The sequence below is a fragment of the Nesterenkonia sandarakina genome (assembly GCF_013410215.1).
Taxonomy (GTDB): domain Bacteria; phylum Actinomycetota; class Actinomycetes; order Actinomycetales; family Micrococcaceae; genus Nesterenkonia; species Nesterenkonia sandarakina.
Window position 1 is genome coordinate 904,242 of sequence record NZ_JACCFQ010000001.1, and the last position, 57,671, is coordinate 961,912.

48 protein-coding genes (2 of these 48 cut by a window edge) are annotated in these 57,671 nt (G+C 67.6%); 13 read left to right on the forward strand and 35 right to left on the reverse strand.

What is annotated here, in order from left to right; all coding sequences use genetic code 11:
* Nucleotides 1–508, forward strand: partial view of an aldehyde dehydrogenase (NADP(+)) gene (locus tag HNR11_RS04325; RefSeq protein WP_179441285.1) — the final stretch only. It extends 1,121 nt beyond the left edge of the window; 508 of the gene's 1,629 nt are visible here — the last part of the coding sequence; the start codon falls outside the window, past its left edge; it ends in the stop codon at nt 506–508.
* Nucleotides 509–659: 151 nt separating this feature from the next.
* On the opposite strand, the gene HNR11_RS04330 is transcribed toward HNR11_RS04325, so the two are convergent.
* The 25 genes from HNR11_RS04330 to HNR11_RS04450 form a co-directional block, all read right to left on the reverse strand.
* Nucleotides 660–2,849 carry a beta-galactosidase gene (locus HNR11_RS04330; protein ID WP_179441286.1) on the reverse strand — a complete coding sequence of 730 codons (2,190 nt, stop codon included), beginning with the start codon at nt 2,847–2,849 and terminating at the stop codon, nt 660–662.
* Between the two features lie 75 nt (nt 2,850–2,924).
* Nucleotides 2,925–4,043: a serine hydrolase domain-containing protein gene (locus tag HNR11_RS04335; RefSeq protein WP_179441287.1), complete on the reverse strand. Its 1,119-nt coding sequence runs from the start codon at nt 4,041–4,043 to the stop codon at nt 2,925–2,927.
* A gap of 133 nt (nt 4,044–4,176) precedes the next feature.
* Complete coding sequence (gene arfA, locus HNR11_RS04340; RefSeq protein WP_179441288.1) at nt 4,177–5,733, reverse strand: arabinosylfuranosidase ArfA; 1,557 nt, start codon at nt 5,731–5,733, stop codon at nt 4,177–4,179.
* Nucleotides 5,734–5,891: 158 nt separating this feature from the next.
* Entirely contained in the window at nt 5,892–6,821 is a 930-nt protein-coding gene (locus HNR11_RS04345) for a carbohydrate ABC transporter permease (RefSeq protein WP_179441289.1), read from the reverse strand.
* Nucleotides 6,818–7,792, reverse strand: coding sequence for a carbohydrate ABC transporter permease (locus HNR11_RS04350; RefSeq protein WP_246310314.1), 975 nt, complete (start codon nt 7,790–7,792; stop codon nt 6,818–6,820). Before HNR11_RS04350 ends, HNR11_RS04345 begins: the two co-directional genes overlap by 4 nt.
* Complete coding sequence (locus tag HNR11_RS04355) at nt 7,789–9,114, reverse strand: extracellular solute-binding protein (RefSeq protein ID WP_058887857.1); 1,326 nt, start codon at nt 9,112–9,114, stop codon at nt 7,789–7,791. The genes HNR11_RS04350 and HNR11_RS04355 overlap by 4 nt, the downstream gene beginning before the upstream one ends.
* Before the next feature lie 111 nt (nt 9,115–9,225).
* The gene (locus HNR11_RS04360; RefSeq protein WP_179441290.1) at nt 9,226–10,287 is read right to left on the reverse strand and encodes a LacI family DNA-binding transcriptional regulator; all 1,062 of its coding nucleotides are present in this window, start codon (nt 10,285–10,287) and stop codon (nt 9,226–9,228) included.
* A gap of 59 nt (nt 10,288–10,346) precedes the next feature.
* Complete coding sequence (locus tag HNR11_RS04365; RefSeq protein ID WP_179441291.1) at nt 10,347–11,480, reverse strand: Gfo/Idh/MocA family protein; 1,134 nt, start codon at nt 11,478–11,480, stop codon at nt 10,347–10,349.
* Nucleotides 11,477–12,169, reverse strand: coding sequence for a ThuA domain-containing protein (locus HNR11_RS04370; protein ID WP_058887860.1), 693 nt, complete (start codon nt 12,167–12,169; stop codon nt 11,477–11,479). The genes HNR11_RS04365 and HNR11_RS04370 overlap by 4 nt, the downstream gene beginning before the upstream one ends.
* A gap of 8 nt (nt 12,170–12,177) precedes the next feature.
* Complete coding sequence (locus tag HNR11_RS04375) at nt 12,178–13,410, reverse strand: Gfo/Idh/MocA family protein (protein ID WP_281366229.1); 1,233 nt, start codon at nt 13,408–13,410, stop codon at nt 12,178–12,180.
* Between the two features lie 124 nt (nt 13,411–13,534).
* Nucleotides 13,535–14,044 carry a DUF421 domain-containing protein gene (locus HNR11_RS04380; protein WP_246310315.1) on the reverse strand — a complete coding sequence of 170 codons (510 nt, stop codon included), beginning with the start codon at nt 14,042–14,044 and terminating at the stop codon, nt 13,535–13,537.
* A gap of 38 nt (nt 14,045–14,082) precedes the next feature.
* On the reverse strand, nt 14,083–16,308 hold the full coding sequence (locus HNR11_RS14235; protein WP_179441292.1) for an SMP-30/gluconolactonase/LRE family protein: 2,226 nt from the start codon (nt 16,306–16,308) through the stop codon (nt 14,083–14,085).
* A 134-nt stretch (nt 16,309–16,442) separates the two neighbouring features.
* Nucleotides 16,443–17,738: an ABC transporter substrate-binding protein gene (locus HNR11_RS04390; protein WP_179441293.1), complete on the reverse strand. Its 1,296-nt coding sequence runs from the start codon at nt 17,736–17,738 to the stop codon at nt 16,443–16,445.
* Between the two features lie 190 nt (nt 17,739–17,928).
* Nucleotides 17,929–20,586, reverse strand: a complete 2,658-nt coding sequence (locus HNR11_RS04395) for a glycosyl hydrolase (protein WP_179441294.1) — start codon at nt 20,584–20,586, stop codon at nt 17,929–17,931.
* A 7-nt stretch (nt 20,587–20,593) separates the two neighbouring features.
* Nucleotides 20,594–21,892, reverse strand: a complete 1,299-nt coding sequence (locus tag HNR11_RS04400; protein ID WP_179441295.1) for an extracellular solute-binding protein — start codon at nt 21,890–21,892, stop codon at nt 20,594–20,596.
* Nucleotides 21,893–21,896: 4 nt separating this feature from the next.
* Complete coding sequence (locus HNR11_RS04405; protein ID WP_179441296.1) at nt 21,897–23,180, reverse strand: ABC transporter substrate-binding protein; 1,284 nt, start codon at nt 23,178–23,180, stop codon at nt 21,897–21,899.
* A gap of 278 nt (nt 23,181–23,458) precedes the next feature.
* Nucleotides 23,459–24,640 carry a multiple monosaccharide ABC transporter permease gene (gene mmsB / locus HNR11_RS04410; protein ID WP_179441297.1) on the reverse strand — a complete coding sequence of 394 codons (1,182 nt, stop codon included), beginning with the start codon at nt 24,638–24,640 and terminating at the stop codon, nt 23,459–23,461.
* Nucleotides 24,641–24,643: 3 nt separating this feature from the next.
* Nucleotides 24,644–26,185, reverse strand: coding sequence for a multiple monosaccharide ABC transporter ATP-binding protein (gene mmsA, locus HNR11_RS04415; protein ID WP_058887862.1), 1,542 nt, complete (start codon nt 26,183–26,185; stop codon nt 24,644–24,646).
* A 100-nt stretch (nt 26,186–26,285) separates the two neighbouring features.
* Nucleotides 26,286–27,446, reverse strand: coding sequence for a multiple monosaccharide ABC transporter substrate-binding protein (gene chvE / locus HNR11_RS04420; protein ID WP_058887863.1), 1,161 nt, complete (start codon nt 27,444–27,446; stop codon nt 26,286–26,288).
* Nucleotides 27,447–27,525: 79 nt separating this feature from the next.
* Nucleotides 27,526–29,091: an L-arabinose isomerase gene (araA, locus tag HNR11_RS04425; protein WP_179442853.1), complete on the reverse strand. Its 1,566-nt coding sequence runs from the start codon at nt 29,089–29,091 to the stop codon at nt 27,526–27,528.
* Nucleotides 29,092–29,102: 11 nt separating this feature from the next.
* Entirely contained in the window at nt 29,103–29,852 is a 750-nt protein-coding gene (locus HNR11_RS04430; protein WP_179441298.1) for an L-ribulose-5-phosphate 4-epimerase, read from the reverse strand.
* Entirely contained in the window at nt 29,849–31,528 is a 1,680-nt protein-coding gene (gene araB / locus HNR11_RS04435) for a ribulokinase (RefSeq protein ID WP_179441299.1), read from the reverse strand. The genes HNR11_RS04430 and araB overlap by 4 nt, the downstream gene beginning before the upstream one ends.
* A 162-nt stretch (nt 31,529–31,690) precedes the next feature.
* Nucleotides 31,691–32,719 carry a substrate-binding domain-containing protein gene (locus HNR11_RS04440; protein WP_179441300.1) on the reverse strand — a complete coding sequence of 343 codons (1,029 nt, stop codon included), beginning with the start codon at nt 32,717–32,719 and terminating at the stop codon, nt 31,691–31,693.
* Nucleotides 32,720–32,951: 232 nt separating this feature from the next.
* Entirely contained in the window at nt 32,952–34,214 is a 1,263-nt protein-coding gene (locus HNR11_RS04445; protein WP_246310316.1) for an ABC transporter substrate-binding protein, read from the reverse strand.
* A 176-nt stretch (nt 34,215–34,390) separates the two neighbouring features.
* A complete protein-coding gene (locus tag HNR11_RS04450) occupies nt 34,391–35,407 on the reverse strand; it encodes a LacI family DNA-binding transcriptional regulator (RefSeq protein WP_179441302.1) in 1,017 nt (338 codons plus the stop codon).
* Between the two features lie 154 nt (nt 35,408–35,561).
* On the opposite strand from HNR11_RS04450, the gene HNR11_RS04455 reads away from it, so the two are divergent.
* From HNR11_RS04455 to HNR11_RS04480, 6 genes are all read left to right on the forward strand, one after another.
* On the forward strand, nt 35,562–36,728 hold the full coding sequence (locus HNR11_RS04455) for a Gfo/Idh/MocA family protein (RefSeq protein WP_179441303.1): 1,167 nt from the start codon (nt 35,562–35,564) through the stop codon (nt 36,726–36,728).
* A 113-nt stretch (nt 36,729–36,841) separates the two neighbouring features.
* Nucleotides 36,842–38,056, forward strand: a complete 1,215-nt coding sequence (locus tag HNR11_RS04460) for a dihydrodipicolinate synthase family protein (protein ID WP_425488274.1) — start codon at nt 36,842–36,844, stop codon at nt 38,054–38,056.
* Nucleotides 38,053–38,964 carry a sugar phosphate isomerase/epimerase family protein gene (locus HNR11_RS04465; protein WP_179441305.1) on the forward strand — a complete coding sequence of 304 codons (912 nt, stop codon included), beginning with the start codon at nt 38,053–38,055 and terminating at the stop codon, nt 38,962–38,964. The genes HNR11_RS04460 and HNR11_RS04465 overlap by 4 nt, the downstream gene beginning before the upstream one ends.
* A complete protein-coding gene (locus tag HNR11_RS04470) occupies nt 38,961–41,159 on the forward strand; it encodes a DUF6807 family protein (RefSeq protein ID WP_246310317.1) in 2,199 nt (732 codons plus the stop codon). The genes HNR11_RS04465 and HNR11_RS04470 overlap by 4 nt, the downstream gene beginning before the upstream one ends.
* Nucleotides 41,149–42,315 carry a M24 family metallopeptidase gene (locus HNR11_RS04475; protein WP_179441306.1) on the forward strand — a complete coding sequence of 389 codons (1,167 nt, stop codon included), beginning with the start codon at nt 41,149–41,151 and terminating at the stop codon, nt 42,313–42,315. The genes HNR11_RS04470 and HNR11_RS04475 overlap by 11 nt, the downstream gene beginning before the upstream one ends.
* Nucleotides 42,316–42,371: 56 nt before the next feature.
* Nucleotides 42,372–42,800: a universal stress protein gene (locus HNR11_RS04480; RefSeq protein WP_179442855.1), complete on the forward strand. Its 429-nt coding sequence runs from the start codon at nt 42,372–42,374 to the stop codon at nt 42,798–42,800.
* Nucleotides 42,801–42,847: 47 nt separating this feature from the next.
* Here HNR11_RS04480 and HNR11_RS04485 read toward each other — a convergent pair whose 3' ends face one another.
* From HNR11_RS04485 to HNR11_RS04500, 4 genes are all read right to left on the reverse strand, one after another.
* Nucleotides 42,848–43,753 carry an NAD-dependent epimerase/dehydratase family protein gene (locus HNR11_RS04485; protein WP_179441307.1) on the reverse strand — a complete coding sequence of 302 codons (906 nt, stop codon included), beginning with the start codon at nt 43,751–43,753 and terminating at the stop codon, nt 42,848–42,850.
* Nucleotides 43,746–45,149, reverse strand: coding sequence for a Gfo/Idh/MocA family protein (locus tag HNR11_RS04490; protein ID WP_179441308.1), 1,404 nt, complete (start codon nt 45,147–45,149; stop codon nt 43,746–43,748). The genes HNR11_RS04485 and HNR11_RS04490 overlap by 8 nt, the downstream gene beginning before the upstream one ends.
* Before the next feature lie 138 nt (nt 45,150–45,287).
* Nucleotides 45,288–46,136 (reverse strand): carbohydrate ABC transporter permease, encoded by an 849-nt coding sequence (locus tag HNR11_RS04495; RefSeq protein WP_246310508.1) that lies wholly within the window; start codon nt 46,134–46,136, stop codon nt 45,288–45,290.
* Between the two features lie 124 nt (nt 46,137–46,260).
* Nucleotides 46,261–47,190 (reverse strand): carbohydrate ABC transporter permease, encoded by a 930-nt coding sequence (locus HNR11_RS04500; protein ID WP_179441309.1) that lies wholly within the window; start codon nt 47,188–47,190, stop codon nt 46,261–46,263.
* A 415-nt stretch (nt 47,191–47,605) separates the two neighbouring features.
* Between HNR11_RS04500 and HNR11_RS04505 the strand changes: the two genes are divergently transcribed.
* Together HNR11_RS04505 and HNR11_RS04510 are read left to right on the forward strand one after the other, a co-directional pair.
* Nucleotides 47,606–48,745: a mandelate racemase/muconate lactonizing enzyme family protein gene (locus tag HNR11_RS04505; RefSeq protein WP_179441310.1), complete on the forward strand. Its 1,140-nt coding sequence runs from the start codon at nt 47,606–47,608 to the stop codon at nt 48,743–48,745.
* Between the two features lie 30 nt (nt 48,746–48,775).
* A complete protein-coding gene (locus HNR11_RS04510; protein WP_179441311.1) occupies nt 48,776–49,945 on the forward strand; it encodes a glycerate kinase in 1,170 nt (389 codons plus the stop codon).
* An 87-nt stretch (nt 49,946–50,032) separates the two neighbouring features.
* Here the strand turns inward: HNR11_RS04510 and HNR11_RS04515 are convergent, their stop codons facing one another.
* The 5 genes from HNR11_RS04515 to HNR11_RS04535 all read right to left on the reverse strand — a co-directional run bounded on the left by HNR11_RS04515 (nt 50,033) and on the right by HNR11_RS04535 (nt 53,980).
* Nucleotides 50,033–50,830 (reverse strand): SurA N-terminal domain-containing protein, encoded by a 798-nt coding sequence (locus HNR11_RS04515; protein ID WP_179441312.1) that lies wholly within the window; start codon nt 50,828–50,830, stop codon nt 50,033–50,035.
* A 116-nt stretch (nt 50,831–50,946) separates the two neighbouring features.
* On the reverse strand, nt 50,947–51,273 hold the full coding sequence (locus HNR11_RS04520) for a DUF202 domain-containing protein (RefSeq protein ID WP_179441313.1): 327 nt from the start codon (nt 51,271–51,273) through the stop codon (nt 50,947–50,949).
* Entirely contained in the window at nt 51,273–51,650 is a 378-nt protein-coding gene (locus HNR11_RS04525; protein ID WP_179441314.1) for a DUF202 domain-containing protein, read from the reverse strand. The genes HNR11_RS04520 and HNR11_RS04525 overlap by 1 nt, the downstream gene beginning before the upstream one ends.
* 116 nt (nt 51,651–51,766) lie before the next feature.
* A complete protein-coding gene (locus HNR11_RS04530) occupies nt 51,767–52,582 on the reverse strand; it encodes an SDR family NAD(P)-dependent oxidoreductase (RefSeq protein ID WP_179441315.1) in 816 nt (271 codons plus the stop codon).
* Nucleotides 52,583–52,741: 159 nt separating this feature from the next.
* Complete coding sequence (locus HNR11_RS04535) at nt 52,742–53,980, reverse strand: pirin family protein (protein WP_179441316.1); 1,239 nt, start codon at nt 53,978–53,980, stop codon at nt 52,742–52,744.
* A gap of 145 nt (nt 53,981–54,125) precedes the next feature.
* Between HNR11_RS04535 and HNR11_RS04540 the strand changes: the two genes are divergently transcribed.
* The 4 genes from HNR11_RS04540 to HNR11_RS04555 all read left to right on the forward strand — a co-directional run bounded on the left by HNR11_RS04540 (nt 54,126) and on the right by HNR11_RS04555 (nt 57,278).
* Entirely contained in the window at nt 54,126–55,463 is a 1,338-nt protein-coding gene (locus HNR11_RS04540; protein ID WP_179441317.1) for a galactokinase family protein, read from the forward strand.
* Nucleotides 55,460–56,161, forward strand: coding sequence for a pyroglutamyl-peptidase I (locus HNR11_RS04545; RefSeq protein WP_343050583.1), 702 nt, complete (start codon nt 55,460–55,462; stop codon nt 56,159–56,161). The genes HNR11_RS04540 and HNR11_RS04545 overlap by 4 nt, the downstream gene beginning before the upstream one ends.
* Nucleotides 56,162–56,368: 207 nt before the next feature.
* On the forward strand, nt 56,369–56,551 hold the full coding sequence (locus HNR11_RS04550) for a hypothetical protein (RefSeq protein ID WP_058887877.1): 183 nt from the start codon (nt 56,369–56,371) through the stop codon (nt 56,549–56,551).
* Between the two features lie 457 nt (nt 56,552–57,008).
* The gene (locus HNR11_RS04555; protein WP_179441318.1) at nt 57,009–57,278 is read left to right on the forward strand and encodes a hypothetical protein; all 270 of its coding nucleotides are present in this window, start codon (nt 57,009–57,011) and stop codon (nt 57,276–57,278) included.
* Here the strand turns inward: HNR11_RS04555 and HNR11_RS04560 are convergent.
* Nucleotides 57,259–57,671, reverse strand: the final stretch of a protein-coding gene (locus HNR11_RS04560) for a helix-turn-helix transcriptional regulator (protein WP_179441319.1). The gene runs 643 nt beyond the window's last position; the window shows 413 of its 1,056 coding nt (coding positions 644–1,056); the start codon falls outside the window, past its right edge; the stop codon is at nt 57,259–57,261. The genes HNR11_RS04555 and HNR11_RS04560 overlap by 20 nt on opposite strands.

Consider the following 57,671-nt stretch of genomic DNA (forward strand, 5'->3'; position numbering starts at 1 on the left):
GGTGGGCCGCGGCACCCCAGGTGAGGGCGAGAACGCCCCGGCGCCGGTGATCTACCAGGCATCGTCCGCTGCGTTCCGGAACAACCCCGTGCTCCATGAGGAGATCTTCGGCGCCGCCTCCCTGGTTGTCCGCTATGACTCGTCGGAAGACCTGATCTCGGCGGCGAAGAGGCTCGAAGGTCAGCTCACAGCCACGCTGCACCTGAGCGAGGCCGACCACGAACAGGCTGCGCCACTGATCCCGGTCCTTGAGGGCAAGGTCGGCCGAATCCTGGCCAACGGCTGGCCCACAGGCGTGGAGGTCAACCATTCCATGGTTCATGGCGGACCGTTCCCGGCAACCTCGGATTCCCGCACCACCTCCGTGGGCACCCGTGCGATCGAGCGGTTCCTGCGACCGGTGGCCTACCAGAACCTGCCGGAGTCCCTGCTGCCCCAGCCGGTCCAGGCCGAGAACCCGTGGAAGTTGAACCGGCGCGTGAACGGCAGCATCTCCCTGGCCGAGTAAGCCTCGCTCCGTTCGCCACGGAGCAACACGCCCCGCACGACGTCGGCCCCGATCCTCATTCAGGACCGGGGCCGACGTCGTGCTGCGCGCGCTACCTGGCCGCGCCGGTGAGACTCACGTCGCGCCCGGGACTCATGCCCTGCGCGCCGGGTCAGCCTTCCTGGACCACCGCCACGCCACCGGCTGCCACGGTGAGCCGGCCGCGGGTCTTGGTCCCGGTGAGCAGCTCGGCGCCCTTCACTTTGAGGGTTGTGTCCTGACCGGTGTGGTTCAGCACGAAGAGGAAGCTCCGGGCAGCCTCGCCCTCACCGCTCCAGCGGCGCACCGCGTCCACCCCGACCGGCGCGTCGACCTGTTCCGGGGCGACGCCGGCTTCGATGAGCACCTCCTGGACCAGTCCGTGGACCGCCTGGGCGTCGGGTCGGGTGCCCACGTACCAGGCCACTCCCTGACCGACCTGGCGACGAGTCACCGCGGGCCAGCCGGCGAGCGTGAACTCGCCGGTCGGCGCGATGCTCGCGGGCACCGGCTCTGCTGATGGTCCGGCCTCAGCCGTTGATCCCGGCGTGACCGTTGATCCCGCCTCGGCCGCGTGGCCCAGCGTCGCGAACCGGCTGACCACCGCGGCAGGCGCGCCATCCTCTGCGGCGAGGTGGATCTTCTCGCTCCACATCTCAGCTCGGCTCCCGTCGTCCAGGCGCAGCGCCTCCTCGGATTGCAGCGGCCAGAACTCCTCGACCCGGATGCCCAGCAGTTCGCGGAAGGCACCCGGATAGCCACCGAGCCGGACGGCGTCGTGCTCATCGACGATCCCGCTGAAACAGGTCACCAGCACCGAAGCACCGGCCCGTGCCGCAGCCTCGATGTTCGCCGCATCGGCATCGGTGACCAGGTAAAGCGTCGGGACCACGATGACCCGGTAGCGGCTGAGGTCGGCGGAGGGATGGACGACGTCGACGTTCACCCCGGACTCCCACAGTCCGCGATACCAGTGCAGCACCTCCTCCGGATAGGAGAGGTCGTTGATCGGATGTGAGTCCAGCTCGGCGCCCCACCAGGCCTGATAGTCGAAGAGCAGCGCCACCTCGGCATGGACCCGGGAGCCTTGCACCGGGGCGAGCCGGCGCAGCGCCTCCCCCAGGGACACCGTGGAGCGGAAGACGTCACTGTCCACCCCGGCGTGGGGCACCATGGCGGAGTGAAACTTCTCCGCTCCGGCCCTCGACTGGCGCCATTGAAAGAACATCACCGCATCCGCGCCGCGGGCCACATGGCCCAGCGAGTCCCTCAGCATCTCGTCAGGTGTCTTGGTGTGATTGCGCGGCTGCCAGTTCACCGCGGAGGTGGAGTGCTCCATGAGCATCCAGGGCCTCCCGCCAGCGACGCCACGGGTCAGGTCCGCGCTGAAGGCCAGTTCGATGTGCCGGTCCGGCGAATCTGCCACGGTGTAGTGATCGGTGGCGATCACGTCCATCTCGCTCGCCCAGGCGAAATAGTCCATGTACTTGGTACGCGTGCTGCACATGAAGTTCGTGGTCACCGGCACGCCGGGGGTGATTTCACGCAGGATCGCCTTGATCTCGCGGAAATAGTCCAGCAGCTCGTCGGAGGAGTACCGGTGGAAGTCCAGCTGCTGGGTGGGGTTCACGAACATCGGTGCCGCGCGCGGGGGCAGGATCTCCTCGAAGCTGGAATAGCGCTGAGACCAGAACGCGGTTCCCCAGGCGCGGTTGAGCTCCTCCACATTGCCGTAGCGGGTGGTGAGCCAGGAGCGGAAGGCGGCTGCGGCGTCCTCGGAAAAGTCGTGGGCGTTGTGGCAGCCGAGTTCGTTGTCCACATGCCACAGCGCCAGCGCCGGATGGGTGGCGTAGCGCTGGGCCACGGCCCAGGTCATCCGCAGCGCGTATTCGCGGAAGACTGGGTTGGACACAGAATAGGCCTGCCGGGCGCCGGGCCAGAGCGTGGTGCCCTCGGCGGTCTCGGGCAGGATCTGGGGGTGCTGGTGGGTCAGCCAGGGCGGCGGGGAGGCTGTGGCCGTGGCCAGAGCGACGCGGACTCCGGCGGCGTGGAGCCGATCCATGGTCTCGTCCAGCCAGCCCCAGTCGTACTCCCCTTCGCGGGGTTCCAGCATCGCCCAGGAGAAGATCCCCACGCTGACCAGGTTCACTCCGGCCTGGGTCATCAGTTCGACGTCCTCGACCCGCGTGACCTCGGGCCACTGTTCGGGGTTGTAGTCGCCGCCGTAGGCAAGTCCGGGCACCGAGCTGGGCCAGCCCTTGGGTGCGCTGTGCCGGGTGGTTTCCTGATGGGTGGATGGCCGGGCGTTCTGGTCATGGATCATGCGGGGTCCTTCGTGGTCCGTGCGGGTCTGGGGCTCATCAGGGACTCTCCGGCGCGGCGGTCCGCGCCAGATACCTCACCGCGTCTCCCCGGGGATGCGCAGCGAGGTCTGCGCTGTGCTCACCGGGGTCATCGCCGGGAGCAGCTCCTCGAAGACCGCGTCGAAGACCTTCTGCTGGCCGTCACTGCGCGCGAAGCTGCTGCCGGTGGTGATCAGCGCGAAGTCGTGCTCGGGCAGACACAGCACGATCTGGCCGCCGATGCCCCAGGCGAGGAACCCCTGGTGGCGGGTGCGCCAGAACTGGTAGCCGTAGCCCTGCTGGTTCTCGAGGCAGGGAAAGTTCTCATCCTCGGTGGGCGTCTGCCATCCGGTGGCCGCCGCCATGAACTCCTCCGAGAGGATCTGCTTCTCCCCCGAGCGGCCCGCTGCCAGGCACAGCTGAGCGAAGCGGGCGAGGTCCCGGGCGGTGCAGAACAGCGCCGAGCCACCATGGGTGACCCCCTGCGGGTTCTCGGGGACCGGTTCCCAGCTCGGACGCCCGCCGCGCTGCGCGGGGGAGAGTCCCAGCGGGCTGCGCCAGGCCTGGAGGGTCGGCTGACCGGCCACGGTGCGCGCTTCGGCGCCGAAGCCGAGCGGCAACAGGATCCGCTGCAGCAGGAAGTCCTCCAGCCGGTCGCCGCTGAGCTTCTCCGTCAGCGCCGCGAGCACCACCGAGGCGGCCGTGTCGTAGACGAATCGAGTCCCCGACCGCTGAGCCGGTTCCTTTGTGAAGAAGCTGCGTACCCAGTCGGTGTCCTCGGTCTGGATGAAGCTGGTGATCCGATGCGCGGTGCGCATGGTCAGCAGGTCCTCCACCGTCATCGCCGCGATCCAAGGATGCACTGTGGCGGGAAGCTTCTCCGGGAAGTGCTCGGCCACCCGGTCGGTGAGCCGGAGTCGACCCTCGTCGATCAGGGCGCCGATCGCGAGTGCAGTGAAGGACTTCGCCACCGAGTAGAGCCGGTGGGGTTCGGTGACGCTGTGGCCCGGCCGGTACCGTTCGACCACGAGCTCCCCGCGGTGCACCAGCAGCAGCGCGTGCAGCTCCGGCTGCTCAGCCTCGATCCGTTCGGTCAGTCGCTCCAGCGCAGACTTGAGCCGAGCGTCCAGACCGGTTCCGGGCTGAGGGACCGAGTCGAGGGTGGGGTCAGACATCGCCGCCCTTTCAGCCGGTCATCTGTGCGGGTGCGCCGTGATCAAGTTCTTAAATCGATTTACAGATTAGTGTGACGGCGCTCACCGGTCAATAAGCGTGAGCCAGATCGACCGGTGAGCGTACCGTTGTGGCTCATCCGACCCGCAGCTGCACCACCGCCCAGGACAGCGCCGGCAGGCTCATCTGCACCGCTGCACTGTCCCCGGAGTCCTCCAGCCGAACACCATCCAGCGGCACCAGACCGACAGCCTCCTGGCTCTGAAGATCATTGGCGGTATGCCGGTCCCCGCCCTCCGGGATGGTCAGCACCTCGGCGCGCAGCACCTCGCTGGCGGTGAGCCCGCGCAGATCCAGGGCGACGTCGGCAGCCTCGTCAAGCCCGCGGTTGGCGATGAACAGGCTCAGCACCCCGGTCTCGGCGTCGTAGGTGGCGGCCGCGTCGACGACGTCCACATCGCCGTGGCGCGCGGTGGGCTGCTGGTCGGCGTCGACCACCAGACGCAGGATCTCACCGGTGGCAAGCTCCGCGATCCGCGCGAAGGGCCAGAAGATGGTCTGCCGCCAGGCGGGTCCGTTCTCCTCCGAGCGGATCGGGGCGATCACATTGACCAGCTGCGCCTGGTTCGCGATCCGCACCCGGTCCCCGTGGCGCAGCAGCGAGTGCATCAGCGTGCCGACGACGACGGCGTCCGTGACCGAGTACCGGTCTTCGATCAGCCGCGGATGAGCCTTCCACTCCTTGGCCACCTGCTCCGGCTGATCCTCGGTGTCGAGGCCCTGCTGGTACCAGACGTTCCACTCGTCGAAGGAGATGTCGATCTGCTTGCTGTGCTTGCCCGCCGCCTTGACCGCGTCGATGGTCGCGACCACTCCGTCGATGAAGCCGTCCATGTTCACCGCCTCGGCCAGGAACGAGGCGGCGTCGCCGTCGTGCTCCTGGTAGTAGGCGTGCATCGAGATGTAGTCGACCTCGTCGTAGGTGTGACTGAGCACGGTCTGTTCCCAGGTGCCGAAGGTCGGCATCTGCTTGCCCGAGGAGCCCACCGCGACCAGCTCGATGTCCGGGTCCACCAGCTTCATCGCCTTCGCGGCCTCCTGGGCGAGGCGGCCGTACTCCTCCGCGGTCTTGTGCCCGATCTGCCACGGGCCGTCGAGCTCGTTGCCCAGGCACCAGAGCTTGATCCCGAAGGGCTCCTCGCTCGTGCCCGCGGCGGCGGCATGCTCGCGGCGCAGGTCGGACCAGTAGGTGCCGGAGGGGTGGTTGGCGTACTCCACCAGCGCCCGCGCCTCGTCCACGCCCCGGGTGCCGAGGTTGATCGCCTCCATCACCTCCATGTCCGCACGCCTGGCCCATTCCACGAACTCATGCAGCCCGAAGGCGTTGGTCTCGATGGTGTGCCAGGCGCCGTCGATGCGCACCGGGCGGTCCTCACGCGGACCGACCCCGTCCTCCCAGTTATAGCCCGAGACGAAGTTTCCCCCGGGGTAGCGCACCACGGTGGCGCCGAGCTCCTTGGCCAGGGCCATCACGTCCTTGCGGAACCCCTGGTCATCGGCCTCCGGGTGGCCGGGCTCATAGATCCCCGTATAGACGCAGCGGCCCATATGCTCCACGAAGGAGCCGAAGAGTCGCGGGGAGACATCGGCGATGGTGAAGTCACGGTCGACGATGATGCGGGCGTGAGACATGGTGCTCCTTGGTTTCTTGGATGCGCGCTGTGGTTCGCGTGCTGGACTGAACTGCTGGGCACTGCTGTGAGTGCGGGATCCTGCGGTGAGTTGGGAACTGCCGTGCGTGGCGACTAAGCCGCCCGCCGGCTCGGGCGGGGGGGGGCGGGTCGACGGACTCACTGGCCGCCGAACCCTGTGGTGGCCACCCCCTTCACGATCTGCCGCTGATAGAAGAGGAAGACGATCACCAGGGGCAGCGCGGCGAGCACCGCCTGCGCCATGACCTGCGAGTACTGCACCCCGTAGGCGCTGAGCACGGTCTGCAGACCCACCGGCAGGGTCATCAGGGTGGTGTCGTTGATGATCAGGAAGGGCCAGAGGAAGTTGTTCCACGCCTGGATGAACACGAAGATCGACACCGCGCCCAGGATCGGGCGCGAGAGCGGGAGCACCACGGAGAAGAACACCCGCAGCCGGCCCGCGCCGTCCACCCGTGCCGCGTCCTCCAGCTCCACCGGCACCGCGTCGAAGAACTTCTTCAGGATGAAGATGATCGGCGCCATCACGATCTGCGGCAGGATCAGGCCCCAATAGGTGTCGACCATGTTGAAGGTCAGCATCTGGTAGTAGAGCGGGATGATCAGCGCCTGCGGGGGCACGATGATCGAGGCGATGACCGCCAGGAAGATCCAGCGGCTGCCCTTGAAGTCGAGCCGGGAGAAGGCGTAGGCCGCCAGCGCCGAGATCGAGACCGTGATGAGCGTGATCACCGCGGATGTCCAGAGGCTGTTGAGCGCCCAGACGTAGACGTTGCCCTCGGCGAGGATCGCTTCGTAGGCCTGGGTGGTGATCCCGTTGGGGCCGATGAGCTCGAGACCCCCGGATGCGGCGTCGGTCTCTGTCTTGAAGGAGGTCACGATGGCCCAGAGCATCGGCAGCAGCCAGAGCAGCGCCATCAATGCCAGGGCGAGGAAGGCCAAGATCCGCGCCGGGCCCAGCGGCTTCTCCCCCGGCATCCGATTGGTGCGTCTGACCTTGGTGACATCAACCGGCGCGACGTCGACCTGCGGGTCGTCGGTCCTCGTGGCGGTGGCTGTGGAACTCATGAGCTTCCCTTTCGATTCCGAAGCACGACCATCTGGAAGATGCCGACGATGAGGATCAGCACGAAGAAGATGTACGAGATGGCGGAGGCGTAGCCGAATCGGTATCCGACGAAGCCCGCCTCAAAGATGTACTGGACGATGGGACGGGAGGTCTCCGAGGAGCCACCCTCCATCATCTGATAGGCCTGGTCGAAGAGCTTGAGCGAGGCCAGCATCTGCAGCACCAGGATGACTCCGGTGACCGGTCCCAGCTGAGGGATGGTGATCGAGAACAGCTGACGCCAGGGTCCGGCTCCGTCGACGGCCGCAGCCTCATACTGCAGGGTCGGGATGTTCTGCAGCGCCGCGAGGTAGAGCAAGAAATTGAAGCCCACGGTCCACCAGATGGTGGCGATGGCGATCGAGATCAGGTCGACGTTGGCGGTCTGCAGCCAGGCGATCGGCTCGAGGCCGACTGCAGAGAGGATCTCGTTGGCCGCGCCGATCTGTGGATTGAAGATCCAGACCCAGATCTGCGAGATCACCGTGGAGGCGAGCAGGAATGGCATGAAGAAGGACAGCCGCCAGAGCCACTGTCCGGGGAGCCCGGTGTTGACCAGCAGCGCCATGATCAGTGCGAGCAGCACCAGGGGCACCGTGGTGATGAGCGTGAACCAGACGGTGTTCCCTATGGACGTCCACATGACCGGGTCGGAGAGCGCCTCGGAATAGTTCCCGAGTCCGATGAAGCTGCCACCCGCTCCGGTGAGCGACTGGTCGGTCAGAGAAAGGTAGATTCCGTGGATCAGCGGCCAGATCACGAAGAGCAGGAAGGCCACCATGAACGGGCCCAGGAAGGCCCAGGCGACCAGCTGCCCACGTCGGCTCGCCTGCCCTCGAGTGGGTGAGGTGCGGCGCCCCTTGGAATCCTCTCCTGGAGCCGCCCCGGGCTCGGGACCCGCAGCGCTGCGACCTGCCATCACGTCGGTCATGACCGTCCTCCCTGTGGATTGGCGGGATTGGGCTGGGCGAGAAGATTGTCGACGTATCGACGGAACTCCTCCAGCGCCTGGTCGTACCCGCTGCCGGATGTGATCGCACTGCCGACGATCTGACCGAACTGCTGAACGAAGTTGGACCCGGAACCGGTGAACCAGGCCACCGGGTCATAGACCAGATAGTCCGCCGCCTCGGCGTACTCCGCCTGCGGAGTGAGCTCGGCGTAGTCCTCGTTCTCGGTGACGGGAAGGTAGGCGGGTATATGCCCGGCACCAGCCCAGGTGATCGAGTTCTTCAACAGCTCTGCGACCACGGTGTACGTGTCGCGGCGCATCTGTTGATCAGGGTTGGCCTGGTGCGGCAGGACGAACGAGTGCGAGTCCGCATAGACCGCCTCGTCGCCGAAGATCGGAGGAATCATGGTCGCACCCAGCGGGACCCCAGCCTCCTGCATCGGGGGAAGTTCCCAGACACCGGTGAAATGCATCCCCGTCCGCTGCGCGGCGAATTCAGCGACGGCGGCGTCGATGGTCCCACGTTGAGAGGCGACCTCACCATCGACAAGTCGGTGCATGAACTCCAGCACGGCGACGAACGCGTCGCCGTCCACCTCGACAGATCCTCCCTGGGGGAAAGTCATCTGCTGCCCGTGCTGACAGTAGAGCGTGTAGAAGAGCCGCCACATCTGGTTCCCGTCCCCGATGAACCCGTAGGAGAGTCCGTAGGTGCCGGTGACGCCGGCGATCTCCCGACCCATCTCGAGGAAGTCCTCCGGATTGTCGGGCCGCATGAGCTGCCCGTCGGAGTTCAACACTCCGGCTTCCTCACAGATCTCGGTGTTGTACAGCGTGATGAAGGGGTGCGCGTCCAGTGCGACGCTGTAGACCTCCCCGTCCACCACGCTGGAGTTCCAGACAGGATCCGTGAAAGTGGACTCCGAGACCCCGAGTTCAGTCAGCTGATTCAGGTCCCAGGGGTCGAGAAGTCCGCCGGGGACATACCCGGAGACCCGGGAGGAGTGCATGACTGCGAGATCCGGTGCCCGCCCACCCGCACCGGCCATCGCCAGCTTGGTGTAATACGGGGCACCCCAGGCCAGCACGGTGGGCCGCACGTGAAAGCCACCGTGTGCCGCATTGATGCGGTCGATCATGCCCTGCATCGTGATGCCGTCACCGCCGCTGAGCAGGTGCCAGAACTGCAGGGTCGTGGTCTGTGAACCCTGAGCCGGGGTGCAGCCCGCGAGGGCCGCCAGTCCTGCCGTCGCCAGGCCACCGGCAAGGACGCTTCGGCGATTGATGCGTGTGTCGATCATGAGTCACCACTTACGGACGTACGCGGAGTCAAGCTCCGCCATCCGGAGCCTGCGTCTTTTACATCGATGTAAAGACTGCACCCATCCTACACAGATGTGGTGCGGGTCACACTAGTTTTCGAAGTTTCTTCCGGAGAACCCTGCTGGAGGGCCGGTGGTGCTGGCACGCTCAAGGAGCTCATAGCCGATCTCCTCCGCCCGCGGCGGCAGCGCGCGATCCCGCATCCGGGAGGTGAGCAGGTCCAGCGCCGCGTTGGCGTAGCTCTGGTGATCGAAGCCGATCGTGGTCAGCGGGGTCCCGGCGAAGCGGGCATGTTCCACGTCGTCGAAGCCGCAGACCAGCACGTCTTCGGGCAGCCGCGCACCCCAGCTGCGCAGCTCATGCATGGCCCCCAGGGCGATGGAGTCCGTGAAGGCCAGGACCGCGTCGAACGGGGCGCCGCGCTGCAGGATCTCCCGCATGCCGGCGGCTCCCCCGGCGATGGTCCATTCCGGCACCTCCACCTGCAGCTGCGCGAGAGCAGGAAGCCCGGCCTCGGTGAGTCCGGAGAGGTAGCCGCGCAGTCGCTGCCCCTGGGTGGCCTTGTCCAGACCCGTCCCGGACTCCGCGCCGCCCAGGGAGACGATCCGGCGCGCGCCGCGGGCCAGCAGGTGGCGGACCGCGTCGCGGGCCGCGGCGCGGGAGTTGATGAACACCCGATCCGTGCGGTGCTGCTCCACCTCGCCGATCAGCACGATCGGCGGCAGATGGTCCAGGTGCTCCACCACGCTGTCCTGCAGCCGCACCGGGTTCAGCACCATGCCGTCGATCAGGTGCGTCCGGGCGCGGGTGACCAGGTCATGCTCCCGGCCCGGCTCTGCCGCCGTCTCCTCCACCTGCACCACCAGGCCGCGCGTATGGGCGGCCTCCACCACGGCATGGGTCATGCTGGCGGAGAACGCGGCACGCAGGTCTGGCAGCGCCAGTCCGATCACCCCGGAGCGGCCGTTGCGCAGTCCGCGGGCGCTGAGGTTGGGCACGAAGTCCAGCTCACGCATCGCTTGTTCCACGCGCTGCCGGGTGGGTTCGCGCACCTGCGCGGTGCCGGTGAGCACGTTGGAGACCGTCTTGGGAGAGACTCCGGCGCGTTCGGCGACATCGCGCATCGTCGGGCGGGAACTGGACGGGGACATGCCCTCAGCCTAGGCCGCCCGCGCCGGGATCGGAGCGCGCGGGGATCGGACCGCGGGGCTCATCGCGGATCCAGCGGCACCGCGCTGGGTCGATCTGCCCGCGAGCTGATGGCCACCGAGGCTCCGGTCTCCGCGGCGGTGAGCACCCCGGCCATCACCTCGAGCACATGCAGCCCCAGAGCTCCCTGCGCCCGGCCGAGAGTGGGGTCGCCGTCGAAGGCGCCGGACCAGAGCAGATCGGCCAGGCCGTAGCCCCGTCCCGCCTGGACGTAGCCGCCCGCGGTCTCCACCGGCTGCCATCCGGTCCGATCGCGGGCGAGAAGGACCTCACCGGCGAAGTGGTTCGGGTCCGGGACCGCCATGGAGCCTTCCGTGCCGTGGACCTCGATCGGCGGTGCCTGGCTCGCGGTGCCGTCGAAGCTCATCACCAGGGTGGAGATGGCACCGGATTCATGGATCAGCGCCCCGGTGATGTGGCTCGGGGTGCTCACGGGCAGCTTCTCTCCGGCTCGGGGACCGGATCCGATCTCCCGCTCGGTGCGCAGCGCGCTGGAAGCACCGATGACCGAGGCCACCGGTCCAAGCAGCGTGATCAAGCTGGTCACGTAGTAGGGCCCCATGTCCAGCAGCGGCCCGCCGCCGGGCTGGTAGTAGAAGTCCGGGTTGGGGTGCCAGCTCTCGTGGCCGGCGGTGACCATGGTGGCCACCGCGCTGATCGGGGCGCCGATCTGCCCGGCGTCCACGGCTGCGCGGGCGGTCTGCACTCCAGTGCCGAGCACCGTGTCCGGTGCGCTGCCCATGACCACCCCGGCGGTCTCGGCGGCGGCGAGCATCTGCTGCCCCTGGGCCACGGTCGCGGCGAAGGGCTTCTCCACATAGACCCCCTTGCCCGCGGCGATGGCGGCCAGGGAAGTCTCGGCGTGGGCCCGCGGGATGGTCAGGTTGATCACGGCCTCGACCTCCGGGGAGGCCAGGAGCTCCTCCACGCTCATGCCCTGGGCCCCGCCGGCTTCGGCCACCTGGCGTGCCCGGTCCAGGTCCAGGTCGGCGACGCCGACCAGGTTCAGGTCTTCGAGCCGGTTCAGCGTCTGCAGATACTGGCCGCTGATGTTTCCGGCCCCGATGAGCCCGACGTTGAGCCTGCGCTGGGATCCGTCCTGTGACCGATCCTGGGATTCTGTGGCGGCGCTCATCGGCTGGCCCAGAGCATGCCGCGCTCGATCATGGTGCGCACGTTCGGGTTCTGCAGCACCTCGACCCGATGCCCCGGTGTGGACACGAAGACCCGGCCCTGGCCCCAGCGCCGGGTCCAGATCGCTGGGTTCACATGCGGGCGCTCCCAGTCGTCGAAGTCGCGCTTGGGCAGCGTGGTGGTGGCGAGGATGTCGATGAGCTGGTCGTGGAGCACCCAGTACTGCTCGGTGACCAGGTCGAAGCTCTCGATGCCGGCGGTGATCGGGTGATCCGCGGCCTCAGGGGCGATGTCGATCCGATGCGGGGTGTAGTAGTCGGACTGCTCGCCGGTGCGCTCATCCGGGTGCACCGCCGGGTGGTGGGCGAACTGGCCGCCGATCAGCTGCAGGTATCCGTCGCTGGCCCGGTAGGAGTCGGCGATCCCGCCGTGCCATCCGGCCAGTCCGGTGCCGGCGGCGACGGCGGCGCGCAGGCCCTCGAGCTGGTCCTTCTCGATGGTGGACATGGTCATGCACTGCACGATCAGGTCGGCCGAGCCCATGGTGGCGGCGTCGGCGTAGATCTCTGGGGATTCGTGGATCGCCACCTGGTAGCCGTTGGCCTGAAGGAAGGGCAGGAAGAACTCGGTGGCCTCCACGGGCTGATGCCCGTCCCAGCCGCCGCGGACGATGAGTGCGCTCTTGGTCATGGTCTCTCTCAGTCTTGTGAGTCGGGTCGGTCTACCGAGGTGTATCGGCTGGCGTTGCGCGCGCTGGCTTCCACGGCGTGGAGCACGCGCTGGACCGTCAGCGCCTCGGCGAAATCGGGGTGCGCAGCGGTGTCCGCCTGAAGCGCGGCGACGACGTCGGCCACCTGGTGCACGAAGAGGTCCCCGTAGCCCAGGCCGTGGCCCACCGGCCACCAGTGATCGGTATAGGGATGCACCGCGTCGGTGACCTGGATGGTGCGGAAGCCCTGCGCTGCCTGGTCGTCGCGGGCGTCGAAGTACTCAAGGGTGTTCATCGACTCGAAGTCGAAGGCGATCGATCCTGAGCTGCCGTTGATCTCCAGCCGGTTGGCGTTGCGTCGACCCTGGGCGAACCGGGTGGCCTCGAAGACGCCGATCGCGCCGCCGTCGAACCTTGCGGTGAAGGCCGCGGCGTCGTCGACCGTCACCGGACCGCGCGGGGCGCCGGCTTCGGCACTGCCACCGAGGCCCTGCGCGGTGCCGGCCAGCGGTCGGGTCTCCACGAAGGTGTGCAGCATCGCCGAGACGCCCTCGATGCGCTGGCCGGAGACCCACTGGGCGGCGTCCACCGAGTGCGCGCCGATGTCTCCGAGCGCCCCGCTTCCGGCCTTGTCCTTCTCCAGCCGCCAGTTCAACGGGGTGTCGGCGTCGCTGAGCCAGTCCTGCAGGTACTGGGCGCGCACGTGCCGGATCTCACCGAGCCGGCCCTCCTCCACGAAGCGCTTCGCCAGCGCCAGCGCGGGGGTGCGGCGGTAGCTGAAGCCGCAGAAGGCCCGGACTCCGCGGGCCGCGGCCCGTTCTGCGGCCGCAGTCATCGCCTCGGCCTCGGCCACCGAGTTCGCCAGCGGCTTCTCGCACAGCACGTGCTTGCCTGCGGCCAGCGCCGCCAGGGCGATCTCGGCGTGGGTGTTGCCCGGAGTGCAGATGTCGACGACGTCGATGTCCTCGCGCTCCACGGCGCGGCGCCAGTCGGTCTCGATCTCTGCGATCTCCAGGCGCTCCGCGGCGGCCCGGGTGCGGGCCTCGTCGCGACCCACGAGCAGGGCAAGCTCAGGTGGAGCCGCCATCGGGAAGAACCGCGGCGCGGTCCGCCACGCATGAGTATGGGCGACACCCATGAACGCGTGGCCGATGATGGCCACCCGCAGCGGGCGTTCGGCAGAGCTCGGGGCGGGCTGGTGAACTTCGGTGGACTCGGTCAATCGGACTCCTCGGCAGCAGCAGGAATGTGATCCGCGTCAACCTTACGCCCTGTGGCGCGAAACACATCACCGCGCAACTAATTCGATGATGCCTCTTCAGACACGCGACCAGCCTGCTGAAGGATCAGGCCAGATCGTCCAGGGCTGAGCTGTCACCGATGTTCTGCGTGGAGATCACGCTGAGCGTGCCGTTGGTCTCGAGCACCACGGCAGCGATGCTGCTCAGATCTCCGGCTCCGCTGCTGCGGATGGCCTGGTGCACCTCCGAGGCGGAGAGCCTGTTCCGACGCAGCTGCTCCTGCTGCATCTCCCCGTGCCAGAACACCACTGCGGGCCGCGCCGTGACGAGCGTGCGGAACTTCGGTGCTCGCGCAGAGATCCACGCCAGGACGAACTGGAGCCCCGCAAGCAGCACCAGCGCCAACGCACCCTCGGACCAGGAGACGTCGCTGCTGAGCAGGATGGTGGCCAGCACCGAACCGAGAGCCACTGTGACGATGAAGTCGAACGCGTTGAGCTGACTCAGCGTCCGCTTCCCGGAGAGCCGAATCACCAGGATCAGCACCGCGTAGGCCGCCATGCCCACCCACAGCACTCGGCCGAGGTCGGACCAGGTGTCGAACCACATGTGCATCTCGCTCTCCAGCGCCGAGGCGCTCCGGCCGGGGGTGACTAGTCGCGCGGCTCCGAGCCGAAGAGCATCTCATCCAAGAAAGTGTTGCGGAACGTGCCCTTCGGATCCAGCTCCTTCGCCAAACGGGTGAAGTCACCCAGCCGGGGGTAGAGGCTGGCGATCTCGGTGGTGGCGAATCGCTTGCCCCAGTGCGGCCGGGCCCCGAGCGGGAGCAGCTGCTCCTCGAGCCGGGGCAGCAGCGCGGCGACCTCCGCCTCACGCTGGAGCCAGGTGAAGTGGAACCCGACGGTCTCCCGCCCGGAGGCCCCGCTGAGCCACTGTTCGTCGGCCGCCATGGTGCGGATCTCGCTGATCAGCAGCAGCGGCTCGATCTCCGCGGCGAGCGCACGCATCCGGCGCAGACCCTCCACCGCGTTCTCGCGGGGAAGCAGATACTCGCTCTGCAGCTCGTCGCCGTTGCTGGGGGTGAAGTCCAGCCGGAAGTGCGGCAGGCGCTGGTCCCAGCTGCCCCACCGTCCGCCTTGTTCGGTGGCGAACTCGGGCGGGCCTCCGGCGAGGCCGATGTCCTCCCGGCGAGCGCTCACACCGAGCACCTCGGCTGGGGGCTCCTGGGTGGACTTCATCCAGACCAGCCCGAAGTCTTCATCAGCCCAGCGGGTGAAGAGGCTGACGCTGTAGGCCGCACCGGTGAGCTCCTCGAAGTTCTCCAGCACGCCTTCCCAGCTGACGCCTTCGTAGATGTCCTGGCGGACCTGGAAGCTGGGGATCACGTCGAGGGTCAGCGTGGTGACGATCCCGAGGGCCCCCAGGCTGACCACCGCGCCGTCGAAGTCTGCCTCGCCGCGACGGAAGGTGCGCAGGCTGCCGTCGGCGAGGGCCATCTCCAGGCTGCGCACCGAGGAGGCCAGCGGCGGGTTCGCGTTCCCGGAGCCGTGGGTGCCGGTGGCCACCGACCCTGCCACGGTGATGTGTGGCAGCGAGGCCATGTTCGGCAGCGCCCAGCCCTCGGCCTGCAGCGCCGCCGCAAGGTCCCCGTAGCGGGTGGCCGCGTCGAAGGTGACGGTGCGCGCCTCGGCGTCGAGGGTGAAGACCCGCGGCATCTCGGTCAGCGTGATCAGGGTGCCGGTGGTGTCCGCCACGGAGCTGAAGCTGTGCCGACTGCCCAACGCCTTGACCTGATCCGACTCGGCGACCAGCTGGGTGAGCTCATCGATCGAGCGCGGGCGCTTCAGCCGGGTGCTGGAGTAGGTGAGGTTCCCGGCCCAGTTGGACTGGGGCTCCTGCTCGGGCCCGGGACGGTAGCTCACCGCGGGGCGCCCCGCGACGCTGACCTCGGCGGTGATCACCCGACCGTCATGGTCGGTGGGCTCATCGAGGTGCTGGGTGGCGGAGGTGACCATCACCCGGTAGGGCGGTGCGGCGCTGAGCGCGATGGAGGTGGGCTGGCGCACCGGCACCTCGATCCGTTCGAGGAGCTCCCCGGCGGGTGAGTAGCGGTGCAGGCAGGAGGCTCCCCAGACCGCGGACCACAGGCAGTCCTCGGCGTCGACGGTCATCCCGTCGGGGCCGCCCTCGCTGATGTGGATGAAGTCCTCCCCGGCGTCGAGTGCGCCGGTGGCGATGTCCACCCGGTGGCGCCGGATCCATCCGGTGGGGGTGTCGGAGAGGTACATGGTGGCGCCGTCGGCGCTGAACGCCGGTCCGTTGGGGATGGCCAGGTCCTCGAGCACGATGTGGATCGACCCGTCGGGGTCCAGGCGGAGCAGGAAGCCCTGCCCGGCATCGCCGTCATAGGCCATGGCTCCGGCCCAGAACCTGCCGTGCGGGTCGGCCACGGCGTCGTTCATCCGCAGCGGCACCGCGGAGCGCCCGGCCGCCGGCTCGCCCAGGGACTCCAGCACCTGCAGCTCGCCGCTGGAGGAGCGCTCCAGCAGCGCCAGGCCCGCACCCCGCGCGGCCACCCACTGACCCTCCGGGGCGGAGCTGTGCTGACGCACCGGTGCCACCGCGCCGAGCGGTTCGGTCAGGCTGCCCTGCAGGGTCAGTCCGGAACCGGGCTCGGCCGAGGTGGAGTACAGGCAGCCCTCGAGGATGTCGACCAGCACGAAGGGATGCTGCGCGGCGCCCGGCTGCTCCGTGTCCGGGACCGGGCGGATGCCGGTCTCCAGGAAGCGTGCGCCCTCGCCCAGGACGAGCCGCCGCTCCTCCACGGGCGCCCAGGCGCTGAGAATCACCGATGACTGACCTGTTGGAGTTGTTTTCACGTGATCATCCTTGCAGACGAGCCCAATCTCCCGGCACAGGACGCGAGATTCATGTCACAGAGCTGCGGGGATGACCGGTCCGGTCATCCCCGCAGCTCATCGTCGAGTGGGCGGGAACCCTGGTTCCTTGCGGATCAGCCCAGTGCGCTCTCCATCTCTGGGATCATGGACTCAGCGGCCTCTTCAGGGGTCATGTTCTCGAAGAAGACCTCAGACTCGTAGCGGTAGAGGATCTCCTGCAGGGCGGAGAAGCCCAGAGCCGGAACCGGTTCGACGGACTGCGCCTCAACCTCGGATTCGATGTCCAGGATGAAGTCCGCAGTCTTCTGATCGGCCTCACCGGCATCCTCGAGGACGTAGTCACGGATGGAGGCGTTTGCCGGCAGCCCGCGGTCGAAGCCGTTGAAGTCTGCGGCTTCCTCGGAGTTCACAAACCAGTCGATGAAGGTCTTGACCTCTTCGGGGTGATCGGTGCCTGCCGAGGCGGACATCAGCATCGAAGACTTGTACCACATGCCCGATTCCATCGGATCGCCGCTCTCGGTGGGGAAGCGCAGCAGTTCGAGATCAGCTCCGGAGGCATCGGAGAGCCCGCCGAGCTGGTTGGTCCACCAGGAGGCCATGGCGGCGGTCCCAGTGCCCATCATGGACTGGTCCGGGCCGGCGCCCTGATTCTCGGAGAGCTCTGAGGGCGAAGCCATTCCGTTGTTCACCAGATCCAGGTGGTACTGGAAGTACTCGGTGGCCTGAGCCTCATCGAATCCCAGGCCGCCCTCTTCAGTGGTGAAGTTCGTGCCCTGCTGCCGCAGCCAGACCTGGAAGGAGCCCGGCTCGTTGGGGTTGTTCGTGCCGTAGACCCCGTCACCGCTCTCGCTGATCGCAGCGGTCATCTCGGCGAAGTCCTCCCAGGTCCAGCTGGTGTCATCGGGCATCTCCAGGCCGGCTTCCGCAATGACATCCGGGTTGGTCACCAGGGCCAGGGAGTTGATGCCGGTGGTGATGCCGAAGAGCCCGTCCTCGGTGCGCCCGTTGTCCACGGCGCCCTCGTCGAACTCGGAGGTGTCCACGTCGGAGAGCTCGAGCAGGCTGCCGCGGTCGGCGTATTCACGCAGGTACTTGTCGTCCATCTGGATGATGTCGGGCGCGTTGTTGCCTGCGGTCTGGGTGGCCAGCTGATCCCAGTATCCGCCCCATTCCCCATACTCGCCCTCGACGGTGATGCCCTCGTGAGTCTCGTTGAAGACGTCGATGGCCGCCTCGGTGGCCTGGTGGCGGGCGTCGGAGCCCCACCAGCTGAAGCGGAGGTTGACCTCACCACCGTCGCCGCCGCCACCCTCCTCGCCACCGGCGTCGCCACCGCATGAGGTCAGTGCCAGGGCACCGATGACGGAGGCTGCTGCGAGTTTGGTGAATCGGTAGGAGTGCGTCATGGTGTCCTCTTCATTGAGTGAAACGGTGCGAATGTGGCGCCAGCCCTCGTTGACGGTCCGTGCTGGATCAGCTCATTGGGATAGCGGTTGCCCTGACTGTATGGCTGTGACGCAAGACACGTCAACGCAGGTCAGCGCTTCTCCGTGACCGCTTCGACATGCAGTGATACTGCGGATGTATCACTTCACGTCAAGTGATGCGCAAGCTGGGTTTCCCGAGAAGACCAGAGGCGACATCGGCGAGCGCAAGGTCCAGAGTCTGGATGCCGAAACGGGTGCCGTAGGCCTGCTGAGACTCTGCGACCAGACGTGGGATGCCGGAGTCGGCGGCGAGCCGGTGGCTGGTCACGGTGGAGACGACCAGCTGAAGCTGGTGGGTCTGCCCAGGGCTGACCCAATCAGTGAGATCCAGACGGTAGGGCGTCTTCCACAGGAAACCCCGGTGGACGCCGTCAAGGACCACCCTGGCGATCGTCCCGACCGGCGGCAGCACCTTCGCGCTGAAGGACGCCTCCATGAGCCCCGCACCCTCGGGATCCTCTAACTCATGGGCGAGCGCCGGACCCAGGTCCAGGGTCACGCGCTGCGCGAGAGCCGGAATCGTCAGCTCCGCGGAGTAGGTGGCGGTTCCCGAGAACAGGCGCCGCTCCGGGTCCTGTTCCCACTGGTGAGGAAGCTCGACGGGACAGGACTGGGCCTGATCCTCGAAGCGCACCAGCCAGCCCTCGATGCTCTGCGTCCGCTCCACCGCGCGGTGGTCGGGTTCGGGGATCTCGGACGCGCCCGCTGACGGCAATCTGCTCAGGTCTCCGTGGGTGATCAGCACGGTGGATTCGTAGGCCTCCAGCGAGAGTCGGGCGCTTCTGTAAATGCGGCGAATCTCGGAGACCTCTGCGGAAGCGGGATCCCATCGTTCCAGGACCTGATTCCCAGGCTCGGCTCCGAGCTGCGCACCTTGCAGGTCCGAACCTTGCAGGTCCAAGCTGAATTCCGCGGTCTCCGAACCGGTGTTGGCCACGAAGTGGACCCGGATGCCTCCCACGTCGCGGGTGGTCACGGCCACTGCTTCATTGCCGAGCTGCACGCCGTCCTTGCCGCTCGGGACCGAATGGATCCAAACCGGGACCTGCACAGAACCAGGCATCTGCTCCGGGACGACGGCGGGGTCTCTCACCACGGTGCCGAGGTCGGCGGTGCCACCGAGGTCAAGCACCACTCCCCCGGACTGTTCCACCCGGTGCAGCCAGTCGCGGGTGGGCCCGGGGAGGTCGCGGGCGTGAGGCAGCACCACCAGGGGGAAGGTCGCGGGATCGAGGACGGCGAGGGCGTCGTCGTCGAAGAGGTCGAAGTCCAGGCCGGCGGTGCGAATGGCATGGGGCAGCTCATCACCGATGTGCAGCCGGGACTCCTTATAGAGGTCAACCCGGTCTGCGGCGGTGAATCCCGTGGAGATGTCCCGTGCGGGAAGGTAGATGCCGACCTGGGAGAGCCGGCGCCCCTGGCGCATCAGCCAACAGAGCCGGTGCAGCGTCTTCCACAGCTCTGGCGCCACGTCCCACCAGGCGTTGCGTGAATCCAGCGCGGCGGAGGCGTAGAAGACCCGACCGAGCTCTGCGGCCTCCCCAGCGGTGTCCGGCTGTGGGCGCGGTGATGTGGGCCAGCCATGGCCGACGAACTGGTTGATGCCCATCAACAGGTGATCCTGGGCCTCTCCGAGCAGATCCAGCGGGGTGGAGCGGAAGGACGGGGAGTGGTTCCAGGTCCAGGTCTCGGAGGAGACGACGGTTTTGCCGTAGAGCTGTCCGGCGGAGCTGGCCCAGCGGCAGGCGGTGATCGCGTCCCAGCCCCAGCCTTCGCCCTCGAAGGCGTCGGCGTGGCGATAGGAGCTGATCGTGACCGGGGGCTGCCCGTAGCACTGGATGCGGAACTCCAACCCCCTCGAGCGCGCCCACCCGCCGAAGACCTGGATGAAGTTGGCCTCCACGAGTTCGGTGAGGGTGCGGTGATAATCCGCCTGGAACGCTGCACCGGTCCCGTCGGTCAGTGTGAGCTGCCAGAGCAGGGGCAACGGGTCATAGCCGCGGCGGGCTGCGAACTCTGCCGGGACTGAGGCGCTGTAGTCGGCGTTGAAGACCTCGAGGCTGTCGCAGAAGACCGTGCCGATCCGCTCGACGCCTGCGGCGGCGACCAGCGGCTCGGCCACGGCGGCGATGTGCGACCGTGCGGCGGCAGGGTTCATGTGATCGAGCACCCAGCCCTCGGCGCCCTTGGAGGCGCGTTTCAGCGTCTGGCCGCTGAGCCGGCTGATGGCCAGCAGGATCACCCGCGGACCGCGGCCCGCGGGGATGATCAGCTCCCCGTCCTCCACCTCGAGCTGGATATAGGAGTCCGGGGTCTCCCATCGGGTGCCCTCTCCGATATAGCCGGCGATGAACTCGTCGCTGGGCCAGGTCTGCGGGATTCGGAGGCGCTGTGCAGTCATGAGCACCTCTTCGCGCTCCCAGTGCAGCCGGCGGGAGGCGGTGGTCTCATCGATGTGCGGCCCGCCGTAGGGCCAGCCGGACCCCAGTGTGAGGTCGAAGCGCAGCCCCCGATCCACGGCTGCCGCGGCGGCGAAGCCCAGATTCTCCAGAAAGCTGGGCGAGCCGAAGGAGTCGCTCTCAGCCCCCATCGGATACACGAAGGAACATTCCACCCCTCCAATCCCGGCGGCGGCCATGTCGTCGAGGTCGCGCAGCAGGTCCTCTCGCACGACGTCGGGGCCGAACCACCACCACCGCATCATTGGACGGGCGGCCGGATCTGGCGCGAGAAATCCAGCGTGCAGGCGTTGAACCTCGGTCATCATGCTGGGGTCAGTCTCCAATCGTGCGTTCCAGTTCGGCATAGGCCCCCGCTGCCGCCTCGTCCGCAGTCATGCGGTCGAAGAACATCTCGTGCTCGAAGCGAGTCAAGATTTCACCGATCTGCCCGAATCCAGTCGCGGGCACCGGCTCGGGCGGCCCGAGCTGCGTCTCCATCTCGGTGATGAACTCGGCCGCCTCCTGGTTGGCCTCATCCATCTCCTCTAGCAGCCCATCCCGGATCTCGGTGTTGGCCGAGAGCCCACGGTCGGTCATGTTGATCACCGCGGACCGCTCATCGTTGACGAAGAAGTCCAGGAAGGTCACCACCTCCTCCGGATGCTCAGTCTGCCCGGACGCGGAGACCATACCGGTGTTGTACCACTGGGCAGCCTCGTCGACGGAGCCTGTCTGGCTGGGCAGGCGAAGCAGCGTGAGCTCCTCGCCGCCTGCATCGGTCAGCGCACCGAGCAGATTCGTCCAGGTCAAGGCCATGGCGGCCTGACCTGTCGCTTCCAGGGACTGATCCTGCGTGGTCGACTCTTCTTCGACCATCACCTGCGCCTCGGGGAACACCCCGGAATCAGCCAGCTCTTTCAACCAGCCGAAGTATTCGCCCAGGTCTGCTTCCTCGAAGCCGAGCTCGCCGTCCTCGTTCGTGACGAAGAGATCGTGCTGGCGCATGAACGCCTGCACCAGCTGCGGCTCCGCCGGCCCCGCTGCGCCATAGACCCCGTCGAGGCTCCCGCTGATCTCCTGCGCAATTTCGGCGTAGTCGTCCCAGGTCCACGTCGAGTCATCCGGCATGCGGACCCCGGCCTCTTCGAAGACTGCCGGGTTCGCCACGATCGCCACGGCGTTGACCCCCGAGGCGAGCCCGTAATACTCGCCGTCGATGGTCCCGGACTCCACGATCTCGTCGGGGATCGCGCTCAAGTCGACCTCGGAGAGGTCCATCAGGGCGCCCCGCTCTCCGTATTCGCGCAGGTATGGGGCATCCATCTGGAAGATGTCCGGTGGGTCACCTCCAGCGATCTGAGTGTTCAGCTGGTCCCAGAAGTTGTCCCAGTCGCTGTAGGCAACCTCGACGTTGATCTCGGGATGGTCTTCATTGAAGGCTGCGATGATCTCCTCGGTATTGCGGACCCGGGTATCGGAGCCCCAGAACGCGAAGCGCAGCGTGACGTCCTCACCGTCCCCGGCTTCTCCGCCGCCGTCGCCCCCACCGGAACAACCGGAGAGGAGGGCGGCGGCCGCGGCTGCCGCCGCCACGGTGGATCTCAGACGATGGCTGCTTCGGAAGGCGCCCACGGGATCACTCGTTGCCTTCGAGGATGCCCTCGACCTCGGTGACGAAGGACTCTGCGGCCTCGGCCGGGGTCATCCGCTCGAAGTAGACGTCCTGCTGGCGATTGGTCAGCGCGGCGGAGATGCCGGTGAAGCCCACCGGCGGCAGGACCTCGGAATCGGTGATCTCGCCCTCGAGGTCGGCCACGAACTCAGCGGCGACGAGGTCCTGTCCTTCGACCTGCTCGATCACGCTCTCACGCACCTCCTGGTTCGAGGGCAGTCCACGGTCCATCAGGTTGGCCTGCCCGGCCTCTTCGGAGTTGACCATGAAATCGATGAACTGCTGTGCCTCCTCCGGGTAGTCCGTGGAGGCGGTGGCGGCGACCAGCATGGTGTTCTTGAACCACAGGCCGTTGTCCTCCGCGCTGCCGGTCTCGCTTGGGAAGCGCAGCGGGATCAGCTCGTTGCCGGAGGCCTCGGACATCACCGGGAGCTGGTTGGTCCAGGACATGCCCATGGCGGCCCGGTTCGTACCGATCATGGCCGCCTCCAGGGTCGCGGCCTCTTCTTCGACCAGCTCTGAGGCGCTGGCCAGAGCGTTGGAATCCATCATGTCCACCAGCAGGGTGAAGTACTCCTCGGCGTCCTCCTCGGTGAAGCCGATGCCGCCGTCCTCGGTGAACATGGACTTATCCTGCTGGCGCAGCCACACCATCATGGTCTGTGGAATCGGCTTGTTGGTGCCATAGGCGCCGGTCTCTTCATGGATGGTCTCGCTGATCTCCATGTAGTCATCCCAGGTCCAGGTGGTGTCGTCCGGGATCTCCACGCCGGCCTCGTCAAAGAGCTGCGGATTGGCCAGCATCACCAGAGCGTTGACTCCGGTGGGAATGGCGTACTGGGTGCCGTCGGCCTGGCCGCCTTCGACCACGGCGGGATCCATGGCGGAGGTGTCGACCTCGGTGAGCTCGAGCAGTGAGCCGCGGTCCGCGTATTCGCTGATGAACTCGTCGTCGAGCTGGACGATGTCCGGGCCGTCGCCGGAGGCCACCTGGGTGGCCAGCTGGTCCTGGTATCCGGTCCAGTCGTTGAAGCTGCCCTCCACGGTGATGCCGGGGTTCTCCGCCTCGAAGGCGTCGATGATCTCCTGGGTGCTGGCGTTGCGGTCCTCGGAGCCCCACCAGGCGAAGCGCAGCTCGACGGGGTCTTCTTCGGTGCCCTCCGCCTGACCGCCTCCGCCGCATGCGGTCAGCGCCAGGACGCCGATGCTGGTGGCGGCGGTGAGTTTGCTGAAAGTCTTGAAGTTCATGTGATCCCTCATCGTTGATGGGCAAGTCTTTTAAATCGATTTAATTAGAGAACATGGAGAACAACTGAATCTCTGCCCAACACGCTACTTGTGATCTGAGACACAAGCAATAAATCGATTCAACGGATGCTTCATAGCCATGGAGTGATGCCATTAGCGCATCAAAGCACCTGGATGGCACGGAAAGGGGCCGCCCCCGAGCTGATGATCGAGGACGGCCCCTGCGCTGAGCCGGTGCTGCGCGAGCACTGCCTGCCGCGACTACAGCGGCAGCAGGATCAGGCGCTCACGGAGGACCGTTTCTTGCTCCAGACGTCGAAGGCCACGGCGAGCACCAGGACCACGCCGCGCACCACGTTCTGGGTGGACTGGTCGATGCCCAGGATCTGCATGCCGTTGGACATCACCGCCATGATCAGGCCGCCGATGATCGCGCCCTGGACCTTGCCCACACCGCCGGTGACCGCCGCGCCGCCGATGAAGGCGGCCGCGATGGCGTCGAGCTCGAACATGTTGCCCGCCGCCGGCTGGGCGGAGTTCGACCGTGCCGAATAGACGATCCCGGCGATGGCCGCCAGCACACCCATGTTGACGAAGAGCAGGAAGTTCACCCGCTTGGTCTTCACCCCGGAGAGCTTCGCGGCATCGAGGTTGCCGCCCATGGCGTAGATGTGCCGCCCGAAGACGGTGCGTTGGGTGACGAATCCGTAGATCAGCACCAGCGCGGCGAGCAGGATCAGCACGATGGGCATGCCGCGGGCGTTGGCCAGCTGCCACCCGAAGGCCATGATCACGGCCGCCACTGCGAGCACCCGGATCGCGAAGAGCCACAGCGCCTCCACCGGCTGCTTGTACTCGAGCTTGCGCATCCGCACCCGCCACTGCTGGACACCGAAGCCGGCCGCGGCCAGGGCGAAGATCAGCAGGGTGAAGACGTCATAGCCGGGGCCGCCGAGCAGTCCGTTGAGGAAGCCGCCGGCGATCTGCCGGTACTCGTTGGGGAACGGGGAGAGTGAGACGTTGTCCAGCACCTGCATGGCCAGTCCGCGGAAGATCAGCATCCCGGCCAGGGTGACGATGAACGCTGGGATCCCCACGATCGCCACCCAGAAGCCCTGCCAGATGCCCACCAGGACACCGGTGATGAGCGCGGCGATGATCCCGACCCACCAGGGCATCCCTTCCCGGATCACCACGACGGCGGCCACCGCGCCGGTCAGTGCCACCACGGAGCCCACCGAGAGGTCGATGTGACCGGCGACGATGATCATCACCATGCCGATGGCGAGGATCAGGATGTAGGAGTACTGCAGCACCAGGTTGGTGATGTTTCCGGGGCTGAGCAGCGTGCCGCCGGTGAGCACCGTGAAGAGCAGCACGATGAACACGAAGGCGATGTAGATGCCGCTCTGACGCAGATTCCGCGTCATGAGCTCCAAGAGATTTGATGTACCGGTCATGCCTCAGTCCCTCTCCATAGTCATAAGCTCCATGAGGCGCTCCTGGGTGGCCTCTTCCACGGGGAGCTGCCCGGTGATCCGCCCGGCGGAGAGCGCGTAGACGCGGTCGCACATGCCGAGCACCTCGGGCAGCTCGGAGGAGATGACGATGATCGCCTTCCCCGAGGCAGCCAGCTTGTTGATGATTGAATAGATCTCGTACTTCGCGCCGACGTCGATGCCGCGGGTGGGCTCATCCAGGATGAGCAGCTCGGGCTCGGTGTAGAGCCACTTGCTCAGCACCACCTTCTGCTGGTTGCCTCCGGAGAGCTTGCCCATGACGGAGAGGACCGTCGGTGCCTTGATGTTCATCGAGCTGCGGTAGCGCTCAGCCACCGCGATCTCCTCGTTGCCGTTGATCCAGCCGCGCGGTGCGACCCGCTTGAGGGCGGCGGCGGTGACGTTGCGCCGGATGTCGTCGATCAGGTTCAGCCCGTAGCGCTTGCGATCCTCGCTGACATAGGCGATGCCCGCCTTGATGGCATCGGCCACGGTTTCGATCTTCACGGGCTTCTTGTGCATGTACACCGTGCCGCTGATGTCGCGTCCGTAGGACTTCCCGAACACGCTCATCGCCAGCTCGGTCCTGCCGGCGCCCATGAGTCCCGCGATGCCGACCACCTCCCCGGCGCGCACGTTCAGCGAAGCCCCTTCGACGACCTTGCGATCCCGCTGGGTGGGGTGGGTGACGTGCCAGTCCTCAACCCGGAACACCTCCTCGCCCAAGGTCACATCGCGCTCCGGGTACATGTTCTCCATGTCCCGGCCGACCATGCCCCGGATGATCCGACGGGTGAGGTCCTCCCCGTTGCGGGTGGCCTCGGCCATGTCGATGGTCTCCACCGTGCCGCCGTCTCGGATCACCGTGGTGGAGTCGGCCACGGCCGCGATCTCGCCGAGCTTGTGCGAGATGATGATGCAGGTGACGCCCTCATCGCGCAGATCCCGGATCAGCCCGAGCAGGTGAGCGGAGTCGTCGTCGTTCAGCGCGGCCGTGGGCTCGTCGAGGATCAGCAGCCTCACGTTCTTGCTCAGCGCCTTGGCGATCTCCACGAGCTGCTGCTTGCCCACTCCGAGGTGACCCACCGGGGTGACCGGGTTCTCGGCCAGGCCGACCTTCTCCATCAGCCGCACCGCCTCGGAGTTGACCTCGTGCCAGTTGATGATCCCTGCCGTGGCCTTCTCGTTGCCCAGAAAGATGTTCTCCGCCACCGAGAGGTGCGGCACCAGGGCCAGCTCCTGGTGGATGATCACGATGCCCAGGGCCTCGGAGTCGTTGATCGAGGAGAAGCTCACCTGCTCGCCCTCGAAGTGGATCTCGCCCTCGTAGGTGCCCGCCGGGTAGAGCCCGGAGAGCACCTTCATCAGCGTGGACTTCCCGGCCCCGTTCTCGCCGCAGACCGCGTGGATCTCCCCCCGACGCACCTGAAGGTTCACGTCGTCCAGCGCCACCACCCCAGGAAACTTCTTGGTGATGGAGCGCATCTCGAGGATGTTCTCGTTCATGGGCCCTCCTTAGGACCTCTGCCTCAGGGCGGGCCCGGGTGCAGACCCGGGCCCGCCCTGGAGCCGGTGAGCGATGCTCAGCTCAGATAATCGGATGAGATCAGAGCTGGCCGGACTCGACCTGTTCCTCGGTGTAGTACTCGGAGTCCACCAGGATCTCCTCGTAGTTGTCCTGCAGGATCATCTCCACCGGCAGCAGGTAGGAGGGGATGACCGCGGAGCCGTTGTCGTAGCTCTCGGTGTCGTTGGCCTCGGGCTCCTCCCCGCTGAGGAAGGTGTCTGCGGCGTTGACGGCCTGCTCGGCGAGCAGTCGGGTGTCCTTGAAGATGGTGGAGTGCTGCACCCCGTCGGCGATCAGCGAGACCGAGGCGATCTCGGCGTCCTGACCGGTCACGATCGGCAGTCCGTCTTCGATGGTGTCGCCCAAACCGTCGCTGCGCAGCGCCTGGATGATGCCGCGGGAGAGCGGATCCGCCGGCGCCAGGACGCCGTGGAGCTCTTCGCCGCCGCTGTAGGTGCTGGTGAGCAGGTTCTCCATGCGTTCCTGAGCCGTCTCCTGCTCCCAGCGCTGGGTGGCGGCCTGCTCGATGGTGGTCTGACCCGAGGGCACCGCGATGGTCTCGTCCTCGATATAGGGCTCAAGCACGTCCATGGCGCCGTCCCAGAAGAACCGGGCGTTGTTGTCATCGAGTGACCCGGCGAAGAGCTCCACGTTCAGCGTCTCCTCCGGGGCGTCCTCGGCGGGCTCGAAGTCCTCATCGAGCACACCCAGACCGTAGAGCAGCGCGTTGGCCTGGTTCTGGCCCACCGCGAAGTTGTCGAAGGTGACGTAGAAGTCGACGTTCTCGCTGTTGGTCAGCAGCCGGTCGTAGGAGATCACCGGGATGTCGGCCGCGTCGGCGGCGTCGAGCTGACTGGTCAGCGAGGAGCCGTCGATCGAGGCGATGATCAGCGCGTCGACCTCCTGGGTGATCATCTGGTCGATCTGCTGCTGCTGGGTGGGGATGTCGTCATTGGCGAACTGCAGGTCAGCGGTGTAGCCGAGCTCCTCCAGGCCTTCCTCCACGGAGGCGCCGTCGTTGACCCAGCGCTCGTAGGTCTGAGTCGGCATCGCTACGCCGACGGTCATGTCCTCCGGTGCGGCGTCGCCGCCGCCGGCGTCATCGCCGCCGTCGCTGCCAGCGCCTCCGCCGGAGCATGCGGTGAGGCCCAGAACCAGGACCGCCGAGACGCCCAACATCTTCATTGATCGGTTGTGCATGATGCTTTCCTCCTGAGAAGTGATGTCTGCCGGTGCGGCAGGCACGTGGTGCGAATGAGTGGGTCTTGTACGCGCCGGGTCAGAGGCCCTGCGCAAGTCGGTGATAGGCGGCGTTGAAGCGCAGCTCCTTCGCGAAGCCGCGGGCCGTGGTGCCCGCATCGATGACCGCCAGCTCCATGCCGGCGATCTCGGCGAGGTCCTCGAAAGCCTGGAGGCCCGCGGCGGTGGAGAGCACGGTGTGGTGCGCGGCCCCGGCGGTGAGCCAGCACGCAGCCGAGGTCGCGAAGTCAGGGCGCGGCTCCCAGACCGCGCGGGCCACCGGAAGCTTCGGCAGCGGCTCGTCGGGGGCCACCAGGTCCACCAGGTTCGCGGTGAGCCGGAAGCGTTCGCGCAGATCAGACATGGCGACGACGACGCCCTCGCCGGGATCGGTGTCGAAGACCATCCGGACCGGGTCCTCCCGGTCCCCGATGCCCAGCGGGTGGATCTCGATCCGCGGAGTGGAGGTGGTCAGCGAGGGGCAGATCTCCAACATGTGCGCACCGAGGATCTTCTCCTTCCCCGGAGTCATCTCGTAGGTGTAGTCCTCCATCAGCGAGGCACCACCGGGCAGGCCGTGGCCCATGACCTTCGCGGCGCGGACCAACAGGGCGGTCTTCCAATCGCCCTCCGCGCCGAAGCCGTAGCCGGATTCCATCAGCCGCTGCACCGCCAGGCCGGGGAGCTGGCGCAGTCCACCCAGGTCCTCGAAGTTGGTGGTGAAGGCGGAGAACCCGCCCTCTTCAAGGAAGGAGCGCATCCCGGCCTCCTGCCGGGCCGCGTAGGCCAGGGACTCCCTGCGGGCGCCACCTTCCCTCAGTTCGGCGGCGACCTCGTAGTGCGCGTCGTATTCGGCCAGCAGCGCCTGGACCTGCTCCTCGGTGACCGCCTCGACCCGTTCCACCAGGTCGTTGACCGCCCAGGTGTTGATCGAGGTGCCCAGCCGGATCTCGGCCTCGGTCTTGTCCCCCTCGGTGACGGCGACGTTGCGCATATTGTCCCCGAACCGGCACACCCGCATGTTCGCCAACGCGTTCCACCCGGCGGCGGCGCGCGCCCAGGCGCCCACCTCCGCCTGCACCCGAGGGTCGCTGCTGTGTCCGACCACGGTCTTCCGTCGCATTCCGGTGCGGGTGGCGATGTAGCCGAACTCCCGGTCCCCATGGGCGGCCTGGTTCAGGTTCATGAAGTCCATGTCGATCTCGGCCCAGGGCAGCGCCATGTTCGCCTGGGTGTGGAAGTGCAGCAGCGGCTTCGCCAGCGCCTCGAGCCCGGCGATCCACATCTTCGCCGGGGAGAAGGTATGCATCCACACGATCACCCCGAGGCAGTTCTCATCGGCGTTCGCGGCCAGCGCGGCCTGCTTGATCGCGTCACGTTCGGTGAGCACCGGCTTCCACAGGATCTGCACCGAGATCTCACCGGCGGCGTCGAGTGCGTCGCTGACCTGACGGGACTGCTCGGCGACCTGGTCCAGGGTCTCTGGACCGTAGAGCCCCTGGGATCCGGTGAGGAACCAGAGGGTCTTGCCCGCGAAGGGAGCAGCGAACGAGGAGGTCAGCGGCGCCGAGTCGGAGGTGCCGGGAGTCTCAACTGCGGGGCTCATGCCGCTGGCGCTCATGTGTTGTCCTTCTGTCCATAGACGTTCTGATACCGCGCGTAGAGCGCGTCGATCTGGTGCTGCGCGATCCGCTCGGGATTCCCGTAGGCGCGGGCGAAATGCACCGTGCGCGCGACCTCCTCGCAGAGCACCGCGGCCTTCACCGCCTCTTTGGCGTCGGCTCCGATGGTGAAGGGCCCGTGCCGGTCCATCAGCACCGCCTTGGAACGGGAGGCCTGCAGGGTCTGCACGATCCCGCGGCCGATGGAGTCATCCCCGATCAGCGCGAAGGGTCCGATGGGGATGTCTCCGCCGAACTCGTCGGCCATCATGGTCAGCACGCACGGGATCGATTCGCCCCGGGCCGCCCAGGAGGTCGCGTAGGAGGAATGGGTGTGGACCACGCCACCGACGTGGGACATGTGCCGGTAGACGTAGGCATGCGCGGCGGTGTCGGAGGAGGGGGAGAGCCCGATGGAGGTGTCGTCGTCGATCTTGACCCCGTCCAGGGTGCAGACCACCATGTTCGACGCGTTCAGCTCGTCGTAGCTGACCCCGGAGGGCTTGATCACGAACACCGCGGAGAGCCCGTCGGGGCCGACCTGATCGTGATCAGCAAGCTCGACCCGCGCCGAGACGTTGCCCGCGGTCCAGGCCACCAGGTCATTGCGCGGGAGCTCCGCGTGCAGTGCGGCCACGGTCTCCCGCGACGCGGCGATGGCCTCCTGGGCGGAGGCCGAGAGATCTTTCAGATGCAGGGCATTCATGCGCTGACCTCCTGCTGATGGGCGCGACGCCGGATGGCCTTGAGCCGGCGCATGACGTCGTCTCCGCCGCGCCCGAAGTGATCGTGCAATCCCCGGTATTCCGCGTAGAGCTCGTCGTAGGCCGCCGCCGCCTCAGGCTGCGGGGTGTAGGCGTTCTTCCGGCGTCCGCCCATGACCGACCCGGCGGTGGAGGCGTCCGGGTAGGCCCCGGCGGCGACCGCGGCGTGGATGGCCGAGCCCAGCGCGGGTCCCTGCGTGGAGATGATGGTGGAGATCGGCAGCCCGGTGATATCGGCGTAGAGCTGCATCAGGAACGGATTGCGCAGCAGCCCGCCGGCGACGACCAGCTCGGTCACCGGGACCCCGGAGCTGTTGAAGGCCTCGATGATGGTGCGCGTGCCGAAGGCCGTGGACTCCAGCAGGGCGCGGTACACGTCCTCGGGCCTGGTGGCCAGGGTCACCCCGAGCAGCAGGCCGGAGAGCTCGTGGTCCACCAGCACCGATCGGTTCCCGGAGTGCCAGTCCAGGGCCACCAGCCCGTGCGCCCCGACCGGTTGGGCGGCGGCCTTCTCGGTGAGCAGCTCATGGACGCTGAGCCCGCGGCGCTCGGCCTCGGTGCTGACCCGTCCCGGAACCTGGTGCTCCACATACCAGGCGAAGATGTCCCCGACTCCGGACTGTCCGGCCTCATAGCCCCACAGCCCGGCAGTGATCCCACCGTGGACGGCGCCGCACATGCCCGGCACCTCCGCCAGCCGGTCCCCGTTCATCACATGACAGGTGGAGGTGCCCATGATCGCGACCATCTGTCCCGGTGCCACCGCGTCAGCGGCGGGTGCGGTGACGTGGGCGTCCACGTTGCCCACGGCCACGGCGATGCCCTCGGGCAGCCCGGTCCATACGGCCGCCGCGGCGCTGAGGCCCCCGGCGCGCTCCCCCAGCTGACCGATCCGATGATCGAGCTTCTCGGCGACGAACCCGGCGAACCCGGGGTTCAGCGCACGCAGGAAGTCCGGGTCCGGGTAGCTGCCGTCCTGGTAGATCCCCTTATAGCCCGCAGTGCAGGCGTTGCGCACGTATTCTCCGGTCAGCTGCCAGACGATCCAGTCGGCGGCCTCCACCCAGTGATCCATCACGGCGTAGATCTCCGGGTCCTCCTCGAGGACCTGGAGTCCCTTGGCGAACTCCCATTCCGAGGAGATGAACCCGCCGTAGCGTCCGATCCAGGATTCCGCGCGGGAATGGGCGAGTTCGTTGATCCGGTCGGCCTGAGCTTGGGCCGCGTGGTGCTTCCAGAGCTTGACGTAGGCATGGGGCCGATCGGCGTACTCCTTCAGCTCGCTGAGCGGAGTGCCCTCGGTCGTGGTCGGCACCATGGTGCATGCGGTGAAGTCGGTGGCGATGCCGATGACCTGGCCGGGGTCGACGCCGGCCTCACGCAGGGCCGCCGGCACGGCGATCTTGAGCACATCGACGTAGTCGCCAGGAACCTGCAGCGCCCACTCTGGGGGCAGCGGCTCTCCGCGGTGGGCGGTGAGCGCCTCGTCCATGACCCCGTGGGCGTATTCGTGGACGGCAGAGCCCAGCTCCGCTCCGTCACTGACCCGGACCACCAGGGCCCGACCGGAGAGCGTGCCGTAGTCAACACCGATGACGACTGCATCCGCAGCAGACATTGAACACCGTTCTTCCTCGAACTGAAACTGACTCCGGGCCGGCGGTGACCGAAAACTGCCCGTGAACGTGATCGAGATCGTGACTTGAGTCACGTGATCTGCGTCTCAGCAATGTTAACGTTAACATCGTCAGCCGCGTCAAGACCTGTAGAGAATTTCTTTTCAGTCGTGGAAGTCGGTGGAGCCGCGCTCGACCAGCTCCGGGGAGATGAAGTTCGGCACGTGGGTCAGCCCGTCGCTGACGTCGAGCAGCAGCTCCAGGGCGGCGCGGCCGGCTTCTTCGAAGGGCTGACGCACCGTGGTCAGCGGAGGGGAGAAGTACCCGGCGGCATCCACATCGTCGAACCCGACCACCGAGATGTCTCCGGGCACCGAGAGCCCGCGCTCGGAGAGCGCCCGAATCAGGCCCAGGGCGATGAAGTCGTTCGAGGCGAAGATGGCGTCCGGCAGCGGCTGCCCGGTGAAGAGCTGCTGGGCGGCGTCGTAGCCGGCTTCGGCGGTCCAGCCGGAGGCGCGGATCATCCGCGGCGCACTGAGATCGGCGACGGCGAGCGCCTGGCGCCACCCGACCACCCGGCCGCGGGCATCGAACCAGTCCATCGGTCCCGCGATGTGAGCGATGGCTCGGTGGCCGCGGTCGATCAGGTGCTGGGTGGCCCGGCGCGCCCCGAGCTCCTGATCGATCCCGGCCACGTTCATGTTTCCGGCCGGCCAGAGCCCGGAGGTGACCAGCACCAGCGGCACCCGGGCGGAGAGCTGCTTGGCCGCCTCGGCCAGGGCCGGGACCGGGGTGATCACCACGATCCCCTCGATGCCGTGACTGAGGAAGAAGTCCAGTGTGGACTCCACGGTCTCGGCACGCTGATCCCGGACCACGCTGAGCGCGGTGGCGTAGCCGCGCTGCCGGGCGGCATTCTCGATCGCCCAGGTCATCCGGGTGGGACCGAAGTCGGTGTCACCCTGGCTGACCACGCCGATCAGGCCGGTGCTCTGGGTCTTCAGCGCCCGGGCCTGGCTGTTGCGCCGGTAGCCCAGGGTGGCCATGGAGCGCTCGATCCGCCCCCGGGTGTCCGGGTGGACGGTCTCCGGGGCGTTGAGCACCCGGGAGACGCTCTGGTGGGAGACACCGGCGTGCTTGGCGACGTCGATCATCGAAGGCCGCCTGGCACCCCTGCGCTTCGCCCCGCTCACCCCGCGGCTCCTCTCCCCACTGCTCGAGATGATCCTGCCATATCCGCACGCGGGCACCGACTCGCTCCATGTCCGCGTCCCGCCGCCTCGGCAGACTCCTGCCTGCCGACACGTCCAATGTGCAATCTGTGCAGGCTTCTCCGTCCTGATGGCCGAATTTCCTGCACAGATTGCACACTCGATGGGCAAGACCGAAGAAAGGGCCCGCAGGCCTGCAGCGGAGCCGCCTGGGCTACTGCACCTGGGACTCCATCTCGGAATACATGGCCTCTGCCGCATCGGCCGGGCTCATGCGCTGGAAGAGCACCTCATCGTGGTAGCGGTAGAGGATATCGGGGAAGGTGGAACCACCCATCGCTGGCACCGGTTCGGACTCTCCGAGTTCGCCCTCGATGGAGTCGATGTACTCCGCCACCGCCAGCTGCGGGCCCTCGAGCTCGGCCGAGATCAATTCGCGCATCTCGGCGTTCGGCGGGATGCCCCGCTCGGCGCGGTCAATCTGAACGGCCTCCTCCGAGTTCACGAAGAAGTCGATGAACTCCTGGGCCTGCTCCGGATGTTCTGTGCCCGCGCTGGCGGAGAGGAACATCGAGGACTTGTACCAAGGCTCTGCGGCCCCGGGCTCACCGGAGGGGCTGGGGAAGCGCAGCAGCTCGAGGTCCACCCCGGCAGACTCCGAGATCGCCACTGACTGGTTCGACCACCAGGGGCGCATGGCCACCTCACCGGTGGTGGTCATGGACTGGTCCGGGCTCACCGCCTGATCCTCCGACATGGCAGAGGCCGGCGGGATGGCGCCGGAGTTCATCAGCTCCAGGAAGAACTCGAAGTAGCTCTGCGCATCCTCCACACCGAAGCCCAGCTGCCCCTCCTCGCTGCTGAGATGCCCGCCGTGCTGACGCACCCAGGTCTGGAAGCCGCCGGTCTCGTCGAAGTTGCCCGAGCCCCACGCATCGTCGAGGTTCTCGCCGAGCTCCTGCGAGATTTCGCTGTAGTCCTCCCACGTCCAGGTGGTGTCATCGGGCAGCTCCACCCCGGCCTCCTCGAAGAGGTTCGGGTTCGCGAGCATGGTGAACGCGTTGATCCCGATGGTGACCCCATAGAGGCCCCCCTCGGTGCGCCCGCTGTCCACCACGGTCTCCTCGAACTGGGAGACATCAACCTCGCTCAGGTCCAGCAGGGCCCCGCGGTCTGCGTATTCGCGAAGGTAGAGCTCGTCCATCTGGATGATGTCGGGGGCATCGTTGCCGGCCGTCTGGGTGGCCAGGGAGTCCCAGTAGCCGTCCCATTCCCGGTAGGTGGGCTCGATGGTGATGTCCGGGTGCTCATCCTCGAATGCGTCGATGATCTCCTGAGTGTTCTGGTGCCGGGCCTCGGAGCCCCACCAGATGAAGCTCAGCGTGGCCTCTCCGTCCTCGGAGCCCCCCTCCCCGGATCCACATCCGGCGAGCAGGAGAGCGACGGCGCTCAATCCCGCCACGGCGCGTGGCAGCAAGCCGCGCGATCCCCTCCTGTGATGCCCTGCTGTTCGTCTGTGCCCCATGGGCCTGCACCTCCGCTCATCAGGCGCCCCCCCGTCGGGCACCTCGCAGCTGCTCCCGTGATCCGCGAGCTGAGCCCGATGCTACGTGAGCCGGATCACAAGGAAAAGGCTTACCCGGGTCTGGCGGATCAGCGCAGCCGGGTGGAGTCGCGCAGCACCGGCGCGCCCTCGACCACCAGACGGCGATCCATATCCCCGTCGGCGAGCAGCATCTCGGCGCTCATCCGGCCGATCTCCTCAAGCGGCAGCCGCACCGTGGTGATCGTGGGGTGCTGGTCCGCCAAGGTGGGGATGTCATCGAAGCCAGCGAGGGCGATGTCCTCGGGCACTGCGAGCCCGGCAGCACGCACTGCCGCGAGCGCACCGAGCGCCATCACGTCGTTGACGCAGAACACGCACAGCGGGCGGCCCGGATCGGCCTGCAGGACGCCGGAGTCGATGAGCTCAGACATCATCAGATACCCGCCGTCGCGTGTGAATGCGCCTTCCATCACCACTTCGGGGGCAACGCCCGAGGCGCGGAGCTTGCCCAGGAATCCCGCGGCGCGCTGCGCGGAGGTCGAGAGTGTGGATTCTCCGGAGAGGACCGCGAAACGACGATGACCCTGCCGCAGCAGCGCCTCGGCGAGATCAGCCGCCCCGGACTCGTTGGCGATCTGGACTCCCCCTGCATTGGGCAGCGGCTGCCCGATCATCGCCACGCGACCGCCATTGGCTCGGTAGATCCGCAGCACCTGGTCCAGCAGCGCGTCATCGGAGAGGCCTCGAGTCCCTGCAAGAAGAATCGCATCAGTCCGATATGACATGAAGGTACGCACCGCGTCAACCTCAGCCTCGGCCCCACGCTCGGTGGAGGCCAGCATCAGCTGGATTCCCGAGCCCGCCAGCGCGCGCTGGGCGCCGCGGGCGATGGATGAGAAGTAGGGGTCAGCGATGTCATGGACCACCAGTCCCATCAGGCCTGCGCTCGAGCGGGCCAGGGCCTGCGCCTGTGCGTTGGGAAAGTAGCCCAGGCGCTCGGCCGCATCCCGCACCCGGGCCGCGATCTCGGGCTTGGGGCTGCGCGCCGAGCCGTTGAGCACGCGGGAGGCGGTGGACTGCGAGACCCCCGCCGCGTCGGCAACATCTGCCAGGCGTACCGCCATTGCGCTTCCCTTCGATTCTCCCTCGGCGCCGCCGCGGACTCCCGCACCGGAGTGCGGGCAGCTGGTGGGCCATTGTGACGGTTGACACAGTGCACCCTACGATACTAGCTTGGAAAGCGCATTCCCACGCCTGACGACCAAGGAGTCCCCCACAATGTCTGAGCCCCGCGTCCTGCGCATCGCCATGAACGGCATCACCGGCCGAATGGGATACCGCCAGCACCTGCTGCGTTCAATCCTGCCCATCCGTGATCAGGGCGGCATCACCCTGGCTGACGGATCCAAGGTCACCGTGGAGCCCATCCTGATCGGACGCAACGAGGCGAAGATCAAGGAGCTCGCCGCCAAGCATGACGTGGAGCACTGCAGCACCGACCTCGACGCCGTGATCAATGATCCCTCCGTGGACATCGTCTTCGACGCCTCGATGACCTCGCTGCGCTACGCGACGCTCTCCAAGGCCATCGGCGCCGGCAAGCACGTCTTCACCGAGAAGCCGACCGCCGAGACTCTGGAAGAGGCCGTGGACCTGGCCCGCCAGGCAAAGGCCGCGGGCATCACCGCCGGCGTCGTCCACGACAAGCTCTACCTCCCGGGCCTGGTGAAGCTGCGCCGCCTGGTGGAGGAGGGCTTCTTCGGCCGCATCCTCTCGCTGCGCGGGGAGTTCGGCTACTGGGTCTTCGAGGGCGACCACCAGCCCGCCCAGCGCCCCTCGTGGAACTACCGGCTGGCCGACGGCGGGTCGATGACCACCGATATGTACTGCCACTGGAACTACGTGCTCGAGGGCATCATCGGCACGGTCAAGACCGTCACCTCCAAGACCGCCACACATATCCCGCAGCGCTGGGACGAGAACGGCGAGGCCTACACCGCGGACGCCGACGACGCCGCCTACGGCATCTTCGATCTCGAGACGCCCCAGGGTGATCAGGTCATCGGCCAGATCAACTCCTCCTGGGCCGTGCGCGTCTACCGCGACGAGCTGGTGGAGTTCCAGATCGACGGCACCCACGGCTCCGCGGTGGCTGGGTTGAACAAGTGCGTGGCCCAGCAGCGCGCCCACACCCCGAAGCCGGTCTGGAACCCGGACCTGCCGGTCACCGAGTCCTTCCGCGACCAGTGGAGCGAGGTCCCTGCCAACGGAGACCTGGACAACGGCTTCAAGGCGCAGTGGGAGGAGTTCCTGGCCGACGCCGTTGCCGGACGCGAGCACCGCTTCGGTCTGCTCTCCGCTGCCCGCGGCGTCCAGCTGGCCGAGCTCGGGCTGCAGTCTGCCGCAGAACGCCGCACCCTCGACATCCCGGAGATCACCCTATGAGCACCCACAGCCCGGCAGCGGTCACCGACCCTGAAATCACAGAATCTGAAATCGCCGGCCCTGGAACAAGCGGCCCCGCGACGAGCGACCCCGCACGGCCCTCCACGGGCGCCCTGCCCACGCTGCGCCTGCCCTCCCCGGAGGGTCAGCTGCTGGACTACACGATGTCCGGTCCCGCCGACTTCGCTCCGCCCAGCACCCCGCTGACCTCCCGGAAGGTCTACGCCGCGGCACACGTGGTGCCGATGATGTCGGCGGAGAACGTCCCTGGCGCCCCCGCACAGCTGGACTGGGAGGCCACTCTGGCCTACCGGCATGAGCTGTGGTCCTACGGGCTCGGCGTCGCCGATGCCATGGACACCGCCCAGCGCGGCATGGGCCTGGACTGGGCCGCGACCAAGGACCTGATCCGCCGTTCGGCCGCCGAGGCCGCCACCGTGGTGCGCACCCAGCGGCACCCGGCGGTGATCGGCCGCTCGGTGCGGGACCTGATCGCCTGCGGCGCCGGCACCGATCAGCTCGATCCCAGCTCGGTCGAGCCGGGACCGACGGGTCTGCAGTCCGTGCTCGCCGCCTATCAGGAACAGCTCGCGGTGGTCGAGGACTCTGGGGCGAAGGTCATCCTGATGGCCTCCCGCGCCCTGGCGAAGGTGGCCAGCGGCCCCGAGGACTACCTCACGGTCTACTCGCAGCTGCTCGATCAGGCTAAGGAGCCGGTGATCCTGCACTGGCTGGGCACCATGTTCGATCCCGCGCTCACCGGCTACTGGGGCTCCACGGACGTTCCGGCCGCGACGGCCACCTTCCTGAAGCTGATCCGGGACAACGCTGAGAAGGTCGACGGCGTGAAGGTCTCGCTGCTCGACGCCGCACATGAGAAGCAGCTGCGCGCGGATCTGCCCGAGGGCGTGCGCCTCTACACCGGAGATGACTTCAACTATCCGGAGCTAATCCACGGTGAGGACGGCGTCCATTCCGATGCGCTGCTGGGCATCTTCGCGGCGATCTACCCGGCGGCCTCCGCGGCCCTGCAGGCCTACGACGCCGGTGACCCGGAGCGCGGCCGTCAGATCATGGACTCCACCCGAGCGCTGGGTAAGCACATCTTCGCCGCCCCCACCCTGTACTACAAGACCGGAATCGCGTTCCTGGCCTGGCTCAACGGCCATCAGAGCGGATTCCAGCTGGTGGGCGGGCTGCATTCCGGACGCTCGCTGACCCACCTGGCGCACACCTTCGTGCTCGCCGATCAGGCCGGGCTGCTGCGCGATCCGCAGCTGGCGGCGCAGCGGATGACCGCACTGCTGACGACCGGAGGACTCACATGAGCTTCGAACTCTCGCTGAACACCGGCACGACGCCGAACCTGACTCTGGAGCAGGCAGTCGAGGCGGTGGCCGCCTCCGGGCTCAAGCACATCGGCCCCTGGCGTCACCTGCTGGAGCAGGCCGGCGGGGCGGAGAAGGCCTCGGCGATCATCGCCGACGCCGGACTCACCGCCAGCACCCTGTGCCGCGGCGGGTTCCTGACCCCGGCGGACGCAGACGGGCGCCGCGCCGCCCTGGAGTCGAACCGCGCCGCGATCCGTGAGGCGGCGATGATCGGGACGGCCGAGCTGATCATGGTCGTCGGCGGACTGCCGGCGGCCGCGCACCTCCTCGCTGGCAGCGGCGACGCCGCACAGAAGATGAGCGCGGACAAGGACATCCTCGGAGCTCGGGGACGCGTCGCCGAGGGCCTGGCCGAGCTGGTCCCCTACGCCGCCGAACATGGGGTCCGGCTGGTCCTGGAGCCGCTGCACCCGATGTACGCCGCGGACCGCGCGGTGCTCTCCACCCTGGGCGAGGCCCTGGATCTGGCGGCCCCGCACCCGGCCGAGACGGTCGGCGTCGTCGTCGATACCTTCCATGTCTGGTGGGATCCGCAGCTGCGCGAGATGATCGCCCGCGCCGGTTCCGAGCAGCGCATCGCCAGCTACCAGGTCTGTGACTTCAACCTGCCGCTGGCCGCCGACGCGCTGAAGTCCCGCGGCATGATGGGCGATGGCTACGTGGACTTCCCCACGATCAGCCGATGGGTGGCGGAAGCGGGTTACACCGGTCCGGTGGAGGTGGAGATCTTCAACCAGGCGATCAACGACCAGGACGCCTCCACCACGCTGGAGACCATGACGCAGCGCTATGAGCAGCTGGTGCTGCCCTCCCTGGAACAGGCCCTCGCCCGGACCCCGGCATGAGCGCAAATCAGCTGAGCTCGGCCGAGCCGAGGATGGAGAAGGCGAACGCCGAGACGTCGAAAGGCACAGCCTCGAGCGAAGCCGCCCGGACCGTGGTGCTGATCGGTCTGGACGGCTTCGGCCGTCAGCACCTGCTCAACCTCACCCGGCTCGCTGAGCTGGGCAAGGTGCGACTGATCGCCGGTGTGAGCTTCTCCGATCCGGGCCCGCAGGTCCGCGGGGACATCCCGGTCTTCGAGACCCTCGCACAGGCCCTGGCCGCGGGCCACCGTCCCGACATCGTGATCGTCTCCACCCCGATCAACACGCACAGCGAACTCGCCATCGAGGCGCTGCGCTGCGGCGCCGACGTGCTGCTGGAGAAGCCCCCCACGGCGACGCTGGAGCAGTTCATGCAGCTGCAGGCAGTCGCCGAGGAAGTCGGCGGACGGGTCCAGGTCGGCTTTCAGTCTCTGGGATCTCATGCGCTTCCCGCGATCAGAGACCTGCTCATCGGGACTCCGGAGGAGCCCGGGCGCATCGGTCGGCTCCGTGCCGTCGGCGCCACCGGCCAGTGGGTGCGAAGCCTCTCCTACTACCAGCGCTCTCCCTGGGCCGGACGACGCGAGATGGACGGAGTCCCGGTGGTGGACGGGGTGGTCACCAACCCGCTGGCCCACGCGGTGAAGACTGCGCTGCACATCGCAGGAGCCAAGACCCTCGACGACGTGGCCTCGCTGCACACCGAGCTCCATCACGCCCACGACATCGAGGCCGACGACACCTCCCTCGTGGCGCTGCGCACCCGCGGCGGGATCCCGGTCACGGCCGCCCTGACACTCTGTGCGGCCCAGCAGCAGGACCCCTGGATCACCATCTCGGGCACCGAGGGCGAGGCGATCTTCTACTACACCCGCGACGAGCTTGTGATCCGGCCCAACCCGCAGCGACCCGGCCACGCCGAGATCGCGCCGCAGACCTACCAGTTCGAGCGCACCAATCTGCTCGAGAACCTCATCGACGTGCAGCTCGGCGCCAGACACGAGGACGGCGCCCCGGTGACCCTGCTCTCCCCGTTGAGCGATCACGGCGCCTTCATGCGGGTGCTCGAAGCCGTGCGCACCGGGGACGCGCCTGATGGGATCGGCCCTGAGCATGTCCAGTGGGTCGGCGAGGCCCAGGAGGCCCACCCGGTGATCGCGCACATCGAGGACTACCTGGCGCGCGCGATCAAGGCGGCACCCTCCAGCTTCTCCTCCTTGGGCGCCCCTTGGGCCGCGGAGCCTGCCGTCGCCGGTGAGCTCAGCGTCGTCCTCGGCGGGCAGCGCAGGAGAGTCGCGACGCTGCGCACCGGCACGGACATCTCGCCCACCGACTCCCCGCGGCCGTTCCTGGATGAGGTCCGGACCGTGGGCGCAGTGGTGGTCTCGGACCAGCAGCCGCTGGATCACACCTGGCACCTGGGTGTCGGTGTGGCACTGCAGGACGTCAACGGCACGAACTTCTGGGGCGGACGGACCTACACCCGTGAGACGGGCCGCTACATCTGGCGCGAGGACCACGGCCGGATCGAGACCACAGATCAGCAGATCCTTGAGACCAGCGCGGGAACCCAGCTCAGCAGTCAGCTGGTCTGGATCGATCCGTCCGGCACCACACTGCTGCGCGAGCAGCGCGAGATCACGGTCACAGGTCGCCGCATCACCTCGGACGCTGATGCCGCCGCTGACCCGGCGGCCGACTCCACCCCGGGCGAGAGCGCCTGGAGCATGGACTTCGCCACCACGCTGGGCAATCCCGGGGAACACGATGTCGCGCTGGGCAGCCCGGGATCCAACGGGCGGGTCAAGGGCGGCTACGGCGGTTTCTTCTGGCGGCTGCCCGCATTGGGCGCCGCCGAGATCTTCACCGCCGAGGCACACGGGGAGGACGCCGTGCACGGCAGCCTCACCGAGTGGCTGGCGGTCAGCGCCGAGTTCCGACCTCGGCCCAGCCGTGCGGGCGGCGCCGGGGAAGCCACCCTGGTGTTCCTCCGCGAGGACGCGAACCCCGACCCGTGGTTCGTCCGCCATGCCTCCTACCCCGGTGTGGGAACGTCCCTGGCCTGGGAGAAGCCCGTGACCCTGGCCCCGGGCGAGCAGCTGACCCGCCAGGTTCGCGTGCTCGTCCTCGATGGCCGGCTCGATGCAGAACGGGTGGCCCGACATGTCCGTTGAGCAGCCCTCGACCAGCACTGCTGACGCATCAGGATCACCCGCCGCGGCGGAGTTCTCCGCCAAGCACGCGCGGCTGGTGCGCATACTCGAAGACCGCGGCGTTGACGCGCTGCTGCTGACCTCCACCGGGGCGCTGGCCTGGCTGCTGGTGGGGGCACGGGTGCACATCTCGCTCGCGGGACCGCCGATCCTCACCGCCGTGGTGCATCGCGAGGGGGTCGAGATCGGTGTCTTCACCAATGAGGCGGCCCGGATCCGCGACGAGGAGCTCGGCGCCCTGCTGGAGACGTCCTCACCGCGGCTGAGGCTCCACGAGCTGCCCTGGCACGAAGACCTCGAGGCGACGTCGGCCTGGCTGCCCGGCAGCGCTGGCTGGGAGCTGCTGGACGAGGCTTCGGCGGCGCTTCAGCTGCGCGCTGCCCGTGCCGAGCTGCTGCCCACCGAGATCGAGCGGTATCGCGCGCTGTGCACCGACGCCGCCGTCGCCCTGACCGATGTGCTCAGCGAGGTCACCCCGGAGACCACCGAGCGTGAGCTCGCCGCAGCCCTTGGCCCGCGAATCCTCGACGCCGGGGCGGATCCGGTGGTGCTCTTGGTCAGCGGCGCCTCGCGTGCTGCCCACCGGCACCCGCTGCCCACCGAGGCCGCGCTGGGTCACCGGGCCATGGCAGTGGTCTGTGCCCGCCGCGGCGGCCTGATCGCGAACGTCACCCGGTGGGTGGGTTTCGAGGCTCCCCGTCCGGGTGAGGCTGAGCTAGATGCCGCGATCAGTGCCGTGGAGGCGGACGCGTTCCAGGCCCTGGTGCCCGGGGCGGAGCTGGCCTCGGTGCTGCAAGAGCTCCAGCGCGCCTACCCGCGCCACGGCTTTGACGCCCAGGAGTGGACCCGACATCACCAGGGAGGCGCCGCCGGATACCAGGGTCGGGATCCGCGACTCAGCCCCGGCGTCGCCGACCTGATCCACCCGAACCAGGCCTTCGCGCTGAACCCCACCGGATTCGACACACCACGCGGGCTCCCCGCGAAGGTCGAAGACACTGTGGTGCTGCGCAGCACCGATTCGGCCTCGACCTGGATCGATGTGCTCTCGGTGGATCCGCGCTGGCCCACCGTGGAGGTCGCGGGTCGCCCGCGGCCCGGCGTTCTGCGCCGCTGAACCACCTCGGCTACGCTGAAGCGTGGCAAAGCTCACAACCCTCGAAGGAGAACATGATGACCGGACCGATCGTCGTCGGCGTGGACGGAAGTCCAACAGCCCAGCGCGCCGCTGCCAAGGCGCGTGACCTGGCGCGGCGCCTTGAGGTCCCGCTGCATGTGGTCTCGGCACACACCGACGCCACCATCGAGCACGTGAACAGCGGCTCGGACCAGTGGGTCGTCTCAGGGGCCGACAACGCGCTCTACATCGCCGAGAGCGTGGTCAAAGGGCTGCGCACCCCGGGCATGAAGATCCAGGCGGGCTCCGCCCAGGGCAAGCCAGCCGAGGCGCTCATCGACTACGCGGAGAAGGTCGGTGCCGAGATGATCGTGGTCGGCAACCAGCGGATGCGCGGCGCCAAGCGGGTACTGGGCAGCGTGGCCAACTCGGTCTCGCACAACGCGACCTGCGACGTCTACATCGCGAACACCTACGTGCAGTGATCTCGGTGGTCCGCATCGCCGAGGCGGTGCGGACCACCGCCGCACGTTCAGTCCCGGAGCTCGGCCACCAGCTCGGTGCGCCAGGACCGGGTGGGTTCCCAGCCGAGCACCTCTTTCGCCTTACGTATCGAGAACGCCGGTGAGTCACCGATGAGCCCTCCGGCCAGGTGGGCCAGGGCCGGAAAATGCTCGGGCACCAGCTCGGCCAGCGGCCGGCGCGCCATCGCATCCTTGGCGCCGACGAAGAACACTTCCCCGTTCCGCACCCGGTCGATGTTCGCCAGCGCGGTCAGCAGGAAGTCCGTGACATCGCGGGCATCGACATAGTTGAACAGCGCTACCGCGGAGAGCGCCGGATCCTCGAGCCGCTCGGCGATGGTGTGACCCTGCTGGGTCGGTGCACCCGCCCATTCCTCCGGGGCGATCACATAGCAGGGACGGAAGCTGATGAACTTCACGTCGTCTCTCTGCTGGGCGAACATCGCGGCGACCTGCTCGGCGACATATTTGCTCAACCCATAGGCATGCCAGGGCTGCGGGGTCACGTCCTCGTCCAGGGGCAGCCGCGGCGGGACCCACCCGGCCGGCGAGCCGTAGCCCATGATCGAGGGGCTCGAGGCGATGATCACTTTCTTCGCCCCGGAGGCCACCGCCGCTGCCGTGACGCTGTGAGCGATCCCGGCATTGGTCCGCAGGATCACCTCTTCCGGGGCGCTGAAGGGGACCGCGATGGCGGCGAGGGAGACCACGGCTGTGGGCGTGAGTTCCTCGAACAGCGTCTTGGTGGCCGCTGCGTCAAGCAGGTCGATGCTGCGGTAGCTGACCCCTTCGGCCGGGTCTTCGGGCATCGACCGATCCAGGCTGAACACGTCGTGGCCCGCCTCCACGAAGCCTGCCACCACGCTGCGGCCGAGTCTCCCGGAGCCTCCGGTGATGATCACCCGCTCAGACATCAGCTGCGGCCTCCAGCCCGAGATCCAGATCCGCGACCTTCACCGCATTGCCGGTGGCCAGGGACTCGTTGCCGCAGACTCCCACGGCGATGGCCTGGATCCCATCGACGAGTCCGGCCGGGCGCTTATAGGGGTCCTCCCCGGCGCCGCGGAAGATGTCCGCCAACAGCAGCCTGTCGCCGCCGCCGTGGGCGCCCTCGCCGTTGACGATCTCGATCTCGCGGGCCTCTTCCCAGTGCCGCTGCAGCAGCAGCCGCTCCCCCTTGGCACGCAGGCGGTTGGACTGGGCGTCATCGCTGACCGAGGGGTCCACCGGGGAGCCTCCGGCGGCGGGCAGCAACGCCGCCCGCTCGATCACCTCCAGCTCAAGTCGGCCCTCGGTGCCGTTGACCGCGACCCGGTAGCCCTCCCAGGGGCTGTGCGCGTTCAGCGAGTAGTTCAGGATGGCTCCGCGCGAGTAGTCGACCACCAGGGCAAGGTTGTCCTCGATCGTGATCCCGGCGGAGAAGACGTCCTGGTCCCGGCGATACCCGTCGTGGTGTTCGTTGTTCAGGTACAGCGCCTGCAGGCGTTCATCCGAGCGCAGGTCCAGTGCGAAGGGATCCGTCTCCGACCCTTCTCGAGTGCCGCGCTCGGCGGCGTCGATGCCGCGCCTGGACGCCGATTCGGCTCCGTAGAACTTCAGCCCCCCGGAGGCGTAGACCCGCTGCGGGGTGTCCGCAATCCACCAGTTCACCAGGTCGAAGTGGTGACTGGCCTTGTGGATGAGCAGACCCCCGGAGTTCTCCTTGATCCGGTGCCAGCGCCGGAAGTAGTCGGCACCGTGGACGGTGTCCAGCACCCAGGTGAAGTCCACCGAGGTGACCTCCCCGATGATCCCGTCCTGGATGGCCGCCTTCAGCGCGGTGTTGCGCGGGGAGTAGCGATAGTTGAAGGTCACGATGACCTCGCGCCCAGTCTCGCGGGCCGTCTCGGCGATCCGGGCGCTGGCCTCGGCGCTGACGGTCAGCGGCTTCTCCACCACGACGTCAGCGCCTGCGGTGAGCGCCTCGACGATGTAGTCCGCGTGAGTGAAGTCGGGTGTGGTGATGATGACCCGGTCGATGCCCTCGGCCTGGATGTAGTCGGTGAGCGTCTCCGGCGCAAAGCTGGCCGGGCGCCGGCCCTGCTGGGCCTCCACCTGGTCCTGGTAGTACTGCATCCGCCCCGGGTTCGTGTCGGCCAGGGCCACCAGCTCGGCCACTTCAGAATGCGGCCCGGCGATGGCGTTGATGTACATCTCACAGCGATTGCCCATCCCGAGGATCACGTAGCGGGTGCGTCCTGGCTGCTCCTGGGTCTGCTGCCCTGAGCTGCGTTCTGCGGTGCTGGAGTCTGCTGTGGCTGCTGCGCTCATGGGGAGCCGCTCCTTCATGCTGGTGTCGAGGATGGAGGTATCGAGCTGTGCTGGGGAGGTATCAGGGGATCCCAGCGAAAAAGCGACCGTCCGCCGTCGTGGACGGGGACGGTCGCTCCTCGCTGGACCGGCGGAGTCCTACTTAATGCCGGTGGTGGCCATGCCCTTGATCAGGAAGCGCTGACCGAAGAGGAAGATCAGGAACAGCGGCAGGATCGAGACGATCGACATCGCGAACATCCCGCCCCAGTTCGATTCTCCGGTGGAGTCGATGAACGCCGAGAGCGCCAGCGGCACCGTGTACATGTCCGGTGAGGTCAGGAAGATCAGCTGGCTGAACAGATCGTTCCAGGTCCACATGAAGGTGAAGATGGTGGTGGTCGCCAGCGCCGGGACCATCAGCGGCAGGATCACCTGCAGGAAGATCCGGATGTGCCCGGCCCCGTCGATGCGGGCCGCCTCGTCCAGATCCTTGGGGATGCCGCGGATGAACTGGATCATCAGGAAGATGAAGAACGCGTCCGTGGCGAGCATCTTCGGCACGATCAGCGGCAGGAAGGTGTTCACCCAGCCGAGGTTCGAGAACAGGATGTACTGGGGAATGATCACCACGTGCACCGGCAGCATGATCGTCAGCAGCATCAGCGCGAACATGGGCTTCTTGAACTTGAAGTCCAGCCGCGCAAAGGCGTAGGCCGCCATGGAGCAGGAGACCAGGTTCGCCAGGATCGAGCCGAAGACCACGATCGCGGAGTTCATCAGGAAGTGGCTGAACGGGTGGCTCAGCGCGTTCCAGCCCTGGACGTAGTTGTTGAACTCCAGGGTGGTCAGCAGAATGCCGGGTTCACGGAAGATCAGGTCGTTGGGCCGCAGCGAGGAGACCAGCATCCAGAGCAGCGGATAGATCATCACCAGCGAAGCCAGGACCATCAGGATGTGCTTGATGACCGCCTTCATCCCGCGCTTGCGCGGAGAGGTGGAGCGCATCGGACGCTTCTCGTTCTTCGAAGCGCTCGTAGCGGCATCGGCCAGCGAAGATGTCGCGACGGACATCTCCTTCTCAGCACGGGTGTCGGTGATCGCGCCGGACTTGGTGGTGGTGAAAGTGGAGTCAGTCATCGTAGTGCACCCAATACTTTGAGAGCCAGAAGTTGATTACCGTGATGGCGGAGATGATCAGGACGAGCAACCAGGCCATCGCCGAGGCGTAGCCCATGTCGAAGCGGTTGAAGCCCTGCTGGTAGAGGTAGAGCGTGTAGAACAGCGTGGAATCTGCTGGACCGCCTGAGCCTCCGGAGACCACGAATGCCTGCGTGAAGTTCTGGAATGCGCCGATGAGCTGCAGCACCAGGTTGAAGAAGATGATCGGTGTCAGCAGCGGGATGGTGATGGCGAAGAACTGCTTGAACCTGCTGGCTCCGTCGATGGAGGCAGCCTCGTAGTACATGTCAGGGATCTGTCTCAGCCCAGCGAGGAAGATCACCATCGGGGCGCCGAAGGTCCACACGTGCAGGATGATCAGCGTAGACAGCGCGGTGTCCGGGCTGGAGACCCAGCCGCGACCTTCGATGCCCACCATCTCCAGGACCTGGTTGATCAGTCCGCTGTGGCCGAAGATCTGGCGCCAGAGCACTGCGATCGCCACGGAGGATCCAAGCATCGAGGGCAGGTAGAACACCGATCGATAGAACGGCAGGGCCCGCATGCCCCGATCCAACAGCATCGCGATCGCCAGCGAGACCGCCAGCTGGATCGGTACGCCGACGAAGACATAGGTGAACGTGACCTGGATGGAATTGTGCAGACGATCGTCACCGATCATCCGGGTGATGTTCTCCATCCCGATCCATTCGGGAGTCTGCAGCAGGTTGTAGTCCGTGAACGCCAGGTACAGCGAGGCCGCCATCGGGAAGAGCGTGATCCCGAAGAGTCCCAGCGTCCACGGCAGCAGGAACAGATGTCCGGGCTTGTTGTCCTTGTGCTTGCGGCGCTCCCCTTTGGGCGCCTTGCGGAGCTGCTGGAGCTCGGAGACGACACTCATGGCGCCACCTTTCCGCTCACCTGGGGCGTCATCTGCTGGCGCAGGCCCCTGTGATGTATCTGGGACAGCATGGCTGCCTCCTTGCGAGTGAGATGGGAAATCGCTTTCCAAACGTGGTCCAGACCACCGTAAGATAAGTCACATTGTGAGGTCAAGCACAGGAGAAGCCCCGAACAAAATCCGGGCCGCCCATCCCGGGCGTCCCGCCAGCTGATCCTCGTGCCGAGAAGAGGGATCCCCGAAAGCGCGGGGCCGCAGGTTGGCAGCGGAATCTCGTCGAAGATTCGATACCCCTTGGGCATCAATCCATGTTCACGGTGTCTGTGGACCGCATCACAGTTGATGGATAGGCTCGGATGGCCCGACGCCGGGGGCTTCCCCGCACTACCCCCTCAGAGTCTTCAGGAGGACCAGGATGGCCGATAAGAACCCCGCCATAGCAGGGATCGAGTTGCTTCTGGTCTCAATGCCGTTCAACGCAGGACGGCGGATCAACGGGACAGAATCCGTCGATGAGTACAACGCCTCTTCCCAGACGTTCACCGAGATGGAGTCCCTGATGGTGAAGGTGACGGACACGGATGGGCGAACGGGTTGGGGAGAGGCCTTCGGACACCGAACCAACCCTGCCTCCTGGGCAGCGCTCGAAGAGGTCGTTGGGCCGTTTTATCGTGGCCGCCCAGCCGACCCTTGGACCTCCCGGCACGAAGCGGAATACGCGTTCCACGCATTCGGTCGCACCGGTCCCGTGCACTACGCGCTCTCAGCTGTGGACACCGCGCTGTGGGACCTCGCAGCCCAGCGTCGCGAACAGCCCCTGCGGAGGCTGCTTTCCGAGTCCGCCAGGGACGAGATCGACTGCTACGCCTCCCTGGTGCACTACGGCGAAGACCCGGTGGAGGTGGCGCATCACATTGGCCGCGCCCAGGAACAGGGTTATACGGCCTTCAAGCTGCACGAGTCCTCGGTGGCCGCGATCGCGGCTGCGCGCACCCAAGCCGGGCCCACGGCTGCCCTGATGACCGATGTGAACTGCCGCTGGTCACCAGACGAAGCTGCCCGAGCCATGGAGGAACTGGAGTCGAGCGATCTGTACTGGATGGAGGAGCCCATCTTCCCCCCGGATGACACCCCGGCCCTGCGATCACTGAATCAGCGATTCGGTCGCATCTCTGCCGGCGAGAACGCCTCCGGTGTGCAGGGGATGATCGAAGCCATACGCGCCGGGTCTGTGGCCTACGCCCAGCCCAGTGTGGGAAAGATCGGCGGGATCTCCGCCATGCTGGAGGTCTTCTCAGCCGGCGCGGAGGCCGGCGTCGCCGTCGTCCCACACTGCTTCTACTACGGGCCTGCGCTTCATGCCTCAGCCGAGCTGATCGCGACCCTGGACCGGAACGTGCAGCTGGAGGTGCCTTTCCTACAGTGGAACGAACGGCTGCACGCACTGCACGGCGCCGGGCCCCGCGTGATCCTCTCCGAGGAACCGGGGTTGGGTTTCCACCCCGATGATGAAATTCTTCACAGACACCTGACCCGCCACGCCACGCTCTCCTGAGGTGGCACGTCAACCTGAGAGGCCCTGTCCATGAGCACCACCGCGGATGCCGTGGAGCGCATCGTCTGCGTCCCCGACTCCTTCAAGGGCTCTGCCAGTGCTGCCGAAGCCGCCGCGGCGCTGGCCCGCGGCGCCCGGCAGGTCTATCCGTCGGCGGAGATCATCGAGCTGCCCTTCGCCGACGGCGGGGAAGGCACGCTCGAGGCGCTGCTGGCCGCCTGGGGCCGCCCCGCCGAGACCGTCGAGGTCTGCGACGCGCTGGGCCGGCCGGTCACCGCGCAGTACGGACGCTCCGCGGACGGGCGCCGCGGGGTGATCGAGGCGGCGCAGGGCAATGGGCTGCCCCAGGTCTCCGATGTCGCCCCAGCGCCGCTGCGCGCGGACAGCTTCGGGGTGGGGCTGATCGCCCGCGCCCTGCTCAAGGACCCAGAATGCACCGAGATCCTGCTCTGCATCGGCGGCTCCGCCAGCACCGACGCCGGGACCGGGCTGCTGCGCGCCCTGGGCGCAGAGTTCCTCGACGCCGCGGGTGAACCGGTGCCCCCTGGCGGTGCCGGTCTGGGGAGGATCAGCACCGTGGATCTCACCGGCCTGGATCCCAGAGCCCACCAGGTGAGCTGGCGGATCGCGGTGGACGTGGAGAATCCGCTCACCGGCGAGCGCGGTGCCGCGGCGGTGTTCGGACCACAGAAGGGCGCGACGACGCAGGATGTCCAGCTCCTGGACCAGGGTCTGCGTCACCTGGCCGAGACGCTGGGGGCCCACGCCGGTGATGATCCCCAGCAGCTGTGTGAGACCCCTGGATTCGGCGCCGCCGGGGGAATGCCGCTGACCATGGCGGTGCTGCTGGGCGCAGAGATCCTGCCCGGCGCCCAGATGGTCGCCGAGGCGTTGGACCTGGAGCAGACCCTCGCCGAGGCGGATCTGGTGATCACCGGGGAGGGCTCACTGGATGCCCAGTCCCTGGGCGGCAAGGTGGTCCAGGCGGTGCGCCGGTATGCCCCCCGCGAGGCGGCGGTGCTCGTGATCGCCGGCGCGGTCCAGCTCAGCGCGGAGCAGTGCCGAGCCGCCGGGCTGACCGCAGCGTTCTCGATCGCCCCGGGAGCGGCCTCGCTGCAGGACCTGCTGCACCGGGCGCCGGAGCTCATCGAGGACACCGCCGCCCAGGCCTGCGGGCTGCTGCGGCACAGCCGCCCCTGATCCGCAGTTCAGCCTGGACCGCGAGCGCTGTGCCACCACGGCTGCTCACCCATTCACCGTGAGCGCTGAGTCACCGGCCTGCCGGGGTCAGAGGTTCGTCGTGACCTCTGCATCGGACCTCAGGTCATCGACATGGGCCACTGCGGCCTCATTGCGGGCTTCATCGGTGGCCTGCGTCTCGAGATCATCGCGGGCCTCCTCGAAGGAGGGCATCTCAGCCTCTTCGGCACCCTCAGCTCCCTCGGGGCTGGGTGCATCCTCCTGGGCGGCGACGGCCTCGTCGTAGAGTTCCCGGAGCTCGTCCTCGGAGGGCTCGGGGACCTCCAGGTCATCGAGCACCTGGTTGATCAGCACCTGACTCTCGGCGTCCTGCCTCAGCTGCTCCTCATCCATGCCCTGGTCCTCATAGGCCTCGATGAACTCTTCAGAGGACTCCATGCCGACGTTCTCCGCGGCGTCGCTGATGATCGCCTCGATCTCCTCGGAGGAGGCTTCGTAGCCCTCATCCTCGGCGTCCTGGAGCAGCAGCTCGTTGCCGATCATCGACTCCAGGGTCTGCTCCTTGAGCTGATCCTGGTCCGGCTCCTCGCCGGAGATCTGCGACTGCATCGCCATCTGCTGGAACTGGGACTCGTAGAGCACGGTGAAGTCCTCGCCGCTGAGCTCCTCGCCGTTGACCTCGGCCACGACCTCAGGGATGTCCGAGGTGTCAGCCTCCGGCATCTCGGGCTGCTCGGCCCCGGCCTCCGGAGACTCCGCGCCGGCCTCGGCGCTCTGTTCCTGGGCGTTCGCGTCCCCGTCGTCGGCGGCAGGCGCATCACTGCAGGCAGCCAGGGCCAGCACTCCGGCCAGCGCGAAACCAGTGGTCATCATTTTCTTCGACAAGGCACGGACCTCCTCATTGGTAATCGAGCGCGAAACGTAGCACGCGGAGCCCAACGCGGAGACCAGTTGCTGTTCAGCTCAGGTCCAGACCCGGACTGGCCGCGCTCACCAGTGGATCAGGCGAGCACCGCGAGGATGCCCAGCAGACCCAGCACCACGGTGGCCAGGGTCGTGATCAGCACCGCGGGCACGTCCGCCTCCACCTGCTCTGCGGCGATCCCTCGGGACTGCCGCGAATACCGGCGCCGCTGGGTCAGGTAGATGGCGCCGGCGACGACGGCGCAGCTCAGCGTCAGCCCCAGGGTCCAGAACCCGTAGTGCGGCAGCCAGCGCAGAAAGACCGCGCCCACCACGGCGAAGAGCATCATGGTGCGGCCCCAGGAGAGCACCGTGCGTTCTGGCTGCAGACCCGGATCTGCATGCAGCGGCGCGGCCGGGGGCATCAGTCCAGCACCACCAGCGCGATGATCACGGCCATGGCGACCCCTGAGGCGAAGCTCAGCAGCGGGATGATCAGCGGCATCGGCAGCGGGTGACCCAGACGCATGCTGCGCTCCACATTGAGCCAGCGCAGCGCCGCGCCCACGCTGATCAGCAGCCCCACGCTGATCGTCAGCACCGAGACCACGGTGCGGTACGGGTCCGCGAACACCTCGGCGGCGAAGGCCTCCACAGCGACACCCCCGGCCAGGAAGGCCAGGGCGGTGCGGATCCAGGCCAGAAAGGTCCGTTCATTGGCCAGGGTGAACCGGGGGTCAGGCTCGGTGCCGTGGGCCAGCAGCCGCGCGCTCAACCGTCCCCGCTGTGGGTTCTCGCTCACTGTGCCTCCTGCTCGCTGCTCCTCGGCGCGCTCGCCGGCAGAGCGCGCTCAAGTCTTTCACAACGGCGGAGAGCCAGACGAGGTGGCCTCCAGGGAGGCCGCCTCCTTCGAGTGCGTCACACTCCGGCCGCCGCCGTGCGCTGGACGAGCAGGCCCTGCATCTTCTTGGCGATCATCGCGATCCCCCGGCGCGGGGCGATCCGCGCGAGCAGGTCGAAGAGCCGGGCGTCGTTGCCGATCATCACACGGAAGCGCTTCTTCTCCACCGCGTCCACCAGGATCCGTGCCGCCTCCTGAGGACTCGTGACCTTGGCCTCTGCCGCTGAGATGCCGCTGAGCTCCACCCCGGAGTGGGCGCTGATCTCAGTGCGCACCGCACCGGGGAAGACCTCTGTGACCCGCACTGCGGTGCCCTGCAGCTCGGCGTAGAGCCCCTCGGTGAGCATCCGCACGGCAGCCTTGGAGGCGCCATAGGCCGGCTGTCCCGGCACCGGGAGCAGGGCGCCCATGCTGATCACATTGACCACCGAGGCCTCGGGCCGGGCCCTGAGTCCCGGCAGGATGGCCTTGACCGTGTGCAGGGTGCCCCAGAAGTTCACGTCCATGACCCGTTCCACGACCTCCAGATCCAGGTCCTCCACGGAGACGAAGGGCTGGATGATCCCGGCGACGTTGATCAGTCCGTCCACCGGGCCGTGGGCCGCAGCCATGAGCCCGGGCAGCTCTGCGACCGCGTCGCGGTCGATGATGTTCAGGGTGTGGGTGCTCAGTCGCTCCCCCGCCTGCGCCAGCTTGACGGTCTCCTGCAGCGACTCCGGATTGAGATCGACGGCGGCCACCCGGGCACCGCGGGCGAGCAGCTCAAGCACGACGGCCCGGCCGATGCCGGCGCCTCCTCCGGTCACGACGAATACTTTCCCTGGACACTTCATGGCCATGCCTCCATGTGTCACCGGCAGGCGATTCCTTCCCGGAAGGCCAGGCTAGGGCAGGGCTCCTCCGGGCGGAAGGGCCTTTGCTCGGCCGGGCGCGGATCACTCGGCGGCGAGGCTGACGGGACCCATGAGAGTTCCAGAGGTCAGGTCCGCGTCTCAGCCGCGGGGCTTCATCCTGGTGTTGGGCAGCTCGGGGGCCGGCAGCGGCGCGGCCTGTCCCGGCGGGAAGTCGCCGAACTGTGGAAAGCGCCGCCCGTCGTCGTAGCGGGTCTCGGCCAGCGCATCGCGGAGTCCTCCGTGCACCGGGTCACCCAAAGCCCCGGGCGGGACCGTCACCTGGTGCTCGGAGCCATCCGCCCGGGCGGCACGCTCAGTGGGGGCGCGCTCGGTGTGGGCGCCCTCGGTGGAGGCGCGCTGCCCGGATCCGTCCTCGCGCAGGCCCCCCGAGGCATCGGAGACGGTGTGCAACGGGGAGTCCTCGGCTGCCGGTTCAAACCCCATCTCAGCCTGGTAGGCGTTCCGGAAGGCCACGATCTCCTCGTGGCTGCGCCCGACGAAGTTCCACCACATCACGATCTGCTCCCCCAGGGGCTCCCCGCCGATCAGCAGGGCCAGAACCGGCTCGTCGAGGGCCTGGACACGCAGCACGGTGTTCCCGGTCTCGGTGACTGCCAGGTGGTCCTCCTCGACCAGGGCGCCGTTGAGTCGCACCGCGCCTGCAATTCGCAGCAGTCCATGCTCATGCTCGGCGGGGACTTCGATCTCCAGCACGGTTCCGGGCTCCAGGCGCAGCTGTGCTCCGGTGAGCGGGAGGTAGGTGGGCACCGGCGAGCGCCGCCCCAGCAGCTCGCCCAGGAAGATCCGCGCCTCCCAGCCGGGTCCGCGGACCGGGTCTGGGCGGTGGGTCTCGAGCGAGGGTGCCACGAAGCGGTGCTCATCGGGGAAGGCATACCAGAGTTGGGCGCCGTGGAGCACCGTGGTATCGGCCGTGGAGTACTCCGAGTGACTGATGCCGCTGCCGGCGTTCATCACCGCTACCTCCCCGGGACGCACGGTGGCCCAGTTCCCGGCGGAGTCCATGTGGTCGATCCGGCCCTCGAAGAGCCAGGAGACGGTGGCCAGCCCGGTGTGCGGATGCCGGGGCACCCGCATCGGCGTGGCCTGGGTGAGGTCATCGGGGCCGTAGAAGTCCAGGAAGCACCAGGCACCCACGAGGGAGCGGGCCCGCTGCGGCAGGGTGCGACGCACGTTCATGGCGCGCGGCCCACCCAGCGGCACCGTGCGCGGCTCCAGCAGCTCCACCCCGTCCTGCGCGCGGGTCACTCCGTCGCGCAGGCCCTCGAAGGTATAGGGCCCGTTGATGCAGACCTGCTCCTGCAGTTCACCGCTGCTCATCGCCGTCTCCTTCAGTCCCTGGTCCGCGAATGCACGGCAAGTATTTCAAAATTGAACGGAAAAGCCCAGGGGGTCAGCCTCAGACGCTGAGCGCCGGTCACTCCCATAGAACACCACGCCACTGTGGATGGCACAATGGAACACCGTGCGAACTACCGATGCCGTCTGGCTCGCCCCCGGCGAGCCGCAAGAGATCCAATCTGACCTGGTCACCCGCTTCCAACAGGAGTATGGCCGGGCAGCTTCGGGCACCTGGTTCGCACCGGGGCGGGCCAATCTCAACGGTGAGCACATCGACTTCCACGCCGGTCGCTGCCTTCCCCTGGCTCTGGCCCACGGAACCTATGTCGCTGCCGCCCCGCGCACCGACGGCCAGCTCCGCCTGCGCACCCTGGACCCTTCCCTTGATGACGGGGTCACCATGGTGGCCCCCGATGCGATAGGCCCCGGCGCCGCCGTCGAAGCGACGGGTCATTGGAGCCAGTACGTCTCCGGGGTCCTCTGGGCGCTGCGGGAACTCGGCGACTCCCAGCCGGAGTTCCAGGTCGATCCGGATTTCGGCGCCGACCTGCTGGTGCTCTCCACGCTGCCCATCGGCGGAGGGCTCTCCTCCTCGGCGGCCCTGGAGTGCGCCTCCATGCTGGCCTTCCTCGCCCTGGGCACTCCGTTCGGCCAGGAGAACCCGCTGCAGAACCTCAATGCAGCGCTCACCAAGCAGCACCGCAAGGATCTCGCCGCCGCCTGTGTGCGCGCCGAGGTGGAGGTGGTCGGCGCCGGCACCGGTGGTCTGGATCAGTCCGCCGCACTGCGCGCCCGCCCTGGAAAGGTGCTCTCCCTGGACTGCCGGGATTTCAGCGTCACCCCCTTGGACATCGGCTGCATCCTGCGCGGTTACCGGCTGATCGCCGTGGACACCGGGGAGGCCCACCGCCTTGCCGATGGCCAGTTCGGCCAGCGTCGCGCCGACGCCGAGGCCGCCACCGCTCTGTTGGGCCTCGACCGGCTGCGCGATGCGCTTCCCGAGCGTCCGCGCAAGGCCGATGTCACCCATGTGCTTGAGGAGTTCGATCGACTCTCCGAGCAGCTGGAGACCCTGGAGGGTCGCAGCATCGCCGCCTGCCGGCGTCGACTCCGACACGCGCTGACCGAGATGGTGCGCTCTGAGAAGCTGCACCATCTGCTCTCCGGGGATTCCTACGGAGTGCGCCACATCGCCTCCACCATCGGGGACATCCTCACCGCGGGCCATATGAGCATGCGCGACGACGCGGAGGTCTCCTTCGACGTCGCCGACATGGTCGTGGAGACCGCGCTGGCCCAGGGGGCAGAAGGCGCCCGGCTCATCGGCGGCGGCTTCGGCGGTTCCGTGCTCGTGCTGATCTCTCCGGCGGCGATTCCCAAGCTCACCGCGGCTCTGGAGCGCATCAGTCGCAGCATCCGCCTGCTCGACGTGGCTCCCTCCGCGGCGGCCCACGCGCTGTGACCTCCCCCGCCCCGGCCGAGACAGTCGCAGGCGCTGCGAGACCTGGCCACACGGTGCTGCTCACCGGGTTCCAGCCCTTTGCCGGCATGGACCACAACCCCTCCTGGAACGTGGTCACAGAACTGGCCGAACGCGCCGAACGTGCGCAGCTGCGCGCCCAGGCGGTGCACGGAGAGATCACCGTGCGCACAGCGCTGCTGCCGGTGGAGTTCGAGGCCAGCGCGCAGCTCATGGACGAGCAGATCGCCGCCACCGACCCCGACCTGGTGATCGCGGTAGGCCTGGCGGCCGGCACCGAGGCGGTCCGGCTGGAGCGCGTGGGCCTGAATCTCCGTGATGCCCGGATTCCGGACAACGCCGGCCACCAGCCCGCCGGAGAGCCCGTGGTCCCGGGTGGACCGACGGCGATGTTCTCCACCCTGCGGCTGAAGGCCGCCCATGCCCTCATCGACGCCGAGGGAATCCCTGTGACGCTCTCGCTCAGTGCCGGCAGCTTCGTGTGCAACAGCCTGCTCTACGCCCTGCTGCACACCACCGGACCCGGCGCACGTCCGGCCGGGTTCGTCCATGTCCCGGACCTGGACCTCCCCGGGTCCGAGGTGAGCCGGGCCCAGGCGGTGCTCGCGCTGGACCTGCTGATCACCGAGTCGCTGCGCCCCGAGCCAGACCTCGACGTGCCCGCCGGACTGCTGCACTGAGGCACTGAGGCGCTGCGGCCCTTGAGACACTTGGGCACTCAGGCGCTGAGGCGCTGAGGCGCTGGGACGCCGATGGTTCTGCCGGATCACCGGCCTGCCCGGCGAGGATTTACCTTCCGACCAGCTCATTCTCAGAGACTCTGCTTAGACTTCGCTCAAAGCGCACTGACCATCTACCGGCAGAGAGCTGCCAAGCGAGGTGCACGAATGTCGTCTCATCCCGCAGGATCCGAACACCGAGAGCTTGACCCCTCGACCCAGGACTCCGCAGCCCGGCACAGCCCCGGGCTCGGGCGTTCCCATTCCGATGCCGCCGTTGCGATCACGCTGGGGCTCGGCATCGGGGTGCTCGCGTTTCTCCTGGTGCTCCCCTACCTGGGCAGGATCTGACCGGAATCCGACGCCGAGCACACTTCCCCGGGTCCCAGCTGGCCCTCGGCGTCGCCGGTCTGCTTCTCACCCGGAATGCCCGGTACGCTGACACGCTGTGAGCACCAGCAAGAAGTCGGCCGGGAAGAAGCCCGCCTCGAAGAACTCCGCCTCCAGAGGGCCCTCCGGCGCATCGCCGTCGCCTTCGCGGAGAACGGCCTCTTCGAGCCGAAGCAGTCCGGGCCCGCGCGCTGGCTCTGGCTCACGTGCTGGCTCAGGACCGCGTGCTGGAACGGGTCCACGCAACACCTCCAGGGCCGGCGCAACCCGGAACGGAGCCCGGGGAAGATCCGGCGCGCCGGGCAGGCCTGACACCCACGGTCCCCGACCGGGCGGACGCACCACGTCGGGTCCGGCCTCTGCTGCGCCCAGTGGTCTGCGGAAGTTCGCGGGAGACTGGGGCCGGTACCTCTGGGCCGTGGTCGTCGCCGTGGTGATCGCAGCGATGCTCTTCGAGTTCACCATGATCTGGACCATCGGGGTCGGCTTCTACATGCTGGCCCTGGGCGAGTTCACCGGACTCTGGCTCCTGGTGGGCGGCTACGCGATGGCGTGCACCCCGGCGGCCTTCGGCCTGCTCATCGCCACCGGACAGTTCTGGAGGTCCATGACCCACGCACTGTGGATCGGCCTGCTCTACGGTGCCGTGGGGTTCACCTTCCTCGACGTCATCCTGGGTGCCTTCTAGCGCCCGCCGCGCGGCGGTGGCGTGCCACCAGCTCCTCAGCCCGGGCGAGCACCATGTGGCGCAGGGCATCCGGGGAGAGCACCTCCACGCCTGGCACCGCGATGAGCTGGGACGCGGCGACCTCGAGGCTCTCCAAGCGCAGCTCGAAGCCCACCCGCAAAGGTTTCGCGGCCTCGCCCACAGCGGTGGTGGCGTCAGCGGGGGTGGCACCAGCGGAGCCAGCTCCGACGGTGGTGCCATCTGAGCTCGCCTTCAGCCCCCGCATCGGGGCTCCCGGCGTGGCGGCCCGCAGCGAATCCACGGCTGTGATGGGCACGCTGACCTGGACCGGCACGGCGTGCAGTGCGGCTTCAAACTCAGCCCGCGAGTCCCTCCAGTGCTGGGCCAGGGAGA

Bases quoted from the DNA above. Each gene is read 5' to 3' on its own strand.
- HNR11_RS04395 (WP_179441294.1), bottom strand. From the start codon at position 20,586: ATGATGACCGAGGTTCAACGCCTGCACGCTGGATTTCTCGCGCCAGAT.
- araB (WP_179441299.1), bottom strand. From the start codon at position 31,528: ATGTCTGCTGCGGATGCAGTCGTCATCGGTGTTGACTACGGCACGCTC.
- HNR11_RS04475 (WP_179441306.1), top strand. From the start codon at position 41,149: ATGTCCGTTGAGCAGCCCTCGACCAGCACTGCTGACGCATCAGGATCA.
- HNR11_RS04360 (WP_179441290.1), bottom strand. From the start codon at position 10,287: ATGTCCCCGTCCAGTTCCCGCCCGACGATGCGCGATGTCGCCGAACGC.
- HNR11_RS04330 (WP_179441286.1), bottom strand. From the start codon at position 2,849: ATGATCCATGACCAGAACGCCCGGCCATCCACCCATCAGGAAACCACC.
- HNR11_RS04520 (WP_179441313.1), bottom strand. From the start codon at position 51,273: ATGCCCCCGGCCGCGCCGCTGCATGCAGATCCGGGTCTGCAGCCAGAA.
- HNR11_RS04450 (WP_179441302.1), bottom strand. From the start codon at position 35,407: ATGGCGGTACGCCTGGCAGATGTTGCCGACGCGGCGGGGGTCTCGCAG.
- arfA (WP_179441288.1), bottom strand. From the start codon at position 5,733: ATGTCTCACGCCCGCATCATCGTCGACCGTGACTTCACCATCGCCGAT.
- HNR11_RS04530 (WP_179441315.1), bottom strand. From the start codon at position 52,582: ATGAAGTGTCCAGGGAAAGTATTCGTCGTGACCGGAGGAGGCGCCGGC.
- HNR11_RS04495 (WP_246310508.1), bottom strand. From the start codon at position 46,136: ATGCGCTCCACCTCTCCGCGCAAGCGCGGGATGAAGGCGGTCATCAAG.
- HNR11_RS04480 (WP_179442855.1), top strand. From the start codon at position 42,372: ATGACCGGACCGATCGTCGTCGGCGTGGACGGAAGTCCAACAGCCCAG.
- HNR11_RS04500 (WP_179441309.1), bottom strand. From the start codon at position 47,190: ATGAGTGTCGTCTCCGAGCTCCAGCAGCTCCGCAAGGCGCCCAAAGGG.
- HNR11_RS04370 (WP_058887860.1), bottom strand. From the start codon at position 12,169: ATGACCAAGAGCGCACTCATCGTCCGCGGCGGCTGGGACGGGCATCAG.
- HNR11_RS04465 (WP_179441305.1), top strand. From the start codon at position 38,053: ATGAGCTTCGAACTCTCGCTGAACACCGGCACGACGCCGAACCTGACT.
- HNR11_RS04510 (WP_179441311.1), top strand. From the start codon at position 48,776: ATGAGCACCACCGCGGATGCCGTGGAGCGCATCGTCTGCGTCCCCGAC.
- HNR11_RS04390 (WP_179441293.1), bottom strand. From the start codon at position 17,738: ATGACGCACTCCTACCGATTCACCAAACTCGCAGCAGCCTCCGTCATC.
- HNR11_RS04345 (WP_179441289.1), bottom strand. From the start codon at position 6,821: ATGAGTTCCACAGCCACCGCCACGAGGACCGACGACCCGCAGGTCGAC.
- HNR11_RS04485 (WP_179441307.1), bottom strand. From the start codon at position 43,753: ATGTCTGAGCGGGTGATCATCACCGGAGGCTCCGGGAGACTCGGCCGC.
- HNR11_RS04535 (WP_179441316.1), bottom strand. From the start codon at position 53,980: ATGAGCAGCGGTGAACTGCAGGAGCAGGTCTGCATCAACGGGCCCTAT.
- HNR11_RS04350 (WP_246310314.1), bottom strand. From the start codon at position 7,792: ATGACCGACGTGATGGCAGGTCGCAGCGCTGCGGGTCCCGAGCCCGGG.
- HNR11_RS04380 (WP_246310315.1), bottom strand. From the start codon at position 14,044: ATGCACATGTGGTTCGACACCTGGTCCGACCTCGGCCGAGTGCTGTGG.
- chvE (WP_058887863.1), bottom strand. From the start codon at position 27,446: ATGCACAACCGATCAATGAAGATGTTGGGCGTCTCGGCGGTCCTGGTT.
- HNR11_RS04405 (WP_179441296.1), bottom strand. From the start codon at position 23,180: ATGAACTTCAAGACTTTCAGCAAACTCACCGCCGCCACCAGCATCGGC.
- HNR11_RS04490 (WP_179441308.1), bottom strand. From the start codon at position 45,149: ATGAGCGCAGCAGCCACAGCAGACTCCAGCACCGCAGAACGCAGCTCA.
- HNR11_RS04430 (WP_179441298.1), bottom strand. From the start codon at position 29,852: ATGAATGCCCTGCATCTGAAAGATCTCTCGGCCTCCGCCCAGGAGGCC.
- HNR11_RS04365 (WP_179441291.1), bottom strand. From the start codon at position 11,480: ATGAGCGCCGCCACAGAATCCCAGGATCGGTCACAGGACGGATCCCAG.
- mmsA (WP_058887862.1), bottom strand. From the start codon at position 26,185: ATGAACGAGAACATCCTCGAGATGCGCTCCATCACCAAGAAGTTTCCT.
- mmsB (WP_179441297.1), bottom strand. From the start codon at position 24,640: ATGACCGGTACATCAAATCTCTTGGAGCTCATGACGCGGAATCTGCGT.
- HNR11_RS04455 (WP_179441303.1), top strand. From the start codon at position 35,562: ATGTCTGAGCCCCGCGTCCTGCGCATCGCCATGAACGGCATCACCGGC.
- HNR11_RS04550 (WP_058887877.1), top strand. From the start codon at position 56,369: ATGTCGTCTCATCCCGCAGGATCCGAACACCGAGAGCTTGACCCCTCG.
- araA (WP_179442853.1), bottom strand. From the start codon at position 29,091: ATGAGCCCCGCAGTTGAGACTCCCGGCACCTCCGACTCGGCGCCGCTG.
- HNR11_RS04470 (WP_246310317.1), top strand. From the start codon at position 38,961: ATGAGCGCAAATCAGCTGAGCTCGGCCGAGCCGAGGATGGAGAAGGCG.
- HNR11_RS04505 (WP_179441310.1), top strand. From the start codon at position 47,606: ATGGCCGATAAGAACCCCGCCATAGCAGGGATCGAGTTGCTTCTGGTC.
- HNR11_RS04335 (WP_179441287.1), bottom strand. From the start codon at position 4,043: ATGTCTGACCCCACCCTCGACTCGGTCCCTCAGCCCGGAACCGGTCTG.
- HNR11_RS04355 (WP_058887857.1), bottom strand. From the start codon at position 9,114: ATGATCGACACACGCATCAATCGCCGAAGCGTCCTTGCCGGTGGCCTG.